The following is a 56652-nucleotide window of genomic DNA, read 5'->3' on the forward strand; positions in this document are numbered from 1 at the left end:
CTTCACTCCACCAACAGCGTGCGCCGAGCTCCCAGTTCGGCTCGGTCGTGGGCGGAAGAGGGATGGCATAGGGCGCGGCACCTCCACCGTCGGCGGAAGCGGGATGGCATAAGGGCGTGGTACCTAACCGCTCGCGAGGCACACGGCGACAAGTGCCGCGAGAACGAAGCCGCTGCGCATGCCCGCCTTGCCCCTTGTGAATCCGCCTGTTGTCAGGGGAGAGGATGCAAGGCGTGTGGTTAAGGCGAGATTAAGAGGCGTGCCGCGTTGGTACACATCGCCCAACGTCGAGGCGAAAGGCGCGGGTGAGCCAGCGCTAGCGGCGACGGCTCGCCAGGATGCCGGCGACAAAGGCGATGGCGAGCATGGTGATCGGTCCCACCTGTTGCATCGCCTTGCCGACACCTTGGTCGATCATGTTCACGCCTTCGCCGGCGGCAACGGCCATGCTTGGCGCCTGCCGCTTCGGCCGTGGCGCGAAGAGAGGCAAGGTGGCCAGCGCTAGCATCGACAGCAGGAAGAGAGCGGCGGCGATGATGCCGGCCGCTGCCGCCGGCGTGTAATGGGTGACCAGCAGCTGATAGACCGAAAACAATCCGAACAGCGCCGCGATAATGAGAATGACGAGCGCGACGGCGATGACGGCCGCCTGGCGGAACGAGCGCTCAATGGATTCCCTGATGCGCAGTCCGACCTGCAGGGAGGAGAGCAGCGCGAGCGCCGAGCGGAGCATGGAGGTTTCGCCTAGCGACGGGTGAACACACCGAACAGGAAGCCGAGGCCGACGGCGATGGCAACTGCCGACAGCGGGTTGCGTCTGATGGCGGCTTCAGCCTCGTTGGCGGCGTCCACCGCTTTATCTTGGGCGCGGTTGATCTGCTTGTTGGCGATGCGGCCCACGGTCGAGCTCAGGTTCTGCAGATCGGCGCGGATCGCGTCGATCTGATTCGCAAGCTCTTGCGCTTCGGGGGTGGGGGTCGGCATGGGGCTTCCTTCCTTGGGGCGAGGCATTGGCAACTCGGGCCGGGAGCGCTTCGTTCCACGGAAGCGGCCCAGTCGGCTCATTCTCTTGGTCCGCGCCTCGTTACTGTCAAGTGAACGGTTCGCGGCAAAGCCCGCCTCGTCTGCCTTGATGGTTGAGGGACCCTTGCGCCCGGCGCAGCAGCCTTCTAGTCTCTCCTTGTGACGGGTGATTGCTCAGAGGGGGGCAAGCATGGGCGGCAGCGGGCTTAGCAAATGGGGTCTCCCCATCCTTCTCGCCATCTTGAGTTCAGCGCCGGTGGCAGGAAGCGCCGAGGCGTTCGCGACAATGGGCTCGCCCGCCGCGGCGGTGTCGGCTGACAACAGCCTCCGCCTTACGGCGCATTTCAGCAAGGTGCAGAGCTTCTATTGCTATCCCAAGCTCTATTGGTGGTTCTACCGGCCCTACACCACCGCCCCGGAAGGCAATGCGCGCTGCATGCCCTATTTCCATTACCTCGATCAAGCGGGGCCTCCGAGAGGCGGAAGGCCCAACCAGGCAATCAAATAGCTAGCCGTCGGTCTGGCGTCGCGCGTCGTGTCCTGGGCTCCCTGAATACGCAATCTTAACCTTACCGATACTTGCGACAGGTAAGTTCGGATGGCCTTCCGCTGGCGACTCAATGGCCAGGAGGGGGGTTGCCCCTAGTTCGGAGTCGCAAGATGAAAGCCCTGTTGAGCATCGCCGCGCTGCTTCTGATCACGTTCGGCCTGAGCCTCACGTCCACCGATCACGCCAATGCCGGAGGCTGCGTTTCTTGGCGGCCCTGCGGTCCCGCCATCCTTTTCCCGGCCCCCAATCCGATTCCGCTCAGGAAGGTCAAAGTCCGCGCGGCTCCTTGTGCGGTTGGCTGCGGTCCTGTCGCGGCGCCTGCTCCCTGCGTGACCGGTTGCGGTCGAGTTGCGGTCGCGCCGCCACCTCCCTGCGTCATGCCGTGCGGCGCGTCTTATTATTACATGCCGACGCGGTTCTACGCCTATTGGGCGCAGCCGGGGTTCACGAACTGCTACCCCGGGCCCGGCAATTGCTATTTCCGCAGGGATTGCTGGTACGATTCGTTCGGCCGCCGCTTCTGCAGCTAGCTTAGGGGCCTCATGCTTCGAGACGCGTCCTTCCGGGCGCTCCTCAGCATGAGGAGAGACGCCTCACGCTGAGGATGGTCGAAGGCCCATCGCGAAGGATGAGGCCTCTAACCCTTCGCGTTGAGGCTGGCCCAGTGCAGCGCAATAGCGGCTGCGTTCGAGACGTTGAGACTCGCAAGCGTGCTTCGCGTCGAGATGCGGGCGAGGAGATCGCAATGCTCGCGGGTCAGGTGACGGAGGCCTTTGCCCTCGGCGCCGAGCACGAGGGCGAGCGGCTTCGTCAAGGAGAGCGCCTCGAGTGCGTTCTCTCCCTCCTCAGCGAGACCCACGCGGAGGAAGCCCATCTCGCCGAGCTCGGCAAGCGCTTGGGCGAGGTTCTTGACGAGCACGATCGGCACGAGGTCGAGAGCGCCGCTTGCGACCTTGGCGAGAGCGCCTGACAGCGGCGGACTGTGACGCTCGGTGAGCACGAGGCCCGATGCGCCAAAGGCCGCCGCCGAGCGCAGCACGGCACCGACATTATGCGGATCGGTCACCTGGTCGAGCACGACAACGATGCCACTGCTCTCGACCTCATCGAGGCCGACGGGGGAAAGTTGCTTTGCTTCGAGCGCAGCGCCCTGATGCACCGAGTCAGCCCCGAGCAGCCGATCAAGGTCGCGCGGGGAGGTGGGCTCGACCCTCACGCCGCGCTCGGCGATAAGGGGGGCAAGCCGATACGCCGCATTCTCGGTTGCGATCAGCCTGACCACTTCCCGCCTGGGATTGGCGAGAGCCGCTTCGACGGCGTGGAGGCCGAACAGGAGCACCTGGTCTGTATCGGCGTGGTGGGACCCGCGTCCCGGCGGCTTGTTAGCGCCGCGCCAGGAGCGACGTCCTTGTCTTTCCGGCCTTGGTCTTCGGGGCATTGGGAAGGAGCAGGTCTCGTGACGGGATGAGGGAGAAAGTATGGTTGAGATGATTGCCGCGAGAGGCGACCGGATTTCGCGACTAACCCGCTGATTTACAGTTGACAGGGGCTGAAGCGCTACCCATAAACCAACTATTGGCGGACCCTGCCGGCCGACGGCGGGGCGTTTTTGCTTGGTCGCAATCACCAGTCAATCCATCTGGCTCAAGGAGGGGTGCCCGAGTGGCTAAAGGGGACGGGCTGTAAACCCGTTGGCTATGCCTACGTAGGTTCGAATCCTACCCCCTCCACCACCACTCTTGAGTGCAGAAGGGATGCGGGTGTAGCTCAATGGTAGAGCAGCAGCCTTCCAAGCTGAGGACGAGGGTTCGATTCCCTTCACCCGCTCCAGCAAGACTTACCGCCGAGGCGGTTGATATGACGAGGAAAATGGCGGTTGTTGAGTTGGAGCAGGCGATAGGAGTGTAGCTCAACTGGCTAGAGCACCGGTCTCCAAAACCGGGGGTTGGGGGTTCGAGTCCCTCCACTCCTGCCAGCGCCCAAAAATCAAGTTATAAAATCAGTCGGTTCCATCGAGTGGGACCGCATCCGTCCCACCAAGTGGGACACTCTGTTCGCATGCTGTCTCCCCGATGAGCCGGACAGCGCCCGCGGCGAGGCGCTTATTGTTCGCCCAGCGGACATAGGTCGAGGCCTGCCCGAGCGTCGTCCAGCCATAGCCGGCGGCCGAGAAAGGCGCACCATATTCGGCGAGCAAAAAAGTCAGGTTCCCGGCCGGGCCGGCCTCGATCGCCGTCCGCAGCGGCTCGACGATCTCGACGAAGACAGGATCGGACCTGTTGCGCTTCGTCTTCTCCGGGATCCACGCGATGACGCCATTGCGGATATGCTGGCGGCCGAGCGCGACCACATCGCCGCGTCGGGCGGCGGTGAAGAGCAATAGCGCATAGGCGACCTCGGCTTGGTCCCGAGGTGCCAGCGCTTTTCGAACTGGCCGCGTTCCTCGTCGGACCAGCTATGGAAGCCGTCCGAGCCATAGCGCAGCGATTCGACGGCGCCGACGGGATTGTCCGCCCAGCGTTTCGACTTCACCGCCCAAGAAAACATAGCGCCGAGATATCTCCTTCTTCTCCATCATGCCCGTCCACACACGAAATTCCTGACACTCCCGCCCAGACTCGCACGCCGAGCCGCAATTGTGAATCCTATGTCGGCGTCAGCGTACTAGTGGCTTGCCAGAGCCCGTCAGGCAACGTAGATTTGGCTCAAAATCAATGGCTATCCGGGGGATGCGGACTAAAATGATTGTGCTGCCTTCCACGATCCCAACTCGATCCGAGAGATCATCCCGCAGGGGGCAAAGTGGGAAAGTTTAATTATAGATTGGCTGTTGCGGCTGCTGTCGCTCAATTTGCCCCGCAGGGAGCAAAGTGGGAAAGTTCATTCATAGGTTGGCTGTTACGGCGTCGGTCGCTCAATTTGCCCAGTAGGGAGGAAAGTGTGAAAGTTGAATTAAGTGATGACGACCAATCCGGCGTAGAACGTCCTTGCGAATGGGTCAATCCCGCGCTTTTCCGCGCGCCGAACCATCTTTCGACTACTGTGACTCCCATTCGAAGGGTACTTTTCATCTCCGCCTGTATTTTCGAAGGTTGGGCTGAAATCATCCAGTCCTATCCGGACGGCGCACCAACTAATTTCGTGCATATCGGGCAAATGTCCGAAACATTACCGCATCCATTCGACGAGTATGATTTTCAGGTGATTCAGGTTCCACTCAGATTGATCCTGCCAGAAGGCGCTTACTTCCGGCTGGACCTCAACGATCTGGCTGCCTTCGAGACCTTATTCCAAGAAACCTGCCAGCGTCTGGAGACATGGCTCGAATTTGCGATGCAGTATAATCGACGTCACAAACTGCTGTCGTTCATCGCTAACTATCCGACACCGATACAAAATCCCCGCGGCAGATTGATGCCGCGCTATAATTTGAACAATTTTACATTTTTTTTTGAACGACTCAACCAGTGCGTCGATGATCTGATCAAGCGTTATGAAAACGCTCACCTCCTGGATATCGATTCAATTTCTGCAAGTCTTGGTAAGATGCACTTACAAGATGATTTTCTTTGGACATTTTCCCATGGCAGCTTCATAACCGATTGGGATCACCCACGGGATCAAAACCGCATCCAGCCTCCAAAAACTGTCGCCCAACTCTATCAAGGCCGGCTCTACTTGATGCAGCAGGCGTTTTGGGCGGAACTAGTCGCGTCTTATCGCACCCTCCGTCAGATCGATAGCGTCAAAATGGTTGTCATGGACCTTGATGACACTCTCTGGCGTGGCGTCATGGGTGAAGCCGAAGCCTTCACCGGCGAGGAGACGGAAGGCTGGCCACTCGGTGTGACCGAGGCGCTCCTGTTTCTAAAAGCGCGTGGCGTCATCCTCTCCATCGTCAGCAAAAATGACGAAACAACCGTGCAACGAGTCTGGCAACATACGCTCGCCGGGCGCCTGGAGTTCTCGGATTTCGCCTTCCGCCGGATCAACTGGTTGCCGAAGGCCGAGAACATTCGCGAGATCATAGAAATTGCAAATATCTTGCCCAGCAGCGTGGTTTTCGTCGATGACAACCCGGTCGAGCGCGCCGCAGTGCGGGCTGCCCTGCCCGGAGTTCGCGCCATCGGCATGGACCCGTATTTGACCAGACGCATCCTGCTTTGGTCTTCGGAGACACAGGTCGCGGCGGTGACGGAGGAAGGCGGCCGCCGTACCGAGATGATGCAGCAGCAAGCGGTGCGGGAGGATCAGCGCCGCACCATGCCGCGCGAGGAATTCCTGAGCTCATTGCAAGTACAAGTTCGCATGGTCCGGATCGACTCCACCGAACACCCTAACTTTCCCCGTGTTCTCGAGCTGATCAATAAGACCAACCAGTTCAACACCACGGGCCGCCGTTGGCAGCGCGATGAATTGTGGCGCTGGCTCGACGATGGCAAACGTATCTCCGCCTTCGTCGTGGAAGACCGCTTCACCCAATATGGGTTGGTAGGCGTTGTGCTCCATGACAACGAGACGATCGAGCAATGGGTGATGAGTTGCCGGGTGCTCGGTATGGAGGTCGAAATCGCGATCCTAGCTATGTTGCTGAGAGACCTCGCGGCGCAAGGCGTGGCGCAGGTGCGTGCGCGGATCGTCGAGACGCCTGCGAATTTCCCCTGCCGGGACTTTTATCATCGCGGGGACTTCACCGAATCAGACGGGGTCTGGTTCCGTGAGACTAGCGGCGCCACCGACATGGCATCTCACGTCAAGGTTCTGGACATCGCCGCAACGTGAGTCCCAACGGAGCCGTCACATTGACAAGTGGACGACGCTTCCCGTGTATTTGGCGCGGATGATCGAGGCGCTCGAGCGAAGTGGCGCTCGGGATCAGAGAGACGCCATGATGAGGCGCTATGGCGCTCGCAGAGCAGTTATGACATCGCGGAGACGCGAAAGCGGGAGATCGAGGTCACTCCCTACCGTAGAGCGTCGCGCGACAAGAGCGCTGACGTCGCATAGCAGCTGCAGAACCTGAGTTCTCGGAGAAGCACGCTTCACGGGGCGCGTGCCGAATTTGGACATCAAAAAAGACGATGTCTCGACATGGCGCCCGGGAGAGAATTAATTGACGGCAGAAATCAGAAACACAACAGAATGGCCAGTCCCTCCACTCCTGCCGGCACCCTCTTGCGAATTTACACGATCGCTTTCTTCCCCCGGAAGCTCCGACGAGCGCCGATTACGGAAAATCGCCGGCGAATACAAAAACGCCCCGCCTGTTCATCCGAGGTCGGGGCGTTTCTCGAGCCGACTCGCGAGGGAGCCGGGATGATCGCAGGCTGAGAGCGGCCTGTGGCGAAAGCAAGGCGTCGCCGCGCGGTCGCGCATGGCGTCGACGCCCGATCGTCGATCGGGGCTCGCGGCAGCGAGTCGTCGAAGGGGGTGTCGCTCCTCAGACAGTCTTTGGAATCAATGCCTTCAGACGCTCCGCGCCTTCTGGAGCCGCATGGCGCGGCGGCGCCCCGGGCGGGAAGCCGCCCGATGGCGGGAAGCCCGGCGGCGGGCCGGCGAGATGGCTGCCGCGCGGCGGCGGCTGGAACGGCGGCGGCGGCACGGCGCGCACGGCCTTGCGATCGATTCGCACCTGCAACGTCGCGACATAGCGGCCCGCCATCTCGCGCACCTCGCCGCGCGTCGTCTCGCCGGCGGCGAGCGCTATGCCGTCGGTCGAATTCAGCGTATCGCGCAGCCGGCTGCGCGCATAGTCGCCGAGATTGGCGTAGAGGAACTCGCTCAATGCGTCGGGCAGGAAGATCTGCGAGGTCAGCCGCGCCGCCGCGCCATCGATGATCTTGAAATGAACATGGGTGGTGCGGCCTGGATACCAGCCCGGATAGACGCTCGAGAAGCGCGTGCGTCCGTCCGCCCCGGTGATCTGCGTTCCTCGTAGAAACGTCTTTCCCGTAAGGTCGAGCCGTCCGTCCTCGCCCTGCCCATGAAAGCCGGAATAGCGGCCCTGCGCGTCACAGTGCCAGACGTCGACGCGGACGCCGGGCAGGATCGCGCCCGTTTCGTCATGGACGACGAAAGCAATGTCCAGCGGGACGCCGGCGAGCCCTTCGGCGATGTCCGATCGCCTCAGGTCGAGATCGAGATAGAACGGCCCCTCCTCCGCCGCCGCCGTCAATTTAATGGCGGGTTCGGGAATGGCGGCGGGCTGGAGTGAGGCCGTCTCTGGTAGGACGGCGGTCGCCGAGCCGGCGAGCGCCGCAGCCACGAGGCCGCGTCGCGTCAAAGCAATTTTCTCGCGCATAGAATTTCCTTAGTCTTCGTCAGCGCGCCCAGGATGAAGCCGTCCGATGTCGAATGCGCGGCCGAAATTCTCTCCTTCGTTGCGGCTCGGTTTCTCGTCGCCGGCCGCCGCGGGGTGGGCTTTCTGCGCGGACGGGCTATAAGTCGCGGTCGTCCGCCGTCCCCCATCTCGAATGAGCCGATCACGCCCGTGCAACGCCCCAAGCTCGAATCCTTCCGCCGCATCGTCGTCAAGGTCGGCTCCTCGCTGCTCGTCGATCCGCTCGAGGCGAAGGTGAAGCGCGACTGGCTTGCGCGGCTCGCCGACGATCTCGCGGCCGCGCATCGGCGCGGCGCGGATGTTCTCGTCGTCTCCTCGGGGGCGGTGGCGCTGGGCCGCAGCGTGCTCGGCCTGGCCCCCGGCGCGCTGCCGCTCGAGGACAGCCAGGCGGCGGCCGCCGTCGGCCAGATCGCGCTCGCTCGCATATGGGCGGAGACGCTCGGCGATCGCGGCATCACGGCGGGGCAAATTCTGGTCACATTCGGCGACACGGAGGAGCGCCGCCGCTACCTCTACGCCCGCGAATGCCTGACCCGGCTGCTCGCGCTACGGGCCGTTCCGGTCATCAACGAGAATGACACGGTCGCCACCTCCGAGATTCGCTATGGCGACAATGACCGGCTCGCCGCCCGCGTCGCGACCATGGCGAGCGCCGATCTGCTGGTGCTGCTGTCGGATGTCGATGGCCTCTACACCGCCCCGCCGGCGAGCGACCCGAATGCGAAGCGCATCGAGATCGTGCCACGGGTCACGGCGGAGGTGGAGGCGATGGCCGGCGGCGCCGCCTCGCAATTCTCCCGCGGGGGAATGCGCACCAAGATCGAGGCGGCCAAGATCGCGACCACCGGCGGCGCCCATATGGTCATCGCCGACGGCCGCGTGGCGGCGCCGCTCACCCGTATTGCGGAAGGCGGCCCCTGCACCTGGTTCCTCACGCCCTCCTCGCCGGTGACGGCGCGAAAAAAATGGATCGCCGGCTCGCTGGAGCCCAAGGGCGTGGTGCATGTGGACGAGGGCGCGGCGCGCGCGCTGTTTTCCGGAAAGAGCCTGCTGCCGGCCGGGGTGACGGCGCTCGAGGGCGGCTTCGCGCGCGGCGACTGCGTCGTGATCCGCAATCCGGCGGGCGGCGAAATCGGCCGCGGGCTCGTGACTTACGACGCGTTGGACGCCGCCCGCATCATCGGCCGCTCGTCACGGGACATAGAGGGGCTCCTCGGCTTCAAAGGGCCCGACGAGATCATCCACCGCGACGATATGGCGCTCGCCGGCGACTGAGCCTCACGACGCCCTAGATTCTCCGCTGGCGAATCTCCGGCCGAACCGCGGCCGTAGCTCTTGGCAGAGCGAAAGCGCGCTCCCATATTTCTGGCGCCACGCCCGCGAATAGGGCTGGTCCAACTGGGAGAGACACATGTCACCCGAAGAACGCCAACTGCTTGCCGGTCTGTTCGAGCGTACGCGCAGCGCCGCCGGCGGTCAGCGCGATCAGGAGGCGGAGAGTTTCATCGCCGAGCAGCTGAAGTCGCAGCCGGGCGCGCCCTATCTGCTGGCGCAGACGGTTCTGGTGCAGGATCAGGCGCTGCAGGCGGCCAATCAACGCCTGCAGGAGCTCGACAGCCGCGTGCATGAGCTGGAGAGCCGGCCGCAGCAGCAGCCGGCCGCGGGCGGATTCCTCGGCGGCCTGTTCGGCGGCGGCCAGCGTCAGGCCCCGCCCCCGCCGCGTCCGGCCCCGCCGCCGGGCTATGGCCAGCAGCAGGCCTATCCGCAACAGGTGCCGGGCGGCCCCTGGGGCGCGGCTCCGGCCGCGGCGCCCGGCTATGCGCCTCCCCCCGGCTACGCCCCTCCGGGCTATCCTCCGCAGCAGCAAGCGGCCGCTGGCGGCGGCTTTCTGAAGGGCGCTCTGGGCGCTGCGGCAGGCGTCGCCGGCGGCGTGCTGCTGGCCGATTCGATCCGCGGCCTGTTCCATGGCGGCGCCGGCGGCGGCGCGGGGAGCAATCTCGGCATCGGCTCGGGCTTCGAGCACGCCAATAGCGGCGGCGGCGACACGATCATCAACAATTACTACGGCGACCAGAGCGGCGGCGACGCGCCCTATCCGGACGCCGGCTATGACACGCCCGACCAGGGCGCGCCCGACACGCAGAGCGCCGATTACGACACGGATACCGGCGGCTTCGATGATGGCGGCGGAGACGGCGGCTTCGACGTGTGATCCGGCCTGCTCTGGCTAAATGTGCGGCGCGCCAATGGCGCGCCGCTATTTTTCTGACCTTCGTGAAATCGCTCGATCCTCCAAGCCGAGGCTCGGCCCTGCTCTCGACGCTGGCCCGGCCGTTTCCTCGGCAAATGTCTCGAAAAGTCGCGCGAGCTTTCGGTATAGCTCCCGCTGTATTTCCCGGCGGCCGGCCTCGAAAGGCTTCATGCGCGCGCCGTGGGTCGCGTCATTGTGATCGAAGGCCCTGCCGAAGATTTGGTCGAGCCGCTGATAGCGCCATTTTCCTGTTTCGAGCCGCTCCTCAAAACCGAAAATTCCCTCGCCGCCGACAGGCTGCGCGCGGCCGATGAAAGGGTAGCGCTGCGAGATCGTGTTCACGACGCCGTCATTCTCGCGCCAGAGCTCCATCGTCAGATCGTCGCTTCCCCAATCGGGCGTCGGCGCCACGGAAAATTCGGGCCGTGTCGCGATATAGGAGGCGGAATCCCGCATCGTCAGATCCATGGAGCGGTCGGGGCGATGCCTTTTACGTAGAAACGGCAAGCTCATGAAGCTCCCCTCGCGCGTCGCGCTGGAGACCAGGGAGAGATAGAGGCAGGCCTCGAACGTCTCCATCGACTGGTTGAGGCGCGCGGCGCCATGCAGAGTGACGTCGAAACCCAGATTATCGCCGCTCTCGATGAAGCGGCTGGCGTCGAGCCGCTGCGAGAAGAATTCGCCACTCTCCTCTTCGCGCGCCCAATGATCGAGATGCAGATCATAGAGGCGCGAGGCGCCGACACGGGACAATGCGGAAACGACGGAGAGCGCGCTGGCGACGAGCGCGCTCGGCAGCATTTTCGGCTTTCCCTGCTCTTCGTCGCAATAGCGATAGGCCAGCGTCGAGCCATTGAGCGGACCGGCGATGCTGACGATCGCCTCCACCCAATCGGCGTTCGAGCCCAGGCCCCAAAAATCCTGCGCCAGGAGATTTTGCAGCATCCGACAGGTCTGAGCGCCAGCGCTGTGACCGATCAGAATCACCGGATTTTCGGCCGACCAGCTCTCGACGAAGCCGCGGCGGGTATAATCGCGCGAGAAGCGCGCATGGCCAGCGCCAGCGCTATGGCTCTCGCCATAATCGATGCGCGCGCCAACGATCTGCGCGAAAAGCTCGCAAGCGCAATCATGGACCGAGCTGAGCGGCCCGCATTTGGCGAGATGAGTGAGAAAGCGCGGCGTAAATTGCGCCGGAGCGTCGCCCCAATAGGGAAGCCCGCCGAGATCATTCGGCCCCCATCCCATCAGGCCATGAACGAAAACGACATTGCTCGACTTCATCGATAGCGGCCCTCGTCGATCGCGACGGCTCGCAAGCTAGCAGGAAGCGATTTCCGCGTCAGGGCGACGAAACGATTCTGATCGCACGCGAATACGAATCACGAATTCGGCATCAATTCTGCAATTCGTCACATACCGCGCGATCAGGGCGATTTCGATCAGTTATTCTGCAGAAAATTATCATACTTGCTTCATCTATATCGAAGCATGTAAATATGATATTGATGTTATTTTGACAATAATCTCAAATTATGATATAAACAATCGCATAGTTACGTGTATATATGAAATTGAGCGTTCTACATTGATGCTATCGTATTATTTATTTCCGTAAAGGTCTTTTATTTAAGTGCTAAAACTACGCAAATATTGATAAATATCTGTATTTTTGAGAATCGTAAGCTTACGGCATGCGCCTTGCTGTGAAATACCTGACGTCTGGATTGCTTTTGGTCCGCCGGCGGCTCGAGCATCCGTGTGGCGCGCGTTGCGAAGCGCGCGCCCCGCCATGCTCGGCCTCTGCGAACGCCTGCGCGAAACGGCGTCACAAGATAAAATCTAGTGGAGGAATCATGCCTATCAGTCTCGCAACCAATGCGGCGACAGACGCGCTGAGGGTCAATCGCGCGCCCGTCGGAGTCGAGCCGCAGGAAGTCCATAAATGGCTGCAGAGCTTCAATTGGGACTTCAAGGAAAATCGCACGAAATACGCGACCAAATACCGTATGGCGAACCAGACCAAGGAGCAGTTCAAGGTCATCGCCAAGGAATACGCTCGCATGGAGGCGGCCAAGGACGAGCGGCAGTTCGGCACGCTGCTCGACGGCCTCACGCGCCTGGGCGCCGGCAATAAGATTCATCCTCGCTGGGGCGAGACGATGAAGGTGATCTCGAACTTCCTCGAGGTCGGCGAATATAATGCGATCTCGGGTTCGGCGATGCTGTGGGACTCGGCCACCGCCGCCGAGCAGAAGAACGGCTATCTCGCGCAGGTGCTCGACGAGATTCGCCACACGCATCAGTGCGCTTTCATCAATCACTATTTTTCGAAGCACTATCACGATCCGGCCGGCCATAATGACGCGCGTCGCACCCGCGCCATCGGCCCGCTGTGGAAGGGCATGAAGCGCGTCTTCTCCGATGGATTCATCTCCGGCGACGCCGTGGAGTGCTCGATCAATCTGCAGCTCGTCGGCGAAGCCTGCTTCACCAATCCGCTGATCGTCGCGGTGACGGAATGGGCGGCGGCCAATGGCGACGAGATCACGCCGACGGTGTTCCTCTCGATCGAGACCGACGAGCTGCGCCATATGGCCAACGGCTATCAGACGATCGTCTCGATCGCCAATGATCCGGCGGCGGCCAAATATCTCAACACCGATCTCAACAACGCCTTCTGGACGCAGCAGAAATATTTCACGCCGGCGCTCGGCTATCTGTTCGAATACGGCTCCAAGTTCAAGGTCGAGCCCTGGGTGAAGACCTGGAACCGCTGGGTCTATGAGGATTGGGGTGGAATCTGGATCGGCCGTCTCGGCAAATATGGCGTCGAGAGCCCCGCCTCACTGCGCGACGCCAAGCGCGACGCCTATTGGGCCCATCACGATCTGGCGCTCGCCGCTTTCGCGATGTGGCCGCTCGGCTTCTCGCGCGTCTCGCTGCCGGACGAGCAGGACCAGGAATGGTTCGAGGCGAACTATCCGGGCTGGGCCGACCATTACGGCAAGATCTACAACGAGTGGAAGCGGCTCGGCTACGAGGACCCCAAGAGCGGGTTCATCCCCTACGCCTGGCTGCTCCAGAACGGCCACGAGGTCTATGTCGACCGCGTGTCGCAAGTGCCGTTCATTCCGACGCTCGCCAAAGGCTCCGGCTCGCTGCGCGTGCATGAATACAACGGCCACAAGCATTCGCTCACGGATGATTGGGGCGAGCGCCAGTGGCTGTCGGAGCCGGAGCGCTACGAGGCCCAGAATCTGTTCGAGCAATATCTCGACCGCGAGCTTTCGGATGTGATCGCCGAGGGCCATGGCGTGCGCTCCGACGGCAAGACGCTGATCGCGCAACCGCATGTGCGCGGCGACAATCTGTGGACGCTCGAGGACATCAAGCGCGCCGGCTGCGTGTTCCACGACCCGCTGGCGGCGTTCGGCTGAGCGCACGAATATGAATTTCGCCGGACGCGCCCCGCGCCCGGCGAAGATGATCGACCCCGCCTTTCTCGGCTGACCGAGCCGATGGCGCGCCCGGGCCGCCAGCGTCAGGACAAGTCCTCGCGCCCGGCCCGATCTCGCCGCCATCGCGCTCGGTCACGTCGAGCGACACTCTCCTCACCGACTTGCCCTCTGGAGGTTTCCTTCAGAGGGATTTTTTTGGCGAAGCCGCCGGGGGCCGCGCTGCTCCGCCCCGTCCCTCCTTGCGCGCCGGCCGCATTCCCCGTAACACCCTGCCCCCATGTCCGACGCATTCCGACCCAAATCCGACTTTCTCGCGACGCTCATCGCGCGCGGCTTCGTGCATCAATGCTCCGATTTCCCGGGGCTCGATGAAAAAGCCCGCTCGGGCGAGCTCACCGCCTATGTCGGCTTCGACTGCACCGCGGCCTCGCTGCATATCGGCAATCTTCTGTCGATCATGCTGCTCTCCTGGCTCCAGCGCACCGGCGGCAAGCCGCTGCCGCTGGTCGGCGGCGGCACCACGCGCGTCGGCGACCCTTCCGGCAAGGACGAGAGCCGCAAGCTGCTCTCCGTCGAGACGATCGACTCCAATAAGACCGCGATCGAGAAGACCTTCCAGAAATTCCTCACCTTCGGCGCGGGCAAGACCGATGCGGTCCTGCTCGATAACGCCGAATGGCTGACCAAGCTCAATTACATCGACTTTCTGCGCGACGTCGGCCGGCATTTCTCGGTCAATCGCATGCTGTCGATGGATTCGGTGAAAATGCGGCTCGAGCGCGAGCAGGAGCTGTCCTTTATCGAGTTCAACTATATGTGCCTGCAGTCCTATGATTTCGTCGAGATCGCCAAGCGCTACGGCGCGACGCTGCAAATGGGCGGCTCCGATCAATGGGGCAATATCGTCATGGGCGTCGATCTCGGCCGCCGGCTCGGCGCGCCGCAGCTCTATGCGCTCACCGCGCCGCTGCTCACCACTTCGTCGGGCGCCAAGATGGGCAAGACGGCGGCGGGCGCGATCTGGCTCGACGCCTCCATGCTCGCGCCCTACGATTATTGGCAATATTGGCGCAATACGGAGGACGCCGACGTCGTCCGTTTCCTGAAGCTGTTCACCTTCCTGCCGCTGGAGGAGATCGAGAAGCTCGCCGCGCTCGGCGGCGCCGAGATCAACGAGGCGAAGAAGATTCTCGCCACCGAGGCGACCGCTCTGCTGCATGGGCGCGAGGCGGCCGAGCTCGCCGCCGAGACCGCGCGCCGCACGTTCGAGGACGGCGCGCTGGCGCTGTCTCTGCCCAAGGTCACTGTCGCGGCGAGCGAAGTGGCGGCGGGGATCGGCGTGCTCACCGCCTTTGTGAAGGCGGGTCTCGTCGCCTCCACGGGCGAGGCGCGGCGGCAGATCAAGGCCGGCGGATTGCGCGTCAATGACGCTCCGGTGACGGACGAGAAGGCCGTGCTCGGCGAGACGGATTTCGTCGAGGGCGTCGCCAAGCTGTCGCTCGGCAAGAAAAAGCATGTGCTGCTGGAGCGTGCGGGCGGATAGAGCGCGGCTTCAGCGCGTCCCAGGCGCGCTCTCCGGCAGGCGCCCCGTGCCGGTGCCGTCGATCACGCCGAAGACTTTGCGCAGCAGGCCCGGCGCGATCATCGACAGCGGATTGACGGTCAGCACCGGCGCGCTGAAGGCGCCGCTCACGCGAAAGCTCACAGCGAAGACGCCCTCGTGCTGGCCGCCGGCGAGCATGAAGCCGATGACCGGAATATTCGTGACGAGATTGTTGAGCCCATAGGCCGGCACGAAAGAGCCCGACACGTCGATGCGGTCGCGCGCCATGTCGATATAGCCGTCCACGGTGAGCCCGATCTCCGTCCCCGACATCACCGCGTCGCGCATGGCGAGCCGGCCGTTCGACCAGGTGAAGGCCGATTGTACGCGCGCGAATTTCACCGAGTCGGGATCGAAATGCGCGGCGCCCTTGTCGTCCACGCGCGCCGCGCCCTGCATGACGAGCTGACGAATGGCCGGCTCGTTCTGCAGATAGAAATCATTTATGCGCATGGCGCCGTCGGAGCGGCCCTGATTGAGCACGATGGTCGCCGTCATCGCGCCGCTCTCCATGCGATGATAGAGATCGAGGAAAGAGAGCAGCGCGCCGCCGTCGCTCGTCGAGAGGTCGATCTGCGGCGCGCCGCTCGGATGGCGCGTCAGCATTACGGCGAAAGGCTCGCGGCCGAAATTGCCGGTCAACGACAATTGCCGCGGCTTGCCGCCGCGCCGCTCGAAGCGCAGATCGACATTGGAGAGGATCTGCTTGCCGTGGCCGGTGACGATCGGCGATTTGAGATCGAGATCGAAATCATCGCTCGCCGGCGGCTTGCCCGGGCCCGCTGCGGCCTGCTCCGATGACGGCTGCGAGAGGTAGCGCAGCAGCGGCCGCGCATCGATATTGGCGCCGCGCACGACGAGCTTCAGCGCATCGCCGCCGCGCGTCGCCTCGAGACGCATGTCGTCGCCGGGCGAGAGCTTCGCCTGTGTGAGCTTGGCCGAGCGCAGCACGCCGTCGCGGCCGAGCTCGACCACGCCGGAAAATTGCTGCGCCCCCGCCTCCGCCTGCAATTGCTCGAGCGCCGAGCCGTCCGGCCGCTTCACCAGCGTGAAGCTGGCGCGGCCCGGCTTGCCGAGCGGCTTGGTCACGCCGGGCAAGGGATTGTCGAGCGCGGCTTTCGAGAAGTCGACCTCGAATTGCGACTCGGAATCCTCGATCGGCAGCTTGGTCTGCACCTGCACGCCGACGACGCCGGAGACGCCCACGAAGCCATAGCCGGCGCGCGCGCGCGCGGCGTCGTCGAGCGAGAGCGACAATTGCGCCTGCGCCTGTCCCTTCTCGCCGGCGGCGCGGCGCAGGTCGAGCGTCACCGGCGCGCCGAACACGCGGCCCGAGCCGGTGACGCGCAGTCCCTCGCGATCCGAGACGAGCCGCAGCGTAGCGCCCTCCAGCCGCTCCTTGCCGATGAAGCGCTCCATCGAGAGATTGGTCGTCTCGGCGTCGACGGCGATGCGCGTATGCTCTTCCTTGGCCGCCTGGCCGAGCTCGAAATCGATGCGCAGCTTGCCGTCGATCTGCCCCTTGAGCTGATTGGCGTCCATCGGCAGGCTCGCGGCCGGCGCGACGCTCTTCAGCGAGAGAATATCGGCGACCGCCTCGACGCCGCCGGCGAGCTTCAATTCGATCCAGGCCGGCGCCGGATCGGGACCGAGCGACGGGGCGCGGAAGACGCCTTCGGTGATGGCGAGCCTGCGGCCCGGCGCGCTCTCCATCACGCCAGAGGAGGCGACGAAGGAGGCGGTGCGGCCGGTGAGCGCGATATGGCCGTTCATGCCATTGATCGGCCACAGGCCCGGAACCGCGTCGACGAGCGTCGCATTGTCGAGATCGAAATCGCCGCGCAGCGCGGCGTCCGGCGGCGGCCGCTCATAGCGTCCGGCGGTCATCGCCGCCTGATCGAGATCGGCGGAGAGCGCGCCGCTGCGCATCACGCCGCCGGCGATGTGCTCGTCCATCCACATGCGCGTCGGCGTGGCGACCTGCGTCGGCCAGATGCGCAGCACCGAGCGGATCGGCGTCTGCGTCGCCTGGATCATATATTTGAGATGCGTCCCATCCGGCTGCGCGCCGTCGACCTGCACCGAGGCGGTCGCATGCACCTCCGGGCCGTCGAGGAAGACGCGATCGACGGTGTATTTCTTCGCCTTGAGATCGAGCTTCGCCGTGAGGCCGGCGTTTTCGATGACGAGCGGCGTCTCGCCATGGCGCTCCGGCAGAAAGGCGCCGGGCCGCACGAGATCGAAAGCGAGCGCGAACGTCCCCGACCCATCCGCCGGCGGCGTCAGCGTCCCTTTGAAGCTCAGCCGCGCGACGCCGGTGCGGATTTCGATCGGCTCTATGGCGAGCAGCCGGCGCTCCATGTCCCAGCGGCCGGCGACGGAGAGCTCCTGCAGCATGAAAGGCTCGGCGTCGGGCTCCTCGAGCCGGAAGAACCCCTCGCCCGCCGCGAATTTCCCGCTCGCCTCGACGACGCGGCCATCGCCGGCGAGCGCGAAATGCAGATCGAGCGACAAGGGCGCGTCCGTGTCGAAGGGCAGCGTGCGGGCGCCAGCGGCGAGCGCGATCTCCTCCATGGAGAGGCTGCGCAGGCGCGCATCGAGCGTGCGCGGCTCGCCCATGGCGCCCCTCGCCTCGACCTCGGCGCCGACATGGCCGGAGGGACCCGTCGCGCCCAGACGCAGCCGGCGCGCGCCGGCGATCTTGTCGAAGCTCAACGCCAGATCGTCATAGACGATCGTCTTGTCCAGCGTGTGGTCGTCGATGACGAGGCGGGCGTTGGAGACGCCGATCTTGTCGATCGCGCCGATCGGACTCTCGGGACTGACGATGAAATCCATCAGCGCGCGCAACGCGCCGGCGGCCTGCCGCAGCGAAGGGACGGCGGGCGCCGCCTGCGGCGCGGCCGAAGGATCGGTGGATGAGGACTCTGTGGATGAGGACTCGGCGGCCGCCGGCGCGTCGAGCGGAATGGAGACCGGATCAGCGCCCGGCGCGGAGATCGCCACCACGCCGTCGGGCAGAACCTCGAGCCTCAGCTCCAGGTCGAGCACGTCGAGCCGATGCGGCGTCAGCCGGCCGACGAGCAGCGCTCGCGGGTCCACCGACAATTGCGCGCGCGGCGCGGCGATGATGGTGCGCTCGCCGCTCTTCATGGCGAGGCCGTTCACGGTGAGCGTGAGGCCGTGATCGGTGCTGGCGATGGCCGCCGAGCTCAGCGCGAACTGGTAGCGATGAATATAGAGATCGTCGAGCGCCTCGACGATCTTGGGGGCGAGCCAGTCGGAGGCGATGGGGCCGCGCGCGAGCGCGGCGAAAAAAGCGCCGACGGCCAGCACGACGAGCAGCAGAGCCGACACCGCCACCACCGAGACGCAGCGCACGACGCAGAAGGCGCGCAGCCGGAGCGAGGTGGAGCCGCGCGGCGCAAATCCCAAAAAAAAGCGCGGTATCCGCGCTCCGACCGCCGGGCCCTCGTCTATCCTCTGCGTCAAACGCCCGCCTTTCGCTTCGACCGCGCCGGCCCGCTCGCGCCGCCGGGCGTGCCGGCGCCGAATCTGCACAGCCTCGAGAAGATCACAACTCGTATGGCGCGCAACCGGGGATTTTCACCAGAAACCCTTGCAGAGCGCGCCATCCTCTGCATGCTGCCGATTGTAACGGCGGATGAGACGAAAGGAAGGCGCAGTGACCGAGGCGAAGAAATCCACAGGCTTGCGCGAAGGCGACGCCGCCCCCTCATTCGAGCTTCCCGGCGCCGGCGGCGAGAGCATCGCTCTTTCCGGCTTTTCCGGCAAGAAGCTGGTGCTCTACTTCTACCCCAAGGACGACACCTCCGGCTGCACCAAGGAGGCGATCGAGTTCAACGGCCTGCGCGCCGATTTCACCAAGGCGAAGACCGCGCTCGTCGGCGTCTCCCCCGATTCGCCGGCCAAGCACGACAAATTCCGCGCCAAATACGAGCTGACATTCCCGCTCGCCTCCGACGAGACGAAGGAGATGCTCTCCGCCTATGGCGTTTGGGTCGAGAAGAGCATGTATGGCCGCAAATATATGGGCGTCGAGCGCTCGACCTTTCTGATCGGCGCGGACGGGAAGATCGAGAAAGTGTGGCGCAAGGTGAAAGTGCCCGGCCATGCGGCCGAGGTGCTGGCGGCGGCCAAGGGGAAGTAGAGCCCCTCGCCCAACGCATAGCGCCTAAGGTCTACCCGGGTTCGAAACCTCTACGACGAGCCGGGCGCGAACGTTCAGCGTAGTCCGCTCGCCGCCAGGGGCGCAGGCTACGCCGGGCAGCGGAGCCGATTGGCGCGATTTATTCGCCATTGGCGATCAGATTTCTGACCGCATTGACCGTATTTTCATGCTTTCTGGAATCTCGATTGAGAATAAGTTCGCCGCGACAGCGCAGCGTCCCACCTTCATCGTCGGAATATTCGTAGCTCAACTCTGCTTTCTCTAACTGAGTCCGCAGCGATTGCTCCAAAGGCTGAGCGAGGCCTTGCGAACGCAACGCAGCTGTAGCCTTTGCAATAGCGCTCGACACGGCTTCCAAAACGAATTCTTGTTTCGAGCACTCCATTACGTCCGTGACCGCGTCGAGCTGCGCTAGAGTGAGCGCATCGACACGCACGCACAAATTGCGAACCAGCTCCTTAGAATGGCTCCCCATGCAAACGGCGCCGGCGTTCGCGCCCAGACCATTCCCAAAGGTCCATGTCCGCTTGGCGGCAATCGACTTCATCGTCAAGAAATCGTCGAATGCCTCAGCACGAACGGACGGGGATATGCCGGCCTCTCGGTATCCCTCATCAAACATGTCGAGTAGCTTATTTTCCATGTGTTTATCCTTCTAATGAATGCAATTTAGCTTATTTGACATGCATTGACAAGCGCGCATAGGCGAAACGTAATAACGACTCCTCGGCTTACCCTCGCCTCCGCTTGACGCCGCCATCCCGCTCGGCTACGCCATAATATGTTATAACATAACATATGGCGCGCCATGCCTCATCAGACCCCCGACCTTCGCCTTCCCGTCACCGTCCTCTCCGGCTTCCTCGGGGCCGGAAAGACGACCTTGCTCAATCATGTGCTCAATAATCGCGAGGGCCGGCGCGTCGCCGTCATCGTGAATGACATGAGCGAGGTGAATATCGACGCCGATCTCATCCGCGACGGCGGCGCGCAGCTGTCGCGAACCGACGAGAAGCTCGTCGAAATGACCAATGGCTGCATCTGCTGCACGTTGCGCGACGATCTGCTCGAGGAGGTGCGCCGCCTCGGCGAGGACGGCCGCTTCGATTATCTGCTGATCGAGAGCACGGGCATCGCCGAGCCGCTGCCGGTCGCCAGCACCTTTTCCTTTCGCGACGAGAATGGCGCCAGCCTCTCCGATCTGGCGCGGCTCGACACGATGGTCACCGTCGTCGACGCCGCGAGCCTGCTGCAGGACTATGGCTCCAATGATTTCCTGCGCGACCGCGGCGAGGTCGCGGGCGAGGAGGACGACCGCACCCTCGTCGATCTGCTGGTGGAGCAGATCGAGTTCGCCGACGTCATCGTCGTCAACAAGGCCTCGGCGGTGTCCGAGGAGCGGCTGGCGCTGGTGCGCAAGGTGGTGAGATCGCTCAACGCCGATGCGCGCATCGTCGAGACCGATTTCGGTCAGGCGCCCATGGAGGCCATTCTCGACACCGGCCTCTTCGACGAGGAGAAGGCGCAGCGCCATCCGCTGTGGCACAAGGCGCTCTACAGCCCGCAAGAGCATGTGCCGGAGTCCGAGCAATATGGCATAGAGAGCTTCGTCTATCGGGCGCGGCGGCCGTTCCATCCGGAGAAGTTCAACGCCTTCATCAACGCGACCTGGCCCGGCCTCGTGCGCGCCAAGGGGCATTTCTGGCTCGCCACGCGGCCAAAATGGGTCGGCGAATTCTCGATCGCCGGCGCCGTCGCCCGCGTGACCGCCATGGGCTATTGGTGGATCGCCGTTCCCAAGCAGCATTGGCCCGACCATCCCGATTGGAAGAGCCATTTCGAGCGCAATTGGGACGCGGTCTGGGGCGACCGTCGGCAGGAGCTCGTCTTCATCGGCGTGGGCATGGACGAGGCGGCGATCCGCGCGGCGCTCGACGCCTGCCTCGTCGGGCCGCAAAAGCCCAAGCGCTTCGACGAATCCGCCTATCGCTCGCTGCACGATCCCTTCCCGACCTGGGAGAACGCCGATGCTGCGTGACGAGGCCGCCGCGCCGGTGTCGCGGCGAGCGGCGCGCAATCTGCTGCAATCCCGCTCGATCGGCCTATTTCCGCGCGAATTGGAGCCGGGGATCGTCGCGGCGCTGGATGCGACGACGCTCGCGAGCCCGCTACGCTTGCGCGTGACCGGCGAAACGGAGACGATTCGGCGCGGCTTGGCGCTGGGTTTGGCCGACGCCGGCCTCGAGCCCGCATGGCTCGCCGATTGGCTGGTGGACGATGTGATGCGTCTCGCGAATTTCTATCGGGAGGCGACGCGCGCGGGCGAGATTCGGGTGCGTCTCGAGACGATCGCCGACGACGCCTGTCGTCTGTTCCACGTCGATTTCGTCCGCTTCCGCCTCGTGACCACCTATCGCGGACCGGGCACGCAATGGCTCGCGCCGCGCCCGGGAGCGGACCCGCTCGCCGAAGAGGCCGTTCGCCGGCTCGAGCGCGGCTGGGTCGCGATCCTGCGCGGCGAGAAGGCCGCGACCGCCGAGGCCCCGGCTCTGCCGCATCGCTCGCCGCCGATCGCAGGAACCGGCGTCGAGCGCCTCTTCCTCGCTATAGACGAGACGCCCTCGCACGCGAGCTGACCGGGCTCGCCGAGGCGCGAACCGCCTCGGCGCGCGCTCATTGCGCCGGCGCGGCGGCGCGGGCGGCGAGCTGCCGCGTCACCTCGTCGAGGCCCTTCTTTGCCGCGGCGAGATTGGGATCGAGCGCCAGAGCCTGCTCGAGATCGCCCTTGGCGTGCTCGAGATCATGCTTGCCGCGATAGGCGTTGGCGCGGTTGAGGATAGCGCGCGCATATTTGGGATCGAGCGTGACGGCCGTGCCGAAATCGGCGACCGCGCGGTCGAAATCGCCCTTGGCGTGCAGCGCCAGCCCGCGATTATTGTAGGCGATGGCGAGCTTGCCGTCCTTGGCGATCGCCTTGTCGTAATCGGCGAGCGCTTGGTCGAGATCGCCCTTGGCCTGATAGAGCCCGGCGCGATTGAGATAGGACAGCGCCGATTTGGGCTCGAGCTCGATCGCTCTGTCGAAATCGGCCAGCGCGCGGTCGAGATCGCCCTTGGCGCGCCAGGCGCGGCCGCGATTGCTCAGCGCCGCGACGGATTTCTTGTCGAGCTCCAGCGCCTTGTCGTAATCGGCTATGGCCTTGTCGAGATCGCCCTTGCCCTGAAAGGCGCCGCCACGGCCGAGATAGGCCGGCGCTTTCGGCTGCGCGGCGACCAGCTTGTCATAATCGGCGATGGCGTGGTCGAAATCGCCCTTGGCGCGATAGGCGGCGGCGCGATCGCCGAGCGCGACGGCCGAATCGGGGTCGATCTCCAACGCCTTGTCGAAATCGGCGAGCGCGCGGTCAAAGTCGCCCTTGGCGTGATAGGCCCCGCCGCGATTGACGAAGGCGGCCACGCGATTGGGCTTTCTCTCCTTGTCGCCGCGGGCGATCACCTCGCCGCAGCCCTCGATGCGCTTGTCGGGATCGGCGGCGCGGCAGCCGGCCCAGCCGTCGCTCTTGGCCTCGGCCGCGACGCAGAAGAGGGAAAGGGCGGCCGCCAGAGCGAGGCGGAGCGGCGAATGAAACGGAGTCGAGACGAAAGCGAGGGGCGCCATGTGGCCGACGGGCTCCTTATTGTTGACCATTTCACTATGATTTCATTTCGCCGCTTCGAGGGCAATCGGAAATCCTGCGATTCCACCTTCGGCGCCGGACCAGCGCGACGGATTGCGTCCTCGCGACCGCGGCCTTAGTGCATTTCGTGAAGCAGCTCAACCGATCGGAGCCGGCGCGCGGCGCTGCGACGCCGGGCCGATTTGCGCTCCGTTGGCGCTGCCGCGCGGCCCCGCTGCCGCCGGAAAAGCCCCTCGGATCAGAAAATCGGTCGAAAACATGCGACAAGACGCCAAAACATGCATCGAGACTCTTCAGGACCACAAAAAAGTACTCTAAGACTGCACGTCGATGAGCCTCTTGACCTCTACCGATGATCTCGCCGCCGCCTGCGCCCGTCTCGCCAGTCATCCCTTCGTCACCGTCGATACGGAGTTCTTGAGGGAAACGACTTTCTGGCCCAAGGTCTGCGTCATTCAGCTAGCCTCGCCCGACGAGGCCTTCGCCGTCGACACTTTGTCCGAGGGACTGGACCTCACGCCCTTTTTCGAGCTGATGGCCAATGAGAGCGTGGTCAAGGTCTTCCACGCCGCCCGCCAGGATCTCGAGATCGTCTGGCGGCTCGCCCGGCTGATTCCCGCCCCGCTGTTCGACACCCAGGTCGCGGCCATGGTCTGCGGCTTCGGCGATCAGGTCTCCTATGTCGAGCTGGTCAAGGCCATCTCCAGGGAGAGCCTCGACAAATCCTCGCGCTTCACCGATTGGTCGCGGCGCCCGCTATCGGTGGCGCAGATCGACTACGCCATCGCCGACGTCACCCATCTGCGGCAAATCTATACCCATTTGCGCGCGCGGCTCGAGCGCTCCAACCGGCTCGACTGGCTCGCCGACGAAATGCGCACGCTGACCACGCCCGAGACCTATGAGCAGAGCCCGGAGAACGCCTGGGAGCGCTTGCGCCATCGCGTGCGCAAGCCGCGCGACCTCGCCGTGCTGATGGAGCTCGCCGCCTGGCGCGAGAGCGAAGCCCAAGGCCGCGACGTCCCGCGCTCGCGCGTGCTCAAGGACGATATGCTGATCGAGATCGCGCTCGCCGCGCCGCGGACGCAGGAGGCGCTCGGCAATCTGCGCGCCTTCCCGCGCGGGCTCGAGCGCTCGCGCTCCGGCGCCGATATTGTCGCAGCCGTGGAGCGCGCGCTCGCCCGCGACCCCGCCACTCTGCCGCGCATTGAGCGCGAGAAGCGCGGCAGCTCCAGCGGCGCCACTGTCGAGCTGCTCAAGGTTCTGCTGCGGCAGGTCGCCGAAGAGACGGGCGTCGCCACCAAGATGATCGCCACCGTCGAGGACCTCGAGGCGATGGCCGGCGACGATGCGGCGGACGTGCCCGCCCTGTCCGGCTGGCGGCGGACCATCTTCGGCGACAAAGCCCTGCAGCTCAAGGCCGGTAAGCTGGCTCTGGCGGTCGAAAAGGGCAAGGTCGTCACCCTCGACTGGCAGGACATCGACGAGTCCGCCACGCGCTGAGGCCGCCTGCCGGGTAGGCGGCCTACCCACCCTTCGATCGTTTGATACCCCTATTCCTATGGGTGGGGATGGGTAGCTCGACGCCAACCCGACAGCATATTCAGCGCCTGTCCGTTTTGCGATGCACAACTCACTTTTCGGTCTGAATTCATTGCAAAATCGAATGGTTCTATAGAACCGCGCCTGCGACAAACCGCGCCTTGAAATTCTGCTGCTGCGCTGCAACATACAGTCATGTTGCGACGCAACGTGGACTTGGCGCGGCTTCGGCGCGTCAAGGATCGAGGTCGCAGGCGAGGCGCTTGCCGGCGCCGCCATTCGAGACTTTGGAAGGAACGAAACCATGATGACAGCAGGAAAACGCATCTTCGCTCTGGCCCTCGCCGCTGTGCTGAGCCTCACGGCGGGCGTGTCCCTGCACGCCGAGCCCAATGGGCCGGCGGCTGCGCCAGTGACGCTGAAGCCGCTCGCCGCGGCCAGCTTCGACGCTGGGCGGAAGCATGTGTTGAGCTACTTCGTCGGCGGCGAGGGCGCCTGCCGGTTGACGGTGATCATCTTCGACGCGCCCTCGCTCGAGGAGACTACTCCCGCGACCGCGACGACGCGGCTCATCGTGCCGATCTCCAGCGGCAAATCGGCCAATATCGACACGGCCGTCGCCAAGACGCTGCGCTTCGCCTGCACGGCCGACGCCGCCGCCATGACGGTGACGGCGCAAGAGCGCGTCGCGCCGCGCGCTGCTTATTGAGCATGGAGAAGCGCGTCGCGCCGCGCGCTGCTTGTTGAAACGTGAAAAGCGCCGCCTCCGTCAGTCGACGGGGGCGGCCGCCTCTATGACCGCCTCGGCTCCGATCAGACGGCCGAGCGCTTTGGAGCGGCTGGCCAGCCGCTCGCTCACGAGATCGGCGAATTCCCCTGGCAGGGACAGAATCAGCCTTCCCCCATTCGCGACGAGCGGAATGCGCGGCAGAACGCCGGGCATGGCAGCCGTCAGCAGATAGGCGACGCGCAACGCCGCCGACAGCACCCGCGCCCGCTCCAGCAATCGAGGCGACATCAGGCCGCGCACCGGCAGCGCGCTCTCGCTGTCGGGACCTGCGTGGCGCAGCACCGCGACCAGCGCCAGAAAGGCGCGGCCGGGATGGTCCACGGCGACGAAGGCCGAATTGGCGATCACATTCATCGCCTGATTGGCGCGATAGTCCGGATGGGCGCGCCAGCTGACGTCCGACAGAAAGCAGGCGGTATGGCGCAGCCGCGCCTCCTCCTCCGTCTCCTGCAGGCTGGACGAGTCGAAAAGCGCATCGGTCCAGGCGATGAGATCGTCGCCATAGCCCGGCGCGCGCGCCATCGCCCGCTCCAGCTCGCGCGCCGCGGCGACCAGCGGATCGGCCGCACGCTGCTCCGCCGACAGGCGCTCATAGAGCAGCCCTTCGCGCACGCCGGCGGCCGAGATCACGATCTCCTTGGGCCGCGCCTTGCGAATCACCTCGTCGAGCACGATCGCCCCATAGGCCAGCAATGGCCGCCGCGCCGTCGAGACGGCGGCGATATCGGCCAGCGCATCGCTGTCGACGCGCTCCAAAAGGCTGGCGAACTCGGCCGCATCGCTCGTCGGGATGCGGTAATTATGCATCATGTCGAGCGGATAATTGCGCTGACGCATATGCAGCCGCGCCAACGCGCGCCAGGTGCCGCCGACGGCGTAGAAGGCGCGGCCCTTGAGCCGTTGCAGCGGCAGCGCGTCGTCGATCGCCTTGCGGGCGATCCGCGACGCTTGGCGCGTCGAGCGGCTGGCGGCGTCCATCAGCGCGAGGCCGCCGAGCGGCAATGTCACGCCGTCGCCCATCGCCCCGTCATGAAGGTCGATGAGCTCGAGCGAGCCGCCGCCGAGATCGCCGACGACGCCGTCCGGCTCGTGAATGGCGGAGATCACGCCGAGCGCCGAGAGCTCCGCCTCGCGGCGGCCGGACAGCAGCGAAATCTCGCGGCCGATCGCCTCGGTCGCCGCGGCGAGAAAAGCGGCGCCATTGACGGCGTCGCGCGCCGCCGCGGTCGCGATCACCTCGATATTGCCGATTTCCATGATCTCGCAGAGCGAGCGGAAGCGGCGCAGCGCAGCCAACGCCTTGCGAATGGCGTCGTCCGGCAGCCGGCCGGTGGTGACGACGCCACGCCCGAGTCCGCACATGGCTTTTTCGTTGAAGATCGGCGTCAGCGCCCGTTGCAGCCCCGCATAGGCGACGAGGCGCACCGAATTGGAGCCGATGTCGACGATCGCGACGGGCTGGTGCGAATCCGCATGCGACGCGGCCTCGATCTCCGCCGCGTCAGTCCTCGCGCGGCTTGAGGAGCGAACGCGGACGCCATTCCTTGAGAGACTTGCCACGGCCGGAGAGACTCGGGTTGGTCATGAAGTATTTATGGGCGTTGAACCGCTCTTCGCCCTCGGGGGGTGTTATGCGCAAGGACGAGCCATCCGGCAAGACGCGATAGCTCTGTTCGTTGTCGATGAGATTGGCCAGCATGATCTGATCCAGGATCTGCTGATGCACGGTCGGATTGGTGATCGGCATCAGCACCTCGACGCGGCGGTCGAGGTTGCGCGGCATCAGATCGGCCGAGGAGATATAGACGTGAGCCTTGGCGTGCGGCAGCGTATGGCCGCCGCCGAAGCAATAGACGCGGGCGTGCTCGAGGAAGCGCCCGACGATCGATTTCACGCGGATATTGTCCGAAAGCCCGGGAACGCCGGGCCGCAGGCAGCAGATGCCGCGCACGACGAATTCGATCGACACGCCCGCCTGAGAGGCGTGATAGAGCGCGTCGATGATCTCGGGATCGACGAGAGCGTTGCATTTGCCCCAGATCGCCGCCGGCTTGCCGGCCTTGGCGAAGGCGATCTCCTGCTCGATATGCTCGAGCAGCCGCGTCTTGAGCGAGATGGGCGAGACCGCCATGCGCTCGAGCCCGGCCGGCTCGGCGTAGCCGGTGATGAAATTGAAGATGCGCGAGACATCGCGGCCGATCGCCGGATCGGCGGTGAACAGAGAGATGTCGGTGTAGATGCGCGCCGTCACCGGATGGTAGTTGCCGGTGCCGACATGGCAATAGGTGACGATGGCGCCGCCCTCGCGCCGCACCACCATCGACAGCTTGCCATGCGTCTTCAGCTCGATGAAGCCGAACACCACTTGCGCGCCGGCGCGCTCCAGATCCCGCGCCCAACGGATATTCGCCTCTTCGTCGAAGCGCGCCTTCAGCTCCACCAACGCCGTCACCGATTTGCCGGCCTCCGCCGCCTCGACGAGAGCGCGCACGATGGGGCTGTTGGAGGAGGTGCGGTAGAGCGTCTGCTTGATCGCGACCACATTGGGGTCGCGCGCCGCCTGCTGCAGGAATTGCACGACGACGTCGAAGGATTCGTAAGGGTGATGGACCGCGAGGTCCTTCTGCTTGATGGCCAGAAAGCAATCGCCGCCATTGTCGCGCACGCGCTCGGGAAAGCGCGGCGTGTAGGGCTTGAATTTGAGATCCGGCCGGTCGAGCCCGACGAGCTCGGACAGATCGTTCAGCGCCAGCATGCCGTCGAGCACGAAGATCTCGTCCTCGCCGACGTCGAGCTCCTCGGCGACGAGGGCGCGCAGCGCTTCCGGCATGTCGGCGGCGACCTCGAGGCGAATCACCGAGCCGCGGCGGCGGCGCTTCAGCGCGGTCTCGAACAGGCGCACGAGATCTTCCGCCTCCTCCTCCACTTCCAGATCGCTGTCGCGAATGAGGCGGAAAATGCCCTGGCCGCGCAGCTGATAGCCGGGGAAGAGCCTTTGCGCATTGATGGCGATCAGCGTCTCGAGCAGCATGAAGCGCTCACGCCCCTGCCCCGCCGAATGCCCGGTCCCTTGTCCCGCCCCATGCGCGCTCGGCAGGCGCACGAAGCGCTCGATCTTGGAGGGCAGGCGCACCAGCGCATGCAGCATCTTGCGATCGCCCGGACGCACCAGCTCGAGCGCCAGAGTGAAGCCGAGATTGGGAATGAAGGGGAAAGGATGCGCAGGATCGATGGCGAGCGGCGTCAGCACCGGGAAGATGCGCGACATGAAATGCTCTTCGAGCCAATCGCGATCGGCCTTGGAGAGATGGCCGGGCTCGACGAGGACGATTCCGACATCCTCGATCTCGCCGCGCAGCTCGCGCCAGCGCCGAGTCTGGGCGGCCGTGAGCAGCGCCACGCGCTCGTTGATCTTCACCAGCTGCTCGGCGGGCGTCAGCCCGTCCTGCGACAGAGTGGCGACGCCGGTGCGCACCTGGCCGCGCAGGCCGGCGACGCGCACCATGAAGAATTCATCGAGGTTGTTGGCGGAGATGGAGAGGAAGCGCAGCTGCTCGAGCAGCGGATGATTGCGGTTGGACGCCTCCTCGAGAACGCGGCGGTTGAACTCGAGCCAGGACAATTCGCGATTGATGAAGCGCTGCGGCAGGGCGGCGAGCTCGTCGGGCCGGTCCAACAGATCGCCCGGCTTGTCCATGACGGGAATGTCGGCGCCGGTGCGCTCGGCCTCGAGATTGTCCTGGATGTGCTTCGTCATGCTTTTCCACCTCTCGCGCGCCGGCGCGATTCTGACAGATTTTCCGCCACACGTAATCCCTCATGCGCCGCGCGACGCGTCGAGAAGCTGGAGCAGCTCGCCGGCGAGCGCGCGCGTGACCGGCCGGCCGCGCGCCAACGCCTCCTCGTCGATCATGCGCACGAAGGCGCGGGCCGCCTCGAGCGAGCGCTCCAGCCGAAGCGCGACATAATCCACGAGCGTCGCCTCGACCGCCAATTGGCGGTCGCGAAACAGCTTCTCCAGCACCGCGCGAATCAGGGAATCGTCCGGCGCGCCGATTTCTAAGACCGGCGCACGACGTAAACGCGACAATAGGTCGGGAAGCGCGATTTTCAGCGCCGAAGGCGGCCGCCGCGACGAGATCAACATCGACCCGCCGCTCTCGCGAATAAAATTCATCAAATGAAACAATGCTGTCTCGTCCGCGACCTCCTCCAGCCCGTCGAGCAGGACGGTGGCGCCGGCGAGCCGGCCGGGCTCGGGAATCTCGCCCGGAGCGACCAGAATCGCGCCATTGCGACGGGCGAAGATCGCGCCGAGATGCGTCTTGCCGGAGCCCGGCGGACCGACGAGCAGCAGGGCGCTGTCCGGCCAGTCCGGCCATCGCCCGATCATCTCGAAGGCCGCGCGATTGGCCGGCGAGATCAGAAAATCCGCCTCGCCATAGCGCGGCTCGCCGGCCAGATCGAAGAAGAGCTGGGCGGGGCCGCGGCGTGCATCGCCTGCGCCGGGCATGGGCTCAGCTCTCCCCCGGCGCGGCCGGTCCCAGAAACAGCGCGCTCCGGCGATAGCGCCGCACCATGAAGCGCAGGATCACGCCGAGCGCCGCAGCGACCGGCGCCGCCAGCAGCAGGCCGGTGAAGCCGAACAACGAGCCGGCGGCGAGCAGAGCGAACATCAGCCACACCGGATGCACGCCGATCGAGCCGCCGACGAGCCGCGGCGACAGAACATTGCCGTCGAGGAACAGGCCCGTGGAGACGATCGCCACCGCCATGGCCGGCAGGCGCCAGTCCGGCCAGCCCTGAACCGTGGCGACGATGATCGACAGGACGAAGGCGGTGATCGAGCCGACATAGGGCACGAAGCTCAGCACGCCCGCGCTGACGCCGATGAGGAAGCCGAAATTCAAGCCGATCAGCGACAGGCCGATGCTGTACCACAGGCCCAGGAACAGACAGACGAGCGCCTGGCCGCGCAGGAAGCCGGCGAGCGCCCGGTCTATGTCGCGCGCGATGGCGCGCACATCGTCGCGATGGCGCGGCGGCACCAGCTGGTCGAGCGTCGCGACCATATCGTCCCAATCGAGCAGGATATAAAAGGCGACGACCGGCGTGATCACCACCAGCGACGCCATATTGACCAGCGCCGCGCCGCCCGAGACCAGCGACTTCAGGAAGGCGCCGCCCATTCGCGCCGCCTCGCCGGTGAGGTCGTTCACATATTTCTGCGTGTCGAGCGAAGCATCCGTGGTCGGGAGGCCGAGCTTCTCATAGATGCTGCGCACGAAGTCGCCGGTCGCCTCGCGGCTGACGCGCGTGAGCAGTCCTTGCAGAGTGGTGAGATAGCCGGGCAGGCTCTCGATGAACTCGGTCAATTGCCGGGTGAGCACAGGGGCCACGAGCACGACGATCATCGCCGCCAGAACGACGAACACCGTCAATATGACGAGCGAGGCGCCGAGCCGCGAGAAGCCGAGCGTCTGCAGCCGATCGGCGACCGGATCGAGCAGATAGCCGAGCGCGAGCCCCGCCAGGAACGGCGCGAGAACCGAGCTCAGAAAATAAAACGCCGCGAAGACGAAGAGAATCGCCGCCGCCCATAGCGCGAGCTGCCGCTCGAGCCCGAGACCGCCCGGAATGCGCGCCGACTCCATTTCACGCTCCGACATCGTCCGGCCCCATCAGCTCGACCCAGCGCCAGAGATAGACGGCCGCCGAAGCGACGGTCAATGCCGCGACCACGGCCGAGACGAAGCTCGTCGTCCCCTCGAGCGGAAGAACGAAGGCTTCGCCGGCGAGCGCGAGCGCCGCGAGCAAAAGCTGCGCCGCCGTCGTCGCCTTGGAGACCGGCAAGGGGCTGAGATCCATCGGCCGCCGCAGCAGCCAGGTGACGAACACCGCGCCGACGATCATCACATCGCGCGAGATCACCAGCAGCGCGAGCCAGGGCGGCAGCACGCCCTTGATCGCCAGCGTCGCATAGATGGACACGATGAGCGCCTTGTCGGCGATCGGATCGAGCACGGCGCCGAGCTCGGTGCGCAGATCGAAGGTCTTGGCCAGCCAGCCGTCGAGCGCGTCCGATGCGCCGGCGAGCACGAAAATCATGAAAGCGGCGCGCCAATGCTCGCCGACGATCATATCGATCGCCGCCGGCGTCAGGACGAGACGCCCGATCGTGATGAAATTCGGCAGCCAACGCAGACAGAGTGAGCGCATGACAATCATATCTGGTGCGCCGCAGGCTCGGCGCTAGACCGGCTCGCGATCCGCGTCGAATGTGAGGCTCCGCACACACAGGCGAAACAGCCGGGATAATATGGCTGAAACGACCCCCGCCGCTCGCCGGGTCCCGACGCTCCAGAGCCTAGGGCGAAAGCGGCGGGGCCGGTATCGGTTGCAATACCTAGGGCTCGTCGCCGCTCCGACGGCTGCCGACAGGACATTCTCGTTTCGAATAGCGCTCGAAAAGGAATCCATTATGGCTCAGCACGTTCTCATGAAACTATCGAATGGCGGCTGCTCCTGCTGCGACCCTCCGCCCGCGCCGGGCATTGCGATCGACGGCTCCGTCGGCCGCGGCGGGCGCAATCTCCCCAATGACGTCCGCACCATCCAAGCCGCCCTGAACAATGTGAGCTCGGCCGATGGTGGGCCGACCTTGAAGCTCGCGGTGGACGGATTCGTCGGACCGCTCACCATCGCCGCGATCGAGAAATATCAGACGCGCAAGCTCGGCTGGGCGGATGGCCGCATCGATCCCGACGGCCCGACGATCCACGCGCTGAACGGCCAGAGCGGCGGCGTGAGCGCGCCGGCCAAAGGCGGCCCCGCCCCCACGCCGCCGCCCAAGGCCACGGCGGCGCAGAACGCCCAATTCGTCGAGCGCATCGGCTTGCTGCTGCCGCGCGCGCGCCACTGGATCACGATGGCGCAGCTCAATATCGACATGGCGTCCGACTTCGTGCGCCGCGGGCCGCCCGGCCGCAGCGATCCGTTTCCCTCGCTGCACGACATCGGCAAATCGCAACTCGGTCTCTTCGACAAATATTTCCATTCGGGAAATCATTCCAACGCGACCAAGCTGCAACAGCTGCAAAAAGCCAAGCGCATCTACGATTCCATGAACACCGTCATCACCCACTCGCTGCTGCAGGCGCCGATGTTCGGCTGGGGGGTCGGCTATTTCCAGCCGGACCCCGCCGACGGAACGCTCGCCGCGCTCAATTATGTCGCCTACACATTCTACGGCGGCTGGCAGGCGCGCCGCCCGGACGGCAAGCCGCGGCTTTCCGGCGACGATAATTACAAGGGCCGCAAGGATCTGCGCGAGGACACGATCTTCTTTCCGGTCGGGCAGCTGTTGACGAAGACCGACAATTACATGCTCGAGACGATCATTCACGAGCTCGCGCATTTCGTCGGCCCCGGCGTCAAGAGTCCCGACCGTATCGGCGATCACACTTACGACACGAGGTCCGATTTTCTGACCGTGAACAATTGGACGGCCCTGCATACGGCCGAATGCTACGGCTATTTCGCCGCGGAATCGGCTCTGCGCAGCACGATCACCATACCGATCCACTGATCTCGTGAAGGCGCGATCGACCCGACGCGATTCGGCGCGGTCGGTCGATCGACGCCTGTTTCGCCAACCTATTTCGCCATGCAGGCCTTGATTTCGCTCGAGGCCTTCATCGCCTCGAACGTGTCGGCGCAGAATTTCTCGAGGCTCGGGCGCAGCTCGGGATTGGCGGCGTTGGCGCGCAGGCTCATCGCCCCTTCGAGCAGCTCCTTCTGCGCGGCGTGAATATTGGCGCGCGGCAGCTCGACCGAGCATTCCTCATAGCGCTTCAGCAGCGTGTCGCAGATCGGAATGCCGGTCGGATCGACGGCGAGCGCCGGCGTCGTGCAGAGAAGAACCGCCGCGAGAGATATGAGATGTTTCACTGCCGAATTTTCCCTTATCGCCCAACCCGGACGTCCCTATAGAGGCTCTGGCGCAAAAAGAAAACGGGCGACGGCGCTTGCGCGGCCCGTCGCCCGACTCTGGCGCTGTGTCTCGCGAACGCCCGAGATTCCTTCGCGGAACGAGGTCACAGCCCCGCGAGATAGCCGGTCGGATCGACCGGCGTCGAACCTTTGCGCAGCTCGAAATGCAGCTGCGGCGAGCCGACATTGCCCGATTGGCCGGATTTGGCGATCGTCTGGCCGCGCTTCACCTGATCGCCGCGCTTCACATCGAGCTCGCCATTATGGGCGTAGGCGGAGACGAAGCCATTGGGATGGCGGATCAGCACCAGATTGCCATAGCCCTTGAGCTCGCTGCCGGCGTAGGCGACGACGCCGCCCTCGGCCGCCTTCACCTGCGTGCCCTCGGGCACGGAGATGTTGATGCCGTCATTGCCGCCATTGTTGAAGCCCTGAATGATGCGGCCGCGCGCCGGCCAGCGGAACTCGGGACGCGCGTCGGCGGCGGCCGGCGCAGACGCGACGGGAGCGGATTTTTCCTCGGCCGGCTGCGCCTGCGGCGGGATCGAGGCGGTCGGCGTCTTGTCGATGCTGCGCTGCGGAGCCGGCGCGGCTTCGGCGAATTTCTGCGGCTTCTCGGCCTGCGGCGCGGCGCGGGCGATCTCTCGCTCCTTTACGGGAGCGGGCTCGGGCTTCTTCTTGGCGATCTTCTCGGCGCGGACCTCGGGCTCCGCCTTGCGGACGGGCTCGGCCTGCGCGAGCTTGCGCTGCGGCTCGGCGGGCTTCGCCTCGAGGCGCTTGGACTTGACGGGCTCCGACCTGACGGGCTCGGCCTCTTTCGTCCGCTGCGCGAGCTGCGCGCGGGCCGGGTGGGCCTCCGCCTGTTTCGGCGCGGGCGCCGGCTTGGCGGCCTGCGCCTGCGCCTGCGCCTGCGCGATCTGCCTGGGCGCGGGCTTCGCCTCGGCCAGCTTCGGCGCGGGCTTTGCCGGCTTCGGCTCGACCGGGACCGCGGCCTGCGCCTGCTTGACGGGCGCCGGACGCGGTCGCTCGACCACCGCCAGCTTCGCCGGAGCAGGCGCGGGCTCGACGCTCGACGTCTTCTTCTTCGGCTCGACCGGAGCGGCTGCTTTCTTATCCGTCTTGCGATCGCGGATATCCGCGGTCCTGGCCGCCGGCTGCGACGGCTGCGGCCTGGGCTGCGCGGCGACATGGACGGGCGCAGGAGCGACCGGCGCCGCAGCGGGCGCCGACGCGGGAGCGGCGACGGAAGCGCGATAGATCGGGATCACCAGCCGCGAGCCGGGATGCACCTCGGCCGCCTTGCCGAACCCGTTCACGCGCAGCAGCGCGTCGACCGGCACGCCATAGCGGGTCGCGATCACGCCAGCCGATTCGCCTTCGGCGACGACGACGGGCGTGCCGCCCTCGGCGCTCCAATGATTATAGGCCCCCGCGACGCGGGCAGGGGCAGGAGCAGGAGCAGGAGCCGGAGTCGGAGCAGCCGCGACCGGGGCGGGCGCCGCGACGGGGGCGTTGTGAGCGACCGCTTGCGGCGGCGCGAGCGGACGCTGCTCGACGACGCTGCGGCGCACAGGATTGGTCCCGGTCGGCGCGCGATCGACGCGGCCGACGGGCGCCGAATCCTGGAACGGATTGTTGAAAGGATCGGCGAAGCGGGAAGCGTCCGAACAACCGGCGAGCAGGCCGGCGGCGCCCGCTGCGAACATGAGCCGCTTAGCGACCCGCGATAGAAAAATACGACGCTCAATTGCCATGACGCGACCTACACTCGAACGCACTTCACTTCATTCATCTAGCCACAGGCCGGTTAAGGGAGCGTTTAAGATGAATGCGAGTTCACCCGCGCATCGAGGATTTTAGGTAAATGCGTGCGCTCACAGCGCCTTGGCGCGCCCGGCGAGCGCCGAGCCGAGCCAGCAGGAACCGATATCGGTCTCGCTCCACAGCGCATCGGCCTGGCGACGCGTCAGGCGCAGCCGCTCCGAGGGAGGCGCGTCATCGGCGGCCGGCGGCTCGAAACGGCCGAACACCGCGGCGCCGCCGGGCGCGAGCGCGGCCAGAACCGCCTGCGGCGGCTGGTGAAACGACATATGCAGCACGATACGGTCGAAGAAGCCCGGCGTCTCCTCCATGGCGAGGCCGTCGCCGAAGCGCGCCTCGACATTGGCCAGCGCGAGCTCGGCGAGCCGCCGCCGCGCCTCGATCGCCAGCGTCTCGAAACGCTCGATCGTCACCACCTCGCGGGCGAGTCGCGACAGCACCGCGGCGCCGAAGCCGGAGCCCGTCCCCACCTCCAGCACGCGATGATGCGGCTCTATGGCCAGCGCCTCCAGCCGGCGCGCGAGATCGGCGGCCGCCGGCATGGTCTGGCCACAGCCGATCGGCAGCGCCATGTCGCGGGCGGCCAGATCGCGGAAGCGATACGGCGCGAACAGCGCGCGCGGCGTCGTCTCGAAGGCGCGCATGATGGCGAGGTCGCGCACGCCGGCGCGCCGCAATTGCAGGAGAAGCGCCGCGCGAGCCTCGATCGACTGTCCTTCGCCGGCGCGCTCCTCCATTTGGCCCCTATTCGAAAGCGGCGGAGAGCCGCGTCAAAGTCGGATGGTCGGTGAAATCGAGGCGCAATGGCGTCACCGAAATCTTATTCGCCTCGACCGCCTCGAGGTCGGTGCCCGGCCCCGGCGTGAAATTGCCGCGGCGGAAGGATATCCAATAATAGGGAATGCCGCGACCGTCCTTGCGGTCCTCGATATGCATCAGATCATTGCTGCGCTGGCCCTGCATGGTGACGGCGACGCCCGTCACCTCCTCCGGCGCGCAATTGGGAAAATTGACATTCATCAGCACGCCCGGCGGAATGCCCGTCCCGACGAGCCGGCGGATGATGGACGCCGCATGAGTCTCGGCGCAGGCCCAATGAATGTGCTGGCGGCCGGCGAAAAAATCATAGACCTGCGACAGAGCGATCGAGGGAATGCCGAGCAGCGTGCCCTCTATGGCGCCGGCGATGGTGCCGGAATAACTGACGTCCTCGGCGAGATTCTGCCCCGAGTTGACGCCGGAGAGAATGAGATCCGGCGGCTTGTCGGCGAGCAGCTTGCGCACGCCCATGATGACGCAATCGGTCGGCGTGCCCTTCACCGCGAAATGACGCGAGGAGATTTCGCGCAGCCGCAGCGGATCATTGATGGAGAGCGAGTGCGCGACGCCCGATTGCTCGCTCTCCGGCGCGACGACGAAAATATCGTCGCTGATCGTGCGGGCGACGCGTTCGGCGAGCGCGAGGCCGACGCCGTGAATTCCGTCGTCATTGGTGATGAGGATGCGCATCGTCACTCGTTCTCGAAGGACTATAGCAATCGGCGGGCGCGATTCCTTCTCCCACTCGTGGGAGAAGGTGGCCCCGCGAAGCGGGGTCGGATGAGGGTCCTTCGTGTCTTCAGAGACTCGAAGGACACGAAGCGACGAGCATAGCGGAAGGACCCTCATCCGACCCTCGCTGACGCGAGGGCCACCTTCTCCCGCGCGCGGGAGAAGGGTCACGCCCCAGCTACCTCGCCGCGGCGATTCGCTCCAGCCCGCCCATATAGGGACGCAGAACCTTCGGAACCGTGACGGAGCCGTCGGCCTCCTGATAATTCTCCAGCACGGCGACCAGCGCCCGGCCGACCGCGACGCCCGAGCCGTTGAGCGTATGCACGAAACGCGTCGCCTTGCCCTCGGCGGGGCGGAAGCGCGCGTTCATGCGCCGGGCCTGGAAATCGCCGCAGACCGAGCAGGAGGAAATCTCGCGATATTTCCCCTGCCCCGGCAGCCACACCTCGAGGTCGTAGGTCTTCTGCGAGGCGAAGCCCATGTCGCCGGTGCAGAGCGTCACCTTGCGATAGGGCAGCTCGAGCAATTGCAGCACTTTCTCGGCGCAGCCGGTCAAGCGCTCATGCTCCTCGAGCGATTGCTCGGGCGTGGTGATGGAGACGAGCTCTACCTTGTAGAACTGATGCTGGCGGATCATGCCGCGCGTGTCGCGCCCCGCCGCGCCGGCCTCGGCGCGGAAGCAATAGGTGCCCGCGGTGAAGCGCAAAGGGAGCTGCGATTCGTCGAGGATGGATTCGCGCACGAGGTTTGTGAGCGGAACTTCGGCGGTGGGGATGAGCCAATAGTCGCTCGTCGGCTCGTCCGACTGGCCATCGCCGCGACCGGCGGCCACCGAAAACTGGTCGTCACGGAACTTCGGCAGCTGCGCCGTGCCGAACATCGCGTCGTCACGCACCAGCAGCGGCGGCGCCACCTCGGTATAGCCATGCTGATCCGTATGCAGATCGAGCATGAATTGCGCGAGCGCGCGCTCGAGCCGCGCCATCGCCCCCTTGTTCACGACGAAACGCGCGCCGGAGAGCTTGGCCGCGCTCTCGAAATCCATCAGCTTCAGGCCTTCCCCAATGTCGAAATGCTCCTTCGGCGTAAAGTCGAATTTGCGCGGCTCGCCCCAGAGCAGAACCTCGACATTGTCGTGCTCGTCCTTGCCCTCGGGAACCTGCTCGAGCGGCGTGTTGGGGATTTCCGACAGCGCCTTATCCAGCGCGGCGCTCGCCTCGCGCTCCTTCTGCTCGAGCTGCGGAAAATCCTCCTTCAGCTTTGCGACTTCGGCTTTCAGCGCCTCGGCGCGGGCGGCGTCCTTCTCGCGCATGGCGAGGCCGATCTCTTTCGACGCCGCATTGCGCCGCTCCTGCGCCGCCTGCAAGGCGCCGATCGCCGCGCGGCGCTCGTCGTCGAGGGCGAGCAGGCGTTCGGACAAAGGCTCGAGGTTCCGGCGTGCGCGGCCCGCGTCGAAAATGGCGGCGTTATCGCGAATCCATTTGATGTCGTACATGAGAATTCATCCGCCGCTGGTGCGAGGCCTTCATCCGACCCCGCTTCGCGGGGCCACCTTCTCCCGAAATGGGAGAAGAGAGCGCGCCCTTTGTTTTCGCGAAACGTCGGCCGCCCCTTCTCCCCTTGCGGGAGAAGGTGGCCCTCGCGTCAGCGAGGGTCGGATGAGGGCCCTTCTCCCGCATGCGCGAGAAGGGGTCAAGCCGTCGTCGTGGACTGCTCCGCCGCCCGCTTCTTCTCGATCCAGCGCACCGAAATGATCGACGCCTCGTAGAGCAGCAGTCCGGGAATGGCCAACGCCAGCTGGCTGAACACATCCGGCGGGGTCAGCACCGCCGCCACGATGAAGACGAGGACGATCGCATAGCGACGCTTCTCGGCCAGGAATTTCGACGAGACGACGCCGATCTGTCCGAGCAGCGTCAAAGCCACCGGCAGCTGGAAGACGACGCCGAAAGCGAGCACCAGAGTCATGATCAGCGAGAGATATTCCGACACGCGCGGCAGCAGCTCGATCTGCGCCTTGCCGGGCTCGTTGGCCTGCTGCATCGAGATGAAGAAATGCAGCAGATTGGGCATGACGAAAAAATAGACGACAAGCGCGCCCAGCGCGAAAAAGACCGGCGTCGCGAAGAGATAAGGCCGAAAAGCGGCGCGCTCGTGCTTGTAGAGGCCGGGCGCGACGAAGGCGTAGAGCTGCCCGAAAACGATCGGACAGGAGACGAAGGCCGCCATGAACATCGCCACTTTGATCTGCGTGAAGAAATACTCCTGCGGCGCCGTGTAGATCAGCTTGGCCTCCGGCCCCGCGGCGATCGTGTAGGGCACGACCAGCAGATTATAAATGTCCTTGGCGAAGAAAAAGGACAGGATGAAAGCGCCCAGAAAGGCGAGCAGCGCGCGGATGAGCCGCTCGCGCAGCTCCATCAGATGCTCGATGAGCGGCGCCTTGGTGGCGTCTATGTCGGCGTCGCTCATTTCGACGGGCTTTCAGGAGGCGTCCCGGCCTCGCTCGCCGGCTCCGCCTCGAGCGCGGCGGGCGGGAGCGCGTCTTCATGCGCCGCCGGAGCGGGGACCGCCTCTTCGTGCGCGGCTTCGGGCTCGCGCTCGTCGCTCGGCTGCGGGGCCGGCGGCCCCTCGATCGCGCCGATGATCTGCTCGCGGGCTTGCCTGAGCGGATCGAAGGCGACGTCCTTGCCGACGCCGGCGAAGGCCGAATCGACCTCCCCCTTCAAATCCTTGCGGATATCGGTGAGGTCGGCCTCGCGCATCGCGTCCATGAACTGGCCCTGGAACTCGGCCGCCATGCGGCGCATGCGCCCAGTCACCTGGCCGATCTGGCGCAGAACGCGCGGCAGATCCTTGGTCGGAATCGCGACGAGCGCAACGATGCCGATGACGATCAGCTTTCCGGGATCGAGATCGAACATGGTCTCTTCTGAGCCTGCGCTCGGCCGACGAGGAAAAAGGGAGACGTCAGGCCTTCTTCGCCTCGACCGGCTTGTCGGCGTGATGGAGGTCGTGGACCTGATTCGCGAGCGGCTGATGCTCCAGGGACTTCGACGGCTCCTCGGCCTTGGCCTCGGTCTCGTCGTCGGCGAGGCCCTTCTTGAAGGCCTTGATGCCCTTGGCGACGTCGCCCATCACATCGGAAATCTTGAAGCGCCCGCCGAACAGGATGAAGGCCACGCCGCCGACGATAATCCAGTGCCAGATCGACAGACCGCCCATGGCGCGAACCTCCACTCGTCTTCGTGGGCCGGCGAGGCCGACCGAAACTGTCCAGGAACCCGCAACGATCGGAGCCCCGAAGTATCCCGGAACCTAGGACGGCGGACGCGCAAAAACAAGTTGGATCACCGGCTCGCGGGCGGAATTGTCCGACTGCGCCGATAGGATTTGCGCGCCTCGCCGCGAGACGCCGTGAAAGCGCATCAATCCTCGAGCGTCTCCGGCTCCTCCGGCGCGTCGGGCTCGCGCAGATAGTCGAGCGCGAGCTCCACTTCCGCCTCCCCCTCCAGAGGCTCCTCGTCCTCCTTGAGCGCGGCGTCGTCGGTCGGCTGCGGCACGTCGAAGCCCTTGGGCAGACGGCCGTCGAAGAGGCCCGCGCCCCTCAGCTCCTCGAGGCCCGGCAGATCGCCGATCTGCTCGAGGCCGAATTGCATCAGGAATCCATCGGTGGTGCCATAGGTCAGCGGCCGGCCGGGCGCGCGGCGGCGGCCGCGCAGGCGAATCCAGCCCGTCTCCAGGAGCACGTCCAGCGTGCCCTTGGCCACGGCGACGCCTCTGATGTCCTCGATCTCGGCGCGCGTCACCGGCTGGTGATAGGCGACGATTGCCAGCGTCTCCAGCGCGGCGCGGGAGAGCTTCTTCTGCTCCACCTGCCGGCGGGCCAGCACCCAGCCGAGATCGGCGGCGGTGCGGAAGAACCATTTGCGCCCCGCCCGCGTCAGCGTCACGCCGCGGTCGGCGTAATCCTGCTTCAGCCGCGCCAGCACGGCCTCGACATTGGTCCCGTCCGGCAGCCGGCGGGCGATCTCCGCCTCCTCCAGCGGCTCGCTGGCCGCGAAGAGCAGCGCCTCGGCGACGCGGGCCGCCTCGCGCAGCGCCGCCTCCTCGCGGGAGATCTCCGGCTCGTTGTCGAATAATTCGATGGGTCGCAAGGCTTGCGCCAAATTTTTTCTCCCCTCGCCATCGGACCGCGAGCCTTCCGGCTCGCCCGTCTGTCAGGCTCGCTATTCCGAGGCTTCCTCGAAGCCTGAAGGCTCGCGGTCCAGCTCCGCCTCGCGTCGCCTCAGCCAGATCGGCGCGAAGGCGCGGTCCTGGCGGATATCGAACCGCCCTTCCCGCACCATTTCGAGCGAAGCCGAGAAAGACGAGGCGCGAACGGTGCGCGCCGTTTGAATATCCACACAATAATCCAACAGATAATCGTCGAGCGCGGTCCATTGGGCGGCAATTCCGGCGAGCCGCTCGAGCGTCTCGCGCGCCTCGGCCAGCGACCAGACGTTGCGCTGGCGCAAGGTCACCCGGGACACCGCATGCTTCTGGCGCTGGCGGGCGTAGGCCGACAGCAGATCATAGAGGCTCGCCGTATAGGTCGCGGCGGTCGTCGTCTCCACCCCCTCGGGGCCGCCGCGCAAAAACATGTCGCGACCGAGCCGCGCCCGGTCCTGGAGCTTGTCCGATGCGGCGCGAATCGCCTCGAGGCGGCGCAGCCGGTCGGCCAAAGCGGCGGCGAGCTCTGCGGCGGAGGGCTCCTCGCCGATCTTGGGCTGCTCGGGCAGCAGCAGCCGCGATTTCAGATAGGCGAGCCAGGCGGCCATCACCAGATAGTCGGCGGCGAGCTCCAGGCGCACCCGCCGCGCCTCCTCGACGAAGGCGAGATATTGCTCGGCCAGCGCCAGAATGGAGATGCGCGCCAGATCGACCTTCTGGCGGCGGGCGAGCTCGAGCAGCAGATCGAGCGGGCCCTCGAAACCATCCACATCGACGAGGAAGGCGGGCTCCGCCTCGGCGCGCTCATGTTCGCCGGCGATGTCGAAAGCCAAATCCTGCGCCATCTCGCCTCACGGCGTCCTCTCACGCCCCCCGCCAACGGGAAAGGCAGAGAGTGGGCCGTTCAGACGCCGGCCGCAAGAGCCGCGTCGAATTGCCGGGCGCCGTCCACAGGATCGAAATCCTCGGGCGCGCCGATGAGCGCCAGCGCCGCGCGGGCCCGCTCCAGCGCCCGGCCGGCGAGATCGCCCGCCCCTTCCGCCACGGCGCGGGCCTCGTCGAGCGCGCCATTGCAGTGCAGGACGACGTCGCAGCCGGCGGCGAGCGCCGTCTCGGCGCGCTCCCGAAAGCCGCCCGAAAGCGCTTTCATGGAAATGTCGTCGGTCATCAGCAGGCCGTCGAAGCCGATGACGCCGCGAATGATCCCTTCGACGACGGCCTTGGACAGAGTGCCCGGCCGCTCCGGATCGATCGCCGTGTAGACGACATGGGCGGTCATGGCGAGCGGCAGATCGGCGTCGGCGCGGAAAGGAATGAAATCCTGCGCCTCCAGCTCGGCGCGCGGGGCGTCGACGACGGGAAGCTCGAGATGGCTGTCGGCCCGCGCGCGGCCGTGTCCGGGAATATGCTTGATCACCGGCAGCACGCCGCCGTCGAGCAGCCCCTCGGCCGCCGCCCGGCCGAGCCGCGCGATCTCGGAAGGCTCGCGGCTATAGGCGCGGTCGCCGATGATATTATGGGAGCCGTCGACGGGGACGTCGAGCACCGGCAGGCAATCGACGCTGATCCCGACCTCGCGCAGATCATGAGCGATGAGCCGCGCGCCGAGCCGGACGAGGCGGGCCGTCTCCTCGGGCGCGCGCCGCAGCCTCTCGAAGGCGGCGGCGGACGGATAGGCGCGCCAGACCGGCGGCCCGAGACGCTGGACGCGCCCGCCCTCCTGATCGACGAGGATGGGAGCGTCGTCGCCGAGCTGCTCGCGGATTTCCGAAGCGAGGGCGCAAAGCTGCTCGCGCGAGGCGACATTGCGCTTGAACAGGATCGCGCCCCAGGGCTGCGCCTCGCGCAGGAAGGATTTCTCCTCCCGCGTGAGGGCGAGGCCGGCGCAGCCGCAGATGAAAGCGCGCGTCACGGAGCCGCTATCCCCTTTGCTGGCGTCAATTGGCGGCGACGAAGCAGGAGCCGCCCGACGCCTTGACCTTCTCGCAGACGCCGACCGCCGACTCGCGGGTCATGCCGGCGGCGCGCACCCGATAGACGGATTTCTCGCCGACCTTGGCGAGGCGGAAGCCGAGCCGACGACCGCCGAGCTGCGAGCCATATTTCGAAGTCACCGTCTGCATCAGGCGGCGCGCCTCGTCTTCCGAGCCGGCGGCGCCGAATTGCACGGCGAAACCGCCATTGCCGGCGGGAGCGGCCTCCGGCGCGGCGGGCTCGATCGCCGCGGTCTGCTCCGGCGCGGCGGCGGGCGCCGGCTTGGGGCGCGGCGGCTGGGCGATCTTGGGCGTCGTCGCCGGCTTGGCCGGGCTCTTGGGCGTCGCGGTCGGCGGCTCGGCCGCAGCGTCGACGGCGCTCGGCGGCTTGAGGGCGCTCGGCCTGGCGGCGAGAGACGGCGGCCGGGACGGCGGCGCGACATTGGCCGGCGCCGGACGGGCGATCGCCGGCGTCGGCGCGTCATTGTCGAGGACGGTGCCATCCGGCCGCACCGAGACGGTTTTCACGCGCCGCGGCTCCGCGCCATAGGGATTATTGGCCGCGCCGGCCCGCGCCGCCGGCTCGTGCGGCGCGTCGACCGGCCCGTCGCCGAGCTTGACCACGCGCACCGCCGCCGCCGGATCGACGGGCTGCTCCTGCTTGGAGACGACTTTTTTGACCGGAGCGTTCTGATTGCGGTCGAGCACGGCGGCGCCGCGCTGGGGAGCCGCCGCCTCGGCGACGGTGGAAGGCTGCACCTTGGACGGGCCCTCGGGCGCCTTGATCGTGGCCAGCTCCTGCGGCGCCACGACGCCGCCGCGATGGCCGAGCGCCAGGCCGACGCTCACCGCGCCGACGCCCGCCAGCGCGACGACCGCGTGCCACGGCCGCAGCCTGTCGCGCAGCGCGCCGAAAAAGCCCTTGCGCTCCGGCGGCTCCTCGTAAGGCTCGTCGGCCTCGACGCCATAGTCGAGATAATCCTGCTGCTGCTCCTGCTGCTGCCGCCATTGCGTCTCGGCGGGAGCGTGCACGGCGTAATAATCGTCCGACTGCGCCTGCTGCTGCGACGCCGGCGACATGGGCGGCAGCGCGCCGCGCAGCTCTGTCGTCTCGAAAACGTCTCTATGCCCCACGGACGGCTCCCGGCGTTGCGGTTCGGCGAACACTTTCCCATAAGGATCGGCAGAGGCCGCCGCCTCGTCGCCGTGCAACAGCCGCGCCAGCTCGGCGAGCGGATCGCTCTTCACCGAATCGCCCTTGCCGGGCTTCTCGTCCTGCGGCTCGCCGCCACGCAGGCGCCGCTCGAACTCGCTGATGTCGATGGAAGGCCCTCGGGCCGTCGCCTCGCGCATGATGCACCTTCCTGCTCACTTCCCGACGGACGCCTCGTCGTCGTTCCCATACGCGAGCGTGCGCCGCGCATCGGCGCCGGCCACGATCACCGCATCTCGTCGGGGGCGCTCACGCCGAGGAGTCTCGAACCCGACGCCAGGACGCAAGTCAAGGAAACGACCAACGCCATCCGCGCTGAGGTCGAATTTCTATCATCTGCATTAACAAAGCGTAATTGTGGCCGATCTTTGCCTTTGTTCCAATGAGAATGGAAGACGCTCGCCAAATCGTAGAGATAGAAGGCGATACGATGCGGCTCATGCGCCGCCGCCGCCGATTCGATCAGCCGCGGATATTGGGCGATCACCTTGGCGAGCGCGATCTCGCCTTCGTCCTGCAACAGATCGAGCGGCGCCTGCGCGAGCGCTTTGGCCGAGACGTCGAGATCGGGAAAAGCGGCGAGCGCCTGCCGCACCGCCGATTTCGCCCGCGCATGAGCATATTGCACGTAGAAGACGGCATTGTCCTTCGATTGCTCGATGACCTTGGCGAGATCGAATTCGAGCGGCGCGTCGTTCTTGCGAAACAGCATCATGAAACGCACGGCGTCGACGCCCACCTCGTCGACGACCTCGCGCAGCGTGACGAAATCGCCGGAGCGCTTCGACATTTTCACCGGCTCGCCATTGCGCATCAGCTTGACGAGCTGGCAGAGCTTCACGTCGAGCGTGACCTTATTGTCCGAGAGCGCGGCGACGGCGGCGGTCATGCGCTTCACATAGCCGCCGTGATCGGCGCCCCAGACATCGACCAAAGTCGTGTAGCCACGATCGATCTTCGACTTGTGATAGGCGATGTCGGCGGCGAAATAAGTATTGGAGCCGTCGGACTTCTTCAGCGGACGATCGACGTCGTCGCCGAAATCGATCGAGCGAAACAAAGTCTGCTCGCGATCCTCCCAATCCTCCGGCAATTGCCCCTTGGGCGGCGGCAGGCGGCCGTCATAGACGAGGCCGCGCGCGCGCAGCTCGTCGATCTCCTTGTCGATCTCGGAAAGGCCGTTGATCGTCTCGTGCAAAGTGCGCTCCGAGAAAAACACCTCATGGCGAATGTCGAGCGCGGCGAGATCATCGCGGATCATCGCCATCATCGCGTCGATCGCCGCGCGCTTGACCGGCTCCAGCCATTCGCTCTCCGGTCTATCGAGAAGATCGCGGCCATGGGCTTTCGCGATCGCTTCGCCGGCGGCCTTCAGATAATCGCCCGGATAGAGGCCTTCTGGAATGGCGATCGTCTCGCCGAGCGCCTCGCGATAGCGCAGGAAGGCCGAGCGGGCGAGAACATCGACCTGCGCGCCGGCGTCATTGATGTAATATTCCCGCGTCACCTCCGCGCCGGCGAAGGCCAGGAGATTGGCCAGCGCATCGCCGAACACCGCGCCGCGCCCATGGCCGACATGCATCGGCCCGGTCGGATTGGCCGAGACATATTCCACATTGATCTTGCCCGTGAGCGCTCCCCTGCCCCGCGGCCGGCCATAGGCTTCGCAGTCGTTCAGCACGGCGCGCAGCACATCGGCGTAGAGGCTCGGCTTCAGGCGAATGTTGATGAAGCCCGGCCCGGCGACCTCGGCCTCGGCCACATTCGGCAGATCGGCCAGCGCCGCCGCGATCTCGACCGCGAGCTGGCGCGGATTGGCGAAATTGGCCTTGGCCTCCTTGGCGAAGACCATGGCGGCGTTGGTGGCGAGATCGCCATGGGCGGCGTCCTTGGGCGGCTCCACGACGAAACGCGAATAGTCCAGCGCCTCCGGAAGGCGGCCGGAGGCCTTGATCGAATCGAGAATGGCGGCGATGGCGACGTGGAAGTCGGAGAAGATGTTCATCGAATGTCCGGGCCGGGGGCGATTGCGGCCGGCGGTTTAGCAGAATGGCGGCCGGAGCGCATCTTTTCGCATTTCCGCCAGGTCTTTTCCCATTTCTGCTACTTCGGCCTGCCACCGGCGTCGCTCGCGTCGTCCCAACCAGCTCCCCTCGTGACCCGCCGCATTCCCTGCTGTCTTGCCCGCAGCATCGTCCTCGAACATATATTCGACCGTCAGGGACCCCGAATGAGCAATGCCGTTCCGTTCGACACATTGAAGTTTGTCGAGAAGCTCGAAGCGGGCGGGTTTACGCACGCTCAGGCGAAGGCCGCGGCCGAGGCTTTCGCGGAGGCGACCAGTCAGGAACTCTCGACCAAAGCCGATATTGCTTCGGTTCGGTCCGACATAGAGATCGCCGAGCGCGACCTGAAGATATGGTTCGCTCGGTCATGGTCGTCGCCGTCGGCGTCATTCTCGCCGCCATCCGCTATCTTCCACCTGGAAATTGAAGCGCGGGCTTACGATTTCTCCGCCGCTCACTCGTCTATGCTCCAGCTCGCGACCTCCCGCCCATCGCTGTCCAATATGCGGAAGCCATGCGGCAGCGGCTTATGCGTGCGCTGAACGATCACATTCGCAAACAATGACTTGGCGTGAGTGACCGCCTTGCGCACATCGCTGATGTCGGTATTCATCCGGTCGATGACCTGAGCGATCGCTCCTTCAGGAGCGACGCCGACGAATTCGATGACGAGCATGGGAGCCTCCCGGTCAGAATCAGGAGGTCGGGCGCGCGAGGGCCGCCGTCAAGGCGCGTTGCGGTCCGCCCTCAGCCGAGCGACATTTTCTCGCCGAACAGCTTGCGGTATTCGCCGAGCGCGTAGCGATCGGTCATTCCGGCGATATAATCGGCGATATGCCGAGCCCGCGCCGCGCCCTGCTCGCCGCTCGCGAGATCGGCCCATTCGGGCGGCATCCGGCCGGGATCGTCGAAATAGACCGGGAAGAGCCGCGAGATCACCTGCTCGGCCCGGTCCCAGACGCCGACCACCCTCTCGTGCCGATACATGCTTGGGAAGAGAAAGGCCTTGATCGAGCGGTCGGCCTCGGCCATGGGCGGCGAGAAGGCCACGGTGGCGACGCCGGCGCCGCGCACATCCTCGACGCTCTGCGCCGAGACCAGCCGCAGGCGCTTCTCCGATTGGATGATAGCGTCCTCGACGAATCGGGTGATGACGCGCCGGCCCAGCTCGTGAATGACCCGCGTCCGCTCGAGCGCGCCATAGACCGCGCGAATCTCGTCCAGCATCACGCCGATGAAGGGCACGCTCGCAATGTCCTCGAGCGAGAACAGGCCGGCGCGCAGACCATCGTCTATGTCATGGGCGTCATAGGCGATATCGTCGGCGAGCGCCGCCGCCTGCGCCTCGGCCCCGGCGAATGTCTCGAGCTCCAGCGGAAACAGCGCGTCGAACTCGGCCACATAGGGGGCGAGCGCCCGATTGGCGCGCGGGCCGCGCAAGGGGCCATTGTGCTTGACGAGGCCTTCCAGCGTCTCGAAGGTGAGGTCCAGCCCGTCATAGCGGGCGTAGCGGCGCTCCAGCAGAGTGACGACGCGCAACGCCTGGGCGTTGTGGTCGAAGCCGCCATAGGCCTCCATGCAGCGCTGCAGCGCGTGCTCGCCGGCGTGGCCGAAGGGCGTATGGCCGAGATCATGGGCCAGCGCCACCGCCTCGGCGAGATCCTCGTCCAGCGCCAGCGCCCGGGCGAGCGCGCGGGCGATCTGCCCCACCTCTATCGTATGGGTCAGCCGGGTGCGGAAATGATCGCCGTCGAGCGGCACGAAGACTTGCGTCTTATGCGCAAGGCGACGAAACGCCGTCGAATGGATGATGCGGTCGCGATCGCGCTGGAATTCGCTGCGCGTCGGCGAGGCCGATTCGGGAAACAAGCGCCCGCGCGAGGCCGCCGGATCGCTGGCGTAAGGGGCGCGGCCGCGGGCGGCGGGATCGGGGATCGCCAATCGGCGGCTCCTGTCATTGCAAGGTCGCGCTGGCGACCATATCTTGGTTTCGCATATCCCGGCCGCGCGGCGCAGCGCAAGGGACGAGGCCGGGAGAAGGAAGGCTTGTCGAAATGAGCGAATCCGGAACGATTGCTAAAGTGGAAATGAGCGAGCGAGCCGCCAAGCGCGTCCTCGCCATTCTCGCCGGAGAAGAGGCGGGCGCGGCGCTGCGCCTCGCGGTCGACGGCGGCGGCTGCTCCGGCCTGCAATACGCCTACACGGTCGAGACAGCGCCCAAGCCCGAGGACGTCGCCATAGAACGCGACGGGGCGAAAATCGTCGTCGATCCGGTCTCCGTGGCCTATATCGCCGGCGCGCGCATCGATTATGTCGAGGATCTGATGGGCCAGTCCTTCCGCGTCGAGAATCCGAAGGCGACCGCCTCTTGCGGTTGCGGCTCGAGCTTCTCGGTCTAAATCCGGCGCGCCCTCCCTCTCGGAGCCCTCGCTTGCAATCTCTGTTCATCGGGCACTCCTATATCGACGTGACCATGCGCACGCATGTCATGCCCAAGGGCGACGAGAAGGATGTGGCGGAGGATTACGCCGTCTCCTTCGGCGGCAATGCGGTGACCGCCGCCTTCGCCTGCGCCAAGCTGGTCGGCGACGGCGTCGAGCTCTTGACCCAGCTCGCGCCCGACTGGCTCGGCCATATGTTCATGGATATGGCGGCGACCTATGGCGTTCGCGTGCATCCGCGCCGGGTGCGGCGCTCGTCGCTGTCCTTCGTCCTGCCCAAGGAGGGCAAGCGCGCGATTCTGCGCGCCCGGGACGCCAATTTCCTCGAGGACTTTCCGCGTCTCGACACCGCCGGCCTGCGCGCCCTGCACAGCGACGGCCATCTGGCCGACGCCGCCCTGCATTACGCCCGCGCCTGCCGCGAGATGGGCGCGCTGACCTCGCTCGACGGCGGCGCGCTGCGGCCGGGCATCACCGATCTCCTGGCGTTCATCGACGTCGCCATCGTCGCCGAGCGGCTCTGCGAGCAGATGTCGCTGTCGGAGGCGGACATGCTGACCTTTCTCAAGAGCAAGGGCTGCCGCATCGGCGGCGTCACCAATGGCGAGAGGGGGATGCTCTGGTACGACGAGAGCGGAGAGGTGCAGCGCCTCCCCTCCCTGCCGGTGCCGGCGGAGCGAATCGTCGACACGTCGGGCGCCGGAGATGTGTTCCACGGCGCCTATATGGCGTCCTATCTGGAGCGGCCTGAAGCGCCCTGGCGCGAGCATTTCCGCTTCGCGCGGGCGGCCTCGGGCTTCAAGATCCAGCATTTGGGCAATGAGGCGGGCTTGCCGTCTCAGAATGACATAGTAGCGACACTCGCGCTTTTTCCGCCTGCCGATTGAATGGCTTGTGGAGAGTCCGGACGGAAATCCGGAAAGGTCGAGAACAGGGCTTGGCAAGAGCGCTTAGAGCTTGCTATATGCCGGCACCGTTCCCCGATAGCTCAGCCGGTAGAGCAAGCGACTGTTAATCGCTGGGTCGCAGGTTCGAGTCCTGCTCGGGGAGCCAGTAACAACCTCCAAGCACTTGATTTAGTTTACGTTTTCGAAACCGGCGGAAGCCGCGCACATTTTCGTTCATAACCTCGGCCCGTGCCGCCGGCCCAAATTTGGCCCGTCATCCCGTGAACTGATTCCGCCCGCGCTTGCCGTTCGTGCCGGCCTTCGTGCGCTCGCGGTTCGCCTTGCGGTTCGCGAGCCGGCGCTTCCTCTTGCACGTCGGGCAGAGCTTTTTGTCGGACCGGTGGGCGCCGGCGATCAGCGTGCCGCAATCGACGCAGTTGAGCCGGACCCTGGTCTCGGCCCGCCATCCTTCGCGGGTCTCGTAATTCGCGTCCTTCCGACATGACAGGCTACAATACCTCTGATCGCTGCGGCCAGCTTTCAGTATAACTGAACCACACCAGACACATTTCAGCGACGATCGCGCCTCGGCGCGCGTCTTTGAAATAGCCGCATGGCTGGCGTCAATTCCGCATTGCAGGCTACAGTATTTCTGAACCGCTGATTTCGCTTCGAACGGCTTCGCACACCATGCGCATGTTTCGTCTCTCAAGTCGTCGAGCGTCCTGATAGCAGCGGGTCGAGCAATATTTGGCGTCGAGCATCTTTGGTTGAAAATATCGTCCACACGACGGGCATTCTCGCGCAGGCTGCCGCGCAACCCAGGTTGCTCGATATGCTTTGACTCGCGCTCGCTTCTCTTCATCATATCGCCTCGCCAATTGATCAACTGCCGCAGCTTTCTTGCAAACGTCTCCGCAGTATTTCAGTGCGCCATCGTGCAGACGTTTTCCGCAGCGGACGCAGAACTCGCGTTCGATCGGCAGGACGGCCTGTTGTGTGTGTTCCGGCTGGCCCGCTTTCCAGCTCGGCCGCTCGGCCCCGACGCGGGCGAGCGCGGTCTCGACAACATCCGCCGCCGCCACGTCAGCCGCGCCCCATGGCCATCCGCTCATGCAGAGCGCCGACCGCACGCCCGCCCGAGCTGGCCCCTCAATCGCGAAGGGCGTCGGCTCGGCCCGGCGCATCATGCCGGCCAGCTTCTCGATGATCGCCTCTCGGCGCGCTCGCCCGAGCTTTTTGAAGGGCGCGGCCTTGATCGGCGCGAGGCTGACAGGCGCTCTCGTCTCCGCCCGAAGACGGGCCAGCGTGGCGGGCGTCACCATGAGCATGTGCGGCGCTCCTATTTGATCGAAAGCTCGATGCGCACGAGCTCGCCCTCGACGCGCGGCGCAGCCCATGCGGATTGTACGATGCGGACACGGCCTTGATGCACGAGCCGATCGCCGCGGCGCGGAATGCGCGGGTCATCCGCCGTCTGCGTCGCGCGCGTCACGAGGTCGGGCCATCCCGCCGCGTCGATCTCGCTGGACGACATGATGACCTTCGAAAATCCGGCCTGAAGCCCGCCGTTGCTCTGCCCGACCTCGACGGCGGTGTAATCGCGCACAGCGGCGAGCACATCGACGGCGTGTATCACTCCGCTGGGGAGAAGGCGCTCGAGGCGGCAGGGCTCGCCAGTGAGCGCCAGCGCGCGGTCGAGAGCGGCGCGCGCGCGGCCCGGCGTCATTGCTCCCAATCCAAGCGCCGGAACGCCGCCGCCAGCGCCTCGGGCGGCAGGCCCGCCGCTTTCGCCTCCGCCATCGCCCCGACGAGCGTCGAGAGCGCCCGCGCCGCGCCGCCGGAGTCGAAGGCTTGCGTCGGCCGCAGGCAATCGAGCCGGACCTCGCCGCCGAGCTTCATGCTCGCTTCCTCGGCGATCAATTCGCAGATCGGCTGAAGACACCACGCCGCGAGGTGCCTTTGCGCCTCACGCACCAACGGACCCGTCGTCTGCTTGTAGAAAAGGCCCGGCAGCACGCCGAAGGCGGCAGAGATCGCCTCACGGGCCGCGGCGAGCGTCTCGGCCGTCATCGCGCGGGAAAGGTCTGGCGAGACATCGCTCGGGCGCCAGTCCGTCGCCGGCGCCGGCCCGCCTGCCGCCGCGACGGCGACGCTTTCCCGGAGCATTACGCGCCCGCGCCGGCCCCGGAAGCCGCGCCCCAGGGCTTCCATGTCCACATCGGGCGATTCGGGGAAAGGGACAATCTGAGAGCCCAGCGGGGCGAATTCGAAGACCTCCGAGAGCGCCGCCTCGAGCGCGTTGAGCAGGCCGGCCGTGAGACTGGCGCGCCGCAGCGGCGCCGAGCCCAGCCAGGGGGTCGCTACATCGGCTCCGATGCGAAAGTGAAGGACCTCGGCCGCGAGCGCCGTCTGTGTCGTCCCGCCGCCGGCTTCGGAGATCGAAACCCGATAGGCGGTCGGAATTCCGTTCCGCGTGCGCAAATCCCAATCTGAGCAGGGGACGAGGCCATTCCGGATCAGAAACACCGCCTCGCCGCGCAGGGCCAGGGAACGGCCGACCAGCGCCATGGTGCGCCGGTCGAGCAGCGACGTTCCGACGACATCGGCGATCGAAAGGCCGCCCTCCCACAGACTGACGCAGCTCTGCGCCGTCGCCGTCAGCTCGGCGAGGCCGCTGCGCCCGCTGATATAGCTCTCCCGCGCGGCCATGACTTCGGCCGTGAAGCCGCTCGAAACGCTGCGGGTCTCTGTCTTCGTCCAGGGCCATTTCCAGCGCATCAAGCGGCCCTCCGAAGGGTCCGCAGGCAATCAGCCGCGCCGGACCTGTCCAGCGCGCGGCCGAGCGCTGCGGCGTCGTAGGTCGTCGACATAAGGCCGTCGATCGTCTGTTGCCGAATTCCCGGCTGCGAATTCACCTTCGCGAGGGCCAGATGCTCGACGAGCCGGCGATAGGCCTCCAGGACGAGCGCGGGCGCCGCCGCCGTCGCCGGCCCGACGGTCCCGGTGAAACGATAGGTGGCAGGCTGAAGGCAATAGCCGCCCATGGGCGAGGCCGAGAGCGTCGAGTCCTCAACCCAGGACCCGGCCTCCCAGCGCTCAATCGTCGCGATCGTCGCCGGCGCGAGCGGCGGAAACCATGCGCCCGGGCCCTCTGCCGTCCAGATCACAGTGCGCGCCGACCATCGATATCCGCAATATCCCTCGAGGCGCTGCCAGATCGTCGCCGAGTCGAGCGCCAGCGCGCCATCGGAGAGGCCGCCCGGCGCAGCGGGATAAGCCGCGGGCGCGGCTTCGGTTTGCTTCAATGTCGTCGCCATTTTCACCTCCATCTGTCAAACGCGCGCCACGACGGCGCGCGTTTCGCCCGCGCCTCGACGCTCGTATCGCTGTAGGCGGGCCATGCACTTACAACGGAAATTTCCTTCAACTCGACGGCCCGCAGCTCGCGCCGATTTCCGTTCCAAAACTCGTCGATGGCACGAAATCCGAAGGACATCCCGCCGAGGTCGCCGCGTTCGGCGAGCGCGAGGATATCGCGCCCGAGCGTCGTGTCGGGAACGTCGATCGTGAAGGTCAGGCCGCGTTGATCCTCATGCAGACGCAGCGTCCCGCTCTTCGTGCGACCGAGCACTCGGGAAGGATCATGGTCGACCAGCGCGAGAATATCCGCGCCGGCGCCGAGCGTCGCTGCGAACGCGCCGGGCCGAATGACCTCGACGAAATCGCCGACGCGCGCTTCGCTGTCGAATGTCGCGACATAGCCGGCGAGCCGACGCGGATTGTCCCGCGCCGATCGGATTTCTACTTGGATTGCGCGCTTTTCCAACGGCCGTCCCCCTTGTTATGCTTCGCGCCGCTACGCTGCGCATCGTCCCGCGTCGCAACGCATCGCTGCGCAACTCAACGCAACGACGGCGCCCAGCCTTTAGAAAGCTGGGCGCCATTTTCTCATTGAATATTCGTCAGAATTTGAAGCTGCGAGGGGCGCGAAACCGTCACGTCCATCGTCGCCAGCGCCGTGAGACGCAGGCCGCCGGACGCAGCGTCGGAAAACACGTCACGAATGAGATCGATCGCGCCCCAAGCGCCGACGAAAATCGGCGCCACCCCGCCGGCCTTCGTGGTCAAGAGCGCCGTCGTCGCGAGCGGCGAGCCGGTCGGCGCGGCGAGCGCATTGCTGCTCATGACGATGCCGCCGAGGTTCTCCTTCATCCGGTCATATTCGAACTTGGGACCGGCGTCGGACGCCAGCAACGCATCGAGCTTGTCCCACACTTCGGGCCGGATCAGCGCCACGACATCGCCCGGGCCGGCCGCCGCATTCGCATTGAGGAAGCGCACGACGGCCGAGCGGAACGCTCCCCACGACGCTGCGGCGGCGATGCTCGTCGAGGTGATTCCATACGAGCCGACCAGCACGCCCGCCGGCTCGCCGGACGCGCCCGCGCCGAGGAAAACGGCCTTGTCCATCGCCTGCCCGATCGCGCCGTTCATGTCGCGCCGCACGGCCTGCTCGAGCGCGTCGCCGCTCTGCTTCATCGCTTTTCTGGTGATCTTCATTTGCACGCCGAGCGTATTGGCGGGCGTGAGCGGTTTGTCCGTGGTCGAATAGGCAGTCGGGCCGCCGACCGCGCCCAGCTCTGAGGAAGACCACGTCGCCACGACGCCGCTCGTCGTCACCGGATAGTCGAGCTCGCCCGAGTCGATCGAAATGAAGGCGGCGCCCATGCGCGCGGCGACGGACGGCGCGAAGAGACGATCGATGATCGGCGCGTGCGTGACGGGCTTGACGACGCCGCTCGCGAGCGTCTCGCCGGCTCGCACCTCGAGCGCGCCCCAGGGAATCGGAACGCCCCTGTAGCCGCCGCGGTTGCGCAGCTCGGACACGATTTCCGCCGTCGGGCCATTCAGCACGCGGCCTTCGTCGAGAAAGAGCGCGACCTGCCGCATTTCGAAGCGGCCGACGAGCTCGTTCCATTCGTTCGAGCCGCGCGTCTCGAGATCGTCCTTCGCCTCGCGGCGCTCGGTATCCTCGGCGATCAGCGCAGCTCGGAAGCGCGTCTCGTTTGCGCGATATTCCGCGTCGAGAGCGGCCATCGAGCGCGTCTCGTCTTCGGTGGGATTTTCCTTTCCGACAAGCCCGGCGAGAGCCTGCCGGATTTCCGACTGACGGCGGGAGATTTTCACGGATTCCAACATCACCGATCCTTCCTTTGAGGCCGCGCCAGCTCGGCGACGGCGGATTTCCAGGCGCTCTGCGCTTGGTTCGGGGCGCGCCCCAATTCCTTGTCAGTCTCGGCCGCGTGACAGGCGCGGCAGAGCGTTTTCAGATTGACGAGATCGAAGGCGAGGTCCGGGCGCTCGCGCACGGGTCGCAGGTGATGCACCTCGAGCCGTTCACGCGAGCCGCACTGAGCGCACTTGAAGCCGTCGCGGCGCTTCGTGAGAAAGCGCGCGCGCTCCCAGCGCTTCGACGAATAGATTGAGCGGCCTGCTACACCCATAGGGCTGGCCTCGCGGCTTTTCGCACGCGCCCGGCGATGCGTGATCCTTCTCCTACTGCCATCACGGTCGCAGTCGCTGCGTCGACGCGGGCCGTCGAGCGTCCTTTCGCGATCTTCGCCGCGCCGGTCGGATCGATGAGCGTGACGCAATCTCCGAGCGCGCTGCGCAAGAGCAAGCTTCTCTCGGCTTTGATTCGCCGCTCGAACGCGAACTGACGAAAACGCTCCACGTCTTCAGCCGATTCCTTCCATCCCTGTCCGCGCCATGTCGGAACGAGCTGCAATCCCGTTTTCGTGAGTGCTTCGAGAAATTCACTCTGTCGGAAACGATCGCAGCAAAGCGAATGAATCGGATAGCCGCCGAGCTTCGCCACCATCGCAGAGACGAATGCAGGAACGTCGACGACTTGCTGTCCGAGCATGAGGAGCGCGCCGACCTCGAACATTTGCTGATACCGATCGCCGACGCCGTCGCTGCGCCCGCGGTCCAATAAATTCGGCGCCGACGGGAACGCGCCATAGACCTCGAGCCGTCCGGTCTCGTGCCAGAAATTCGCCCAGGCGCTCATAGACGACGATCCGCCGAGATCGATTCCGCACGTGAGAGGCCCTTGCCGCGGCGGCAATTCGGGGACCTCGCACGCCTGCCAGCGATCGACGGATATCAGGACCGCGCGGGATTCGTGGCTGACGCGCTGATTCAGGTGAAACAGGCGAAATGACGAGAGCGCGCTGCCACCTCGAGCGAGCGCCCGTCGCGCGGCCGCCTGCAACCACTCAACCGAGCTTCCGATGCCCTCCACGGCGCCCGGATTCGCCGCCCGGATTGCGTCCAGATCGTCGGGGGCGAGATCGTCGGGCGCCCGATATTCGCGAACGAAGACACCCTCGCCCGGCTCGTCGAGCAATTTGGAGAACGCATGGCTGTCCGTCGCGGCGCTCGTCGAGATCACCAACACGCGCCCTTGGCGCTTGCCGGCCGCCGACGTGACTGCGGCCTCGAGCGCATCGCCCCGCTCGTCGAGCCAGTGTCCGCGCTCGTCCAGCAGGGCGAAGACGGGCGAGAGGCCCAAGGCATTGCGGGCGTCGCTCGCGAGCACATTCAGGACGTGGCCGCCGCCGTCGCCCTCATAGCGGATTTGCAGCCGAGGCGCGCGAACGAAGGTGAGGAGCTTCCGTTCCTTCAGGGGAAGAGACGACGCCAGCCCCTCGATCAGCCGCCATGCGATAGCGCCCTGGTCTCTCGTCTTCGCGCCGACGACGATCTCTCGCCGGGGCTGCTTGTCGATCTTTCCGAGAAGCGCCGCGAGACACAGGCTCGCGCCGAGCGTCGTCTTGCCGGCCCCGCGTCCGACGCTCAACGCCGCTATCGAAATGCCGGGCACCAGGGCCCCGACGATGAACTCGCGCTGAAAATCGGCGAGCTTGATCTTTTGCCCGGCGAGGGCCCCCTCGGGGACTCGCAAGCTCTCGATAAAGCGGCAGGCGGACTCGGCCGGCGTCATCGGATTGCCCTCGGGAGAGATTGTTGGAAAGGCTCCTGCCGGTTAGCGCCCCC

General features: G+C 65.7%; 51 protein-coding genes, 4 tRNA genes and 1 pseudogene. 19 read left to right on the plus strand and 37 right to left on the minus strand.

The window, feature by feature from the left end:
• Nucleotides 1-316: 316 nt before the first annotated feature.
• Complete coding sequence (locus VIF40_RS20205) at nt 317-733, minus strand: hypothetical protein (protein WP_331939319.1); 417 nt, start codon at nt 731-733, stop codon at nt 317-319.
• Between the two features lie 11 nt (nt 734-744).
• Nucleotides 745-984, minus strand: coding sequence for a hypothetical protein (locus VIF40_RS20210; RefSeq protein WP_331939320.1), 240 nt, complete (start codon nt 982-984; stop codon nt 745-747).
• Between the two features lie 229 nt (nt 985-1213).
• On the opposite strand from VIF40_RS20210, the gene VIF40_RS20215 reads away from it, so the two are divergent.
• Entirely contained in the window at nt 1214-1531 is a 318-nt protein-coding gene (locus VIF40_RS20215) for a hypothetical protein (RefSeq protein ID WP_331939321.1), read from the plus strand.
• 679 nt (nt 1532-2210) lie between these two features.
• Here the strand turns inward: VIF40_RS20215 and rlmB are convergent.
• A complete protein-coding gene (gene rlmB, locus VIF40_RS20220) occupies nt 2211-2912 on the minus strand; it encodes a 23S rRNA (guanosine(2251)-2'-O)-methyltransferase RlmB (RefSeq protein WP_331939322.1) in 702 nt (233 codons plus the stop codon).
• Between the two features lie 309 nt (nt 2913-3221).
• Here rlmB and VIF40_RS20225 point away from each other — a divergent pair.
• The 3 genes from VIF40_RS20225 (at nt 3222) to VIF40_RS20235 (ending at nt 3548) form a co-directional block, all read left to right on the plus strand.
• Nucleotides 3222-3306, plus strand: a tRNA-Tyr gene (locus VIF40_RS20225).
• A 23-nt stretch (nt 3307-3329) separates the two neighbouring features.
• Nucleotides 3330-3403: transfer RNA gene (locus VIF40_RS20230), tRNA-Gly, on the plus strand.
• Nucleotides 3404-3471: 68 nt separating this feature from the next.
• Nucleotides 3472-3548 (plus strand) — tRNA-Trp (locus VIF40_RS20235).
• Nucleotides 3549-3572: 24 nt separating this feature from the next.
• Here VIF40_RS20235 and VIF40_RS20240 read toward each other — a convergent pair.
• A complete protein-coding gene (locus VIF40_RS20240; RefSeq protein WP_331939323.1) occupies nt 3573-3953 on the minus strand; it encodes a hypothetical protein in 381 nt (126 codons plus the stop codon).
• 560 nt (nt 3954-4513) lie between these two features.
• Here VIF40_RS20240 and VIF40_RS20245 point away from each other — a divergent pair.
• Nucleotides 4514-6355 (plus strand): HAD-IIIC family phosphatase, encoded by a 1842-nt coding sequence (locus VIF40_RS20245; protein WP_331939324.1) that lies wholly within the window; start codon nt 4514-4516, stop codon nt 6353-6355.
• Nucleotides 6356-7013: 658 nt separating this feature from the next.
• On the opposite strand, the gene VIF40_RS20250 is transcribed toward VIF40_RS20245, so the two are convergent.
• Entirely contained in the window at nt 7014-7874 is an 861-nt protein-coding gene (locus tag VIF40_RS20250; protein ID WP_331939325.1) for an intradiol ring-cleavage dioxygenase, read from the minus strand.
• A gap of 189 nt (nt 7875-8063) precedes the next feature.
• Here VIF40_RS20250 and proB point away from each other — a divergent pair, with 189 nt between their 5' ends.
• Together proB and VIF40_RS20260 are read left to right on the plus strand one after the other, a co-directional pair.
• Nucleotides 8064-9188 (plus strand): glutamate 5-kinase, encoded by a 1125-nt coding sequence (proB, locus tag VIF40_RS20255; protein ID WP_331939326.1) that lies wholly within the window; start codon nt 8064-8066, stop codon nt 9186-9188.
• A 136-nt stretch (nt 9189-9324) separates the two neighbouring features.
• Nucleotides 9325-10125, plus strand: coding sequence for a DUF2076 domain-containing protein (locus VIF40_RS20260; protein ID WP_331939327.1), 801 nt, complete (start codon nt 9325-9327; stop codon nt 10123-10125).
• A gap of 45 nt (nt 10126-10170) precedes the next feature.
• Here VIF40_RS20260 and VIF40_RS20265 read toward each other — a convergent pair whose 3' ends face one another.
• Nucleotides 10171-11448 (minus strand): lipase, encoded by a 1278-nt coding sequence (locus VIF40_RS20265; RefSeq protein WP_331939328.1) that lies wholly within the window; start codon nt 11446-11448, stop codon nt 10171-10173.
• Between the two features lie 572 nt (nt 11449-12020).
• Here VIF40_RS20265 and mmoX point away from each other — a divergent pair.
• Both mmoX and tyrS read left to right on the plus strand, forming a co-directional pair.
• On the plus strand, nt 12021-13604 hold the full coding sequence (gene mmoX / locus VIF40_RS20270) for an aromatic/alkene monooxygenase hydroxylase subunit alpha (RefSeq protein ID WP_331939329.1): 1584 nt from the start codon (nt 12021-12023) through the stop codon (nt 13602-13604).
• A gap of 298 nt (nt 13605-13902) precedes the next feature.
• Nucleotides 13903-15168, plus strand: coding sequence for a tyrosine--tRNA ligase (tyrS, locus tag VIF40_RS20275; RefSeq protein ID WP_331939330.1), 1266 nt, complete (start codon nt 13903-13905; stop codon nt 15166-15168).
• Between the two features lie 9 nt (nt 15169-15177).
• On the opposite strand, the gene VIF40_RS20280 is transcribed toward tyrS, so the two are convergent.
• Nucleotides 15178-18720, minus strand: a complete 3543-nt coding sequence (locus VIF40_RS20280; RefSeq protein WP_331939331.1) for an AsmA-like C-terminal region-containing protein — start codon at nt 18718-18720, stop codon at nt 15178-15180.
• Between the two features lie 172 nt (nt 18721-18892).
• On the opposite strand from VIF40_RS20280, the gene VIF40_RS20285 reads away from it, so the two are divergent.
• Complete coding sequence (locus VIF40_RS20285; RefSeq protein ID WP_414684837.1) at nt 18893-19399, plus strand: peroxiredoxin; 507 nt, start codon at nt 18893-18895, stop codon at nt 19397-19399.
• A 139-nt stretch (nt 19400-19538) separates the two neighbouring features.
• On the opposite strand, the gene VIF40_RS20290 is transcribed toward VIF40_RS20285, so the two are convergent.
• The gene (locus tag VIF40_RS20290) at nt 19539-20063 is read right to left on the minus strand and encodes a hypothetical protein (protein WP_331939333.1); all 525 of its coding nucleotides are present in this window, start codon (nt 20061-20063) and stop codon (nt 19539-19541) included.
• A 165-nt stretch (nt 20064-20228) separates the two neighbouring features.
• On the opposite strand from VIF40_RS20290, the gene zigA reads away from it, so the two are divergent.
• Complete coding sequence (zigA, locus tag VIF40_RS20295; protein WP_331939334.1) at nt 20229-21458, plus strand: zinc metallochaperone GTPase ZigA; 1230 nt, start codon at nt 20229-20231, stop codon at nt 21456-21458.
• On the plus strand, nt 21448-22056 hold the full coding sequence (locus tag VIF40_RS20300) for a DUF1826 domain-containing protein (RefSeq protein WP_331939335.1): 609 nt from the start codon (nt 21448-21450) through the stop codon (nt 22054-22056). The genes zigA and VIF40_RS20300 overlap by 11 nt, the downstream gene beginning before the upstream one ends.
• A 37-nt stretch (nt 22057-22093) precedes the next feature.
• Here VIF40_RS20300 and VIF40_RS20305 read toward each other — a convergent pair whose 3' ends face one another.
• Nucleotides 22094-23077 (minus strand): tetratricopeptide repeat protein, encoded by a 984-nt coding sequence (locus tag VIF40_RS20305; protein WP_331939336.1) that lies wholly within the window; start codon nt 23075-23077, stop codon nt 22094-22096.
• A gap of 349 nt (nt 23078-23426) precedes the next feature.
• Here VIF40_RS20305 and rnd point away from each other — a divergent pair, with 349 nt between their 5' ends.
• Both rnd and VIF40_RS20315 read left to right on the plus strand, forming a co-directional pair.
• Nucleotides 23427-24599, plus strand: coding sequence for a ribonuclease D (gene rnd, locus VIF40_RS20310; RefSeq protein ID WP_331939337.1), 1173 nt, complete (start codon nt 23427-23429; stop codon nt 24597-24599).
• Nucleotides 24600-24942: 343 nt separating this feature from the next.
• Nucleotides 24943-25347 (plus strand): hypothetical protein, encoded by a 405-nt coding sequence (locus VIF40_RS20315; protein WP_331939338.1) that lies wholly within the window; start codon nt 24943-24945, stop codon nt 25345-25347.
• Nucleotides 25348-25407: 60 nt separating this feature from the next.
• Here the strand turns inward: VIF40_RS20315 and ppx are convergent, their stop codons facing one another.
• Genes ppx through VIF40_RS20340 form a run of 5 tightly spaced genes read right to left on the minus strand, consistent with a single transcriptional unit; the run spans nt 25408 to nt 31647 of the window.
• Nucleotides 25408-26988: an exopolyphosphatase gene (gene ppx, locus VIF40_RS20320; protein ID WP_414684838.1), complete on the minus strand. Its 1581-nt coding sequence runs from the start codon at nt 26986-26988 to the stop codon at nt 25408-25410.
• Nucleotides 26930-29185: an RNA degradosome polyphosphate kinase gene (locus VIF40_RS20325; protein WP_331939339.1), complete on the minus strand. Its 2256-nt coding sequence runs from the start codon at nt 29183-29185 to the stop codon at nt 26930-26932. The genes ppx and VIF40_RS20325 overlap by 59 nt, the downstream gene beginning before the upstream one ends.
• Before the next feature lie 60 nt (nt 29186-29245).
• Nucleotides 29246-29941: a DnaA ATPase domain-containing protein gene (locus VIF40_RS20330; protein WP_331939340.1), complete on the minus strand. Its 696-nt coding sequence runs from the start codon at nt 29939-29941 to the stop codon at nt 29246-29248.
• A gap of 4 nt (nt 29942-29945) precedes the next feature.
• Entirely contained in the window at nt 29946-31082 is a 1137-nt protein-coding gene (locus VIF40_RS20335; RefSeq protein ID WP_331939341.1) for an AI-2E family transporter, read from the minus strand.
• A 1-nt stretch (nt 31083) separates the two neighbouring features.
• On the minus strand, nt 31084-31647 hold the full coding sequence (locus VIF40_RS20340; protein ID WP_331939342.1) for a CDP-alcohol phosphatidyltransferase family protein: 564 nt from the start codon (nt 31645-31647) through the stop codon (nt 31084-31086).
• A 262-nt stretch (nt 31648-31909) separates the two neighbouring features.
• On the opposite strand from VIF40_RS20340, the gene VIF40_RS20345 reads away from it, so the two are divergent.
• Nucleotides 31910-33016 carry a hypothetical protein gene (locus VIF40_RS20345; protein WP_331939343.1) on the plus strand — a complete coding sequence of 369 codons (1107 nt, stop codon included), beginning with the start codon at nt 31910-31912 and terminating at the stop codon, nt 33014-33016.
• Nucleotides 33017-33084: 68 nt separating this feature from the next.
• Here VIF40_RS20345 and VIF40_RS20350 read toward each other — a convergent pair whose 3' ends face one another.
• The 13 genes from VIF40_RS20350 to argS form a co-directional block, all read right to left on the minus strand.
• Nucleotides 33085-33378, minus strand: a complete 294-nt coding sequence (locus tag VIF40_RS20350; RefSeq protein WP_331939344.1) for a hypothetical protein — start codon at nt 33376-33378, stop codon at nt 33085-33087.
• Nucleotides 33379-33524: 146 nt separating this feature from the next.
• Entirely contained in the window at nt 33525-35126 is a 1602-nt protein-coding gene (locus tag VIF40_RS20355; RefSeq protein WP_331939345.1) for a LysM peptidoglycan-binding domain-containing M23 family metallopeptidase, read from the minus strand.
• 168 nt (nt 35127-35294) lie between these two features.
• Entirely contained in the window at nt 35295-35978 is a 684-nt protein-coding gene (locus VIF40_RS20360) for a protein-L-isoaspartate O-methyltransferase family protein (protein ID WP_331939346.1), read from the minus strand.
• Nucleotides 35979-35985: 7 nt separating this feature from the next.
• The gene (surE, locus tag VIF40_RS20365; protein ID WP_331939347.1) at nt 35986-36750 is read right to left on the minus strand and encodes a 5'/3'-nucleotidase SurE; all 765 of its coding nucleotides are present in this window, start codon (nt 36748-36750) and stop codon (nt 35986-35988) included.
• A 220-nt stretch (nt 36751-36970) separates the two neighbouring features.
• Nucleotides 36971-38290 carry a serine--tRNA ligase gene (gene serS, locus VIF40_RS20370; RefSeq protein WP_331939348.1) on the minus strand — a complete coding sequence of 440 codons (1320 nt, stop codon included), beginning with the start codon at nt 38288-38290 and terminating at the stop codon, nt 36971-36973.
• A 197-nt stretch (nt 38291-38487) separates the two neighbouring features.
• Entirely contained in the window at nt 38488-39267 is a 780-nt protein-coding gene (gene tatC / locus VIF40_RS20375) for a twin-arginine translocase subunit TatC (RefSeq protein WP_331939349.1), read from the minus strand.
• Nucleotides 39264-39719 (minus strand): twin-arginine translocase subunit TatB, encoded by a 456-nt coding sequence (locus tag VIF40_RS20380; protein WP_331939350.1) that lies wholly within the window; start codon nt 39717-39719, stop codon nt 39264-39266. The genes tatC and VIF40_RS20380 overlap by 4 nt, the downstream gene beginning before the upstream one ends.
• 46 nt (nt 39720-39765) lie before the next feature.
• Entirely contained in the window at nt 39766-40020 is a 255-nt protein-coding gene (locus VIF40_RS20385) for a twin-arginine translocase TatA/TatE family subunit (RefSeq protein ID WP_331939351.1), read from the minus strand.
• 203 nt (nt 40021-40223) lie between these two features.
• Nucleotides 40224-40964, minus strand: coding sequence for an SMC-Scp complex subunit ScpB (scpB, locus tag VIF40_RS20390; RefSeq protein ID WP_331939352.1), 741 nt, complete (start codon nt 40962-40964; stop codon nt 40224-40226).
• A 60-nt stretch (nt 40965-41024) separates the two neighbouring features.
• The gene (locus tag VIF40_RS20395; RefSeq protein WP_331939353.1) at nt 41025-41852 is read right to left on the minus strand and encodes a ScpA family protein; all 828 of its coding nucleotides are present in this window, start codon (nt 41850-41852) and stop codon (nt 41025-41027) included.
• A 59-nt stretch (nt 41853-41911) separates the two neighbouring features.
• A complete protein-coding gene (gene nagZ / locus VIF40_RS20400; RefSeq protein ID WP_331939354.1) occupies nt 41912-42919 on the minus strand; it encodes a beta-N-acetylhexosaminidase in 1008 nt (335 codons plus the stop codon).
• 25 nt (nt 42920-42944) lie between these two features.
• Complete coding sequence (locus VIF40_RS20405; protein ID WP_331939355.1) at nt 42945-44333, minus strand: SPOR domain-containing protein; 1389 nt, start codon at nt 44331-44333, stop codon at nt 42945-42947.
• Between the two features lie 86 nt (nt 44334-44419).
• Entirely contained in the window at nt 44420-46198 is a 1779-nt protein-coding gene (gene argS / locus VIF40_RS20410; protein WP_331939356.1) for an arginine--tRNA ligase, read from the minus strand.
• A 225-nt stretch (nt 46199-46423) separates the two neighbouring features.
• On the opposite strand from argS, the pseudogene VIF40_RS21585 reads away from it, so the two are divergent.
• A pseudogene (locus VIF40_RS21585) lies at nt 46424-46686 on the plus strand (DUF1640 domain-containing protein).
• Nucleotides 46687-46713: 27 nt separating this feature from the next.
• Here the strand turns inward: VIF40_RS21585 and VIF40_RS20415 are convergent.
• Together VIF40_RS20415 and VIF40_RS20420 are read right to left on the minus strand one after the other, a co-directional pair.
• Nucleotides 46714-46935, minus strand: a complete 222-nt coding sequence (locus VIF40_RS20415; RefSeq protein WP_331939357.1) for a hypothetical protein — start codon at nt 46933-46935, stop codon at nt 46714-46716.
• A gap of 71 nt (nt 46936-47006) precedes the next feature.
• Entirely contained in the window at nt 47007-48200 is a 1194-nt protein-coding gene (locus VIF40_RS20420; protein WP_331939358.1) for a deoxyguanosinetriphosphate triphosphohydrolase, read from the minus strand.
• Nucleotides 48201-48313: 113 nt separating this feature from the next.
• Between VIF40_RS20420 and VIF40_RS20425 the strand changes: the two genes are divergently transcribed.
• From VIF40_RS20425 to VIF40_RS20435, 3 genes are all read left to right on the plus strand, one after another.
• A complete protein-coding gene (locus VIF40_RS20425) occupies nt 48314-48658 on the plus strand; it encodes an iron-sulfur cluster assembly accessory protein (protein WP_331939359.1) in 345 nt (114 codons plus the stop codon).
• Nucleotides 48659-48690: 32 nt separating this feature from the next.
• On the plus strand, nt 48691-49587 hold the full coding sequence (locus VIF40_RS20430) for a PfkB family carbohydrate kinase (protein ID WP_331939360.1): 897 nt from the start codon (nt 48691-48693) through the stop codon (nt 49585-49587).
• Between the two features lie 90 nt (nt 49588-49677).
• Nucleotides 49678-49753 (plus strand) — tRNA-Asn (locus tag VIF40_RS20435).
• A 475-nt stretch (nt 49754-50228) separates the two neighbouring features.
• Here the strand turns inward: VIF40_RS20435 and VIF40_RS20440 are convergent.
• From VIF40_RS20440 to VIF40_RS20475, 8 genes are all read right to left on the minus strand, one after another.
• Nucleotides 50229-50918 (minus strand): hypothetical protein, encoded by a 690-nt coding sequence (locus tag VIF40_RS20440; protein WP_331939361.1) that lies wholly within the window; start codon nt 50916-50918, stop codon nt 50229-50231.
• 11 nt (nt 50919-50929) lie between these two features.
• On the minus strand, nt 50930-51316 hold the full coding sequence (locus VIF40_RS20445) for a hypothetical protein (protein ID WP_331939362.1): 387 nt from the start codon (nt 51314-51316) through the stop codon (nt 50930-50932).
• Nucleotides 51313-52368, minus strand: a complete 1056-nt coding sequence (locus VIF40_RS20450; protein ID WP_331939431.1) for a phage portal protein — start codon at nt 52366-52368, stop codon at nt 51313-51315. Before VIF40_RS20450 ends, VIF40_RS20445 begins: the two co-directional genes overlap by 4 nt.
• Nucleotides 52368-52907, minus strand: coding sequence for a hypothetical protein (locus VIF40_RS20455; protein ID WP_331939363.1), 540 nt, complete (start codon nt 52905-52907; stop codon nt 52368-52370). Before VIF40_RS20455 ends, VIF40_RS20450 begins: the two co-directional genes overlap by 1 nt.
• Before the next feature lie 2 nt (nt 52908-52909).
• Nucleotides 52910-53416, minus strand: a complete 507-nt coding sequence (locus VIF40_RS20460) for an HK97 family phage prohead protease (RefSeq protein WP_331939364.1) — start codon at nt 53414-53416, stop codon at nt 52910-52912.
• Nucleotides 53417-53538: 122 nt separating this feature from the next.
• The gene (locus VIF40_RS20465; protein ID WP_331939365.1) at nt 53539-54789 is read right to left on the minus strand and encodes a phage major capsid protein; all 1251 of its coding nucleotides are present in this window, start codon (nt 54787-54789) and stop codon (nt 53539-53541) included.
• Nucleotides 54789-55094, minus strand: a complete 306-nt coding sequence (locus tag VIF40_RS20470) for an HNH endonuclease (RefSeq protein ID WP_331939366.1) — start codon at nt 55092-55094, stop codon at nt 54789-54791. Before VIF40_RS20470 ends, VIF40_RS20465 begins: the two co-directional genes overlap by 1 nt.
• A complete protein-coding gene (locus VIF40_RS20475) occupies nt 55085-56599 on the minus strand; it encodes a terminase TerL endonuclease subunit (RefSeq protein WP_331939367.1) in 1515 nt (504 codons plus the stop codon). Before VIF40_RS20475 ends, VIF40_RS20470 begins: the two co-directional genes overlap by 10 nt.
• Nucleotides 56600-56652: the final 53 nt, after the last annotated feature.

It is taken from the genome of Methylosinus sp. (genome assembly GCF_036560965.1).
Lineage (GTDB): Bacteria > Pseudomonadota > Alphaproteobacteria > Rhizobiales > Beijerinckiaceae > Methylosinus.

Bases quoted from the DNA above. Each gene is read 5' to 3' on its own strand.
- VIF40_RS20205 (WP_331939319.1), bottom strand. From the start codon at position 733: ATGCTCCGCTCGGCGCTCGCGCTGCTCTCCTCCCTGCAGGTCGGACTG.
- VIF40_RS20210 (WP_331939320.1), bottom strand. From the start codon at position 984: ATGCCGACCCCCACCCCCGAAGCGCAAGAGCTTGCGAATCAGATCGAC.
- VIF40_RS20215 (WP_331939321.1), top strand. From the start codon at position 1,214: ATGGGCGGCAGCGGGCTTAGCAAATGGGGTCTCCCCATCCTTCTCGCC.
- VIF40_RS20250 (WP_331939325.1), bottom strand. From the start codon at position 7,874: ATGCGCGAGAAAATTGCTTTGACGCGACGCGGCCTCGTGGCTGCGGCG.
- VIF40_RS20260 (WP_331939327.1), top strand. From the start codon at position 9,325: ATGTCACCCGAAGAACGCCAACTGCTTGCCGGTCTGTTCGAGCGTACG.
- VIF40_RS20265 (WP_331939328.1), bottom strand. From the start codon at position 11,448: ATGAAGTCGAGCAATGTCGTTTTCGTTCATGGCCTGATGGGATGGGGG.
- mmoX (WP_331939329.1), top strand. From the start codon at position 12,021: ATGCCTATCAGTCTCGCAACCAATGCGGCGACAGACGCGCTGAGGGTC.
- tyrS (WP_331939330.1), top strand. From the start codon at position 13,903: ATGTCCGACGCATTCCGACCCAAATCCGACTTTCTCGCGACGCTCATC.
- VIF40_RS20285 (WP_414684837.1), top strand. From the start codon at position 18,893: ATGAGACGAAAGGAAGGCGCAGTGACCGAGGCGAAGAAATCCACAGGC.
- VIF40_RS20290 (WP_331939333.1), bottom strand. From the start codon at position 20,063: ATGGAAAATAAGCTACTCGACATGTTTGATGAGGGATACCGAGAGGCC.
- zigA (WP_331939334.1), top strand. From the start codon at position 20,229: ATGCCTCATCAGACCCCCGACCTTCGCCTTCCCGTCACCGTCCTCTCC.
- VIF40_RS20300 (WP_331939335.1), top strand. From the start codon at position 21,448: ATGCTGCGTGACGAGGCCGCCGCGCCGGTGTCGCGGCGAGCGGCGCGC.
- VIF40_RS20305 (WP_331939336.1), bottom strand. From the start codon at position 23,077: ATGGCGCCCCTCGCTTTCGTCTCGACTCCGTTTCATTCGCCGCTCCGC.
- rnd (WP_331939337.1), top strand. From the start codon at position 23,427: ATGAGCCTCTTGACCTCTACCGATGATCTCGCCGCCGCCTGCGCCCGT.
- VIF40_RS20315 (WP_331939338.1), top strand. From the start codon at position 24,943: ATGATGACAGCAGGAAAACGCATCTTCGCTCTGGCCCTCGCCGCTGTG.
- VIF40_RS20325 (WP_331939339.1), bottom strand. From the start codon at position 29,185: ATGACGAAGCACATCCAGGACAATCTCGAGGCCGAGCGCACCGGCGCC.
- VIF40_RS20330 (WP_331939340.1), bottom strand. From the start codon at position 29,941: ATGCCCGGCGCAGGCGATGCACGCCGCGGCCCCGCCCAGCTCTTCTTC.
- VIF40_RS20335 (WP_331939341.1), bottom strand. From the start codon at position 31,082: ATGGAGTCGGCGCGCATTCCGGGCGGTCTCGGGCTCGAGCGGCAGCTC.
- VIF40_RS20340 (WP_331939342.1), bottom strand. From the start codon at position 31,647: ATGCGCTCACTCTGTCTGCGTTGGCTGCCGAATTTCATCACGATCGGG.
- VIF40_RS20345 (WP_331939343.1), top strand. From the start codon at position 31,910: ATGGCTCAGCACGTTCTCATGAAACTATCGAATGGCGGCTGCTCCTGC.
- VIF40_RS20355 (WP_331939345.1), bottom strand. From the start codon at position 35,126: ATGTTCGCAGCGGGCGCCGCCGGCCTGCTCGCCGGTTGTTCGGACGCT.
- VIF40_RS20360 (WP_331939346.1), bottom strand. From the start codon at position 35,978: ATGGAGGAGCGCGCCGGCGAAGGACAGTCGATCGAGGCTCGCGCGGCG.
- surE (WP_331939347.1), bottom strand. From the start codon at position 36,750: ATGCGCATCCTCATCACCAATGACGACGGAATTCACGGCGTCGGCCTC.
- serS (WP_331939348.1), bottom strand. From the start codon at position 38,290: ATGTACGACATCAAATGGATTCGCGATAACGCCGCCATTTTCGACGCG.
- tatC (WP_331939349.1), bottom strand. From the start codon at position 39,267: ATGAGCGACGCCGACATAGACGCCACCAAGGCGCCGCTCATCGAGCAT.
- VIF40_RS20380 (WP_331939350.1), bottom strand. From the start codon at position 39,719: ATGTTCGATCTCGATCCCGGAAAGCTGATCGTCATCGGCATCGTTGCG.
- VIF40_RS20385 (WP_331939351.1), bottom strand. From the start codon at position 40,020: ATGGGCGGTCTGTCGATCTGGCACTGGATTATCGTCGGCGGCGTGGCC.
- VIF40_RS20395 (WP_331939353.1), bottom strand. From the start codon at position 41,852: ATGGCGCAGGATTTGGCTTTCGACATCGCCGGCGAACATGAGCGCGCC.
- VIF40_RS20405 (WP_331939355.1), bottom strand. From the start codon at position 44,333: ATGCGCGAGGCGACGGCCCGAGGGCCTTCCATCGACATCAGCGAGTTC.
- argS (WP_331939356.1), bottom strand. From the start codon at position 46,198: ATGAACATCTTCTCCGACTTCCACGTCGCCATCGCCGCCATTCTCGAT.
- VIF40_RS20415 (WP_331939357.1), bottom strand. From the start codon at position 46,935: ATGCTCGTCATCGAATTCGTCGGCGTCGCTCCTGAAGGAGCGATCGCT.
- VIF40_RS20425 (WP_331939359.1), top strand. From the start codon at position 48,314: ATGAGCGAATCCGGAACGATTGCTAAAGTGGAAATGAGCGAGCGAGCC.
- VIF40_RS20440 (WP_331939361.1), bottom strand. From the start codon at position 50,918: ATGCTCATGGTGACGCCCGCCACGCTGGCCCGTCTTCGGGCGGAGACG.
- VIF40_RS20445 (WP_331939362.1), bottom strand. From the start codon at position 51,316: ATGACGCCGGGCCGCGCGCGCGCCGCTCTCGACCGCGCGCTGGCGCTC.
- VIF40_RS20450 (WP_331939431.1), bottom strand. From the start codon at position 52,368: ATGCGCTGGAAATGGCCCTGGACGAAGACAGAGACCCGCAGCGTTTCG.
- VIF40_RS20455 (WP_331939363.1), bottom strand. From the start codon at position 52,907: ATGGCGACGACATTGAAGCAAACCGAAGCCGCGCCCGCGGCTTATCCC.
- VIF40_RS20465 (WP_331939365.1), bottom strand. From the start codon at position 54,789: ATGTTGGAATCCGTGAAAATCTCCCGCCGTCAGTCGGAAATCCGGCAG.
- VIF40_RS20470 (WP_331939366.1), bottom strand. From the start codon at position 55,094: ATGGGTGTAGCAGGCCGCTCAATCTATTCGTCGAAGCGCTGGGAGCGC.
- VIF40_RS20475 (WP_331939367.1), bottom strand. From the start codon at position 56,599: ATGACGCCGGCCGAGTCCGCCTGCCGCTTTATCGAGAGCTTGCGAGTC.